At 71.7% G+C, this 57,671-nt stretch carries 42 protein-coding genes and 3 pseudogenes (1 of these 45 running past the window's edge); 21 read left to right on the top strand and 24 right to left on the bottom strand.

The window, feature by feature from the left end:
* From ITI46_RS05460 to ITI46_RS05445, 4 genes are all read left to right on the top strand, one after another.
* A protein-coding gene (locus tag ITI46_RS05460) for an MFS transporter (protein WP_209238235.1) crosses the window boundary here: on the top strand, positions 1-790 show its 3' portion. Its footprint begins 644 nt before the window's first position; 790 of the gene's 1,434 nt are visible here — the last part of the coding sequence; its start codon lies off the left edge, out of view; the stop codon is at positions 788-790.
* Positions 791-831: 41 nt separating this feature from the next.
* Positions 832-1,125: a DUF1330 domain-containing protein gene (locus tag ITI46_RS05455; RefSeq protein ID WP_209238234.1), complete on the top strand. Its 294-nt coding sequence runs from the start codon at positions 832-834 to the stop codon at positions 1,123-1,125.
* A gap of 430 nt (positions 1,126-1,555) precedes the next feature.
* Complete coding sequence (locus ITI46_RS05450; protein ID WP_209238233.1) at positions 1,556-2,104, top strand: class I SAM-dependent methyltransferase; 549 nt, start codon at positions 1,556-1,558, stop codon at positions 2,102-2,104.
* Positions 2,105-2,268: 164 nt separating this feature from the next.
* Positions 2,269-3,588 carry a serine/threonine-protein kinase gene (locus ITI46_RS05445; RefSeq protein ID WP_209238232.1) on the top strand — a complete coding sequence of 440 codons (1,320 nt, stop codon included), beginning with the start codon at positions 2,269-2,271 and terminating at the stop codon, positions 3,586-3,588.
* Positions 3,589-4,150: 562 nt separating this feature from the next.
* On the opposite strand, the gene ITI46_RS05440 is transcribed toward ITI46_RS05445, so the two are convergent.
* From ITI46_RS05440 to ITI46_RS34590, 4 genes are all read right to left on the bottom strand, one after another.
* Positions 4,151-4,579, bottom strand: a complete 429-nt coding sequence (locus ITI46_RS05440; protein WP_209238231.1) for a DUF4267 domain-containing protein — start codon at positions 4,577-4,579, stop codon at positions 4,151-4,153.
* A 236-nt stretch (positions 4,580-4,815) separates the two neighbouring features.
* Positions 4,816-5,202, bottom strand: coding sequence for a VOC family protein (locus tag ITI46_RS05435; protein ID WP_209238230.1), 387 nt, complete (start codon positions 5,200-5,202; stop codon positions 4,816-4,818).
* Positions 5,203-5,367: 165 nt separating this feature from the next.
* Positions 5,368-5,568 carry an antibiotic biosynthesis monooxygenase family protein gene (locus tag ITI46_RS34595; RefSeq protein ID WP_247745510.1) on the bottom strand — a complete coding sequence of 67 codons (201 nt, stop codon included), beginning with the start codon at positions 5,566-5,568 and terminating at the stop codon, positions 5,368-5,370.
* Complete coding sequence (locus tag ITI46_RS34590; protein WP_247745509.1) at positions 5,565-5,717, bottom strand: hypothetical protein; 153 nt, start codon at positions 5,715-5,717, stop codon at positions 5,565-5,567. The genes ITI46_RS34595 and ITI46_RS34590 overlap by 4 nt, the downstream gene beginning before the upstream one ends.
* Positions 5,718-5,980: 263 nt before the next feature.
* Here ITI46_RS34590 and ITI46_RS05425 point away from each other — a divergent pair, with 263 nt between their 5' ends.
* Positions 5,981-6,562 carry a TetR/AcrR family transcriptional regulator gene (locus tag ITI46_RS05425; protein ID WP_209238229.1) on the top strand — a complete coding sequence of 194 codons (582 nt, stop codon included), beginning with the start codon at positions 5,981-5,983 and terminating at the stop codon, positions 6,560-6,562.
* 603 nt (positions 6,563-7,165) lie between these two features.
* Here ITI46_RS05425 and ITI46_RS05420 read toward each other — a convergent pair.
* Positions 7,166-7,447, bottom strand: a pseudogene (locus ITI46_RS05420) (transposase family protein); the annotation flags it as partial.
* Positions 7,448-7,519: 72 nt separating this feature from the next.
* Here ITI46_RS05420 and ITI46_RS05415 point away from each other — a divergent pair.
* Positions 7,520-7,861, top strand: a complete 342-nt coding sequence (locus ITI46_RS05415) for a DUF6191 domain-containing protein (RefSeq protein ID WP_209238228.1) — start codon at positions 7,520-7,522, stop codon at positions 7,859-7,861.
* Here the strand turns inward: ITI46_RS05415 and ITI46_RS05410 are convergent.
* The 3 genes and pseudogenes from ITI46_RS05410 to ITI46_RS05400 form a co-directional block, all read right to left on the bottom strand.
* Positions 7,851-8,648: pseudogene (locus ITI46_RS05410) on the bottom strand (IS5 family transposase). The gene ITI46_RS05415 and the pseudogene ITI46_RS05410 sit on opposite strands and share 11 nt — an antisense overlap.
* Before the next feature lie 327 nt (positions 8,649-8,975).
* The gene (locus tag ITI46_RS35990; protein ID WP_372451847.1) at positions 8,976-9,446 is read right to left on the bottom strand and encodes a hypothetical protein; all 471 of its coding nucleotides are present in this window, start codon (positions 9,444-9,446) and stop codon (positions 8,976-8,978) included.
* Between the two features lie 391 nt (positions 9,447-9,837).
* Positions 9,838-10,500: a TetR/AcrR family transcriptional regulator gene (locus tag ITI46_RS05400; RefSeq protein ID WP_209238227.1), complete on the bottom strand. Its 663-nt coding sequence runs from the start codon at positions 10,498-10,500 to the stop codon at positions 9,838-9,840.
* Between the two features lie 70 nt (positions 10,501-10,570).
* On the opposite strand from ITI46_RS05400, the gene ITI46_RS05395 reads away from it, so the two are divergent.
* Entirely contained in the window at positions 10,571-11,314 is a 744-nt protein-coding gene (locus tag ITI46_RS05395; protein ID WP_209238226.1) for an SDR family NAD(P)-dependent oxidoreductase, read from the top strand.
* Positions 11,315-11,426: 112 nt separating this feature from the next.
* On the opposite strand, the pseudogene ITI46_RS05390 reads toward ITI46_RS05395, so the two are convergent.
* The 3 genes and pseudogenes from ITI46_RS05390 to ITI46_RS35710 form a co-directional block, all read right to left on the bottom strand.
* A pseudogene (locus ITI46_RS05390) lies at positions 11,427-12,679 on the bottom strand (IS256 family transposase).
* A gap of 505 nt (positions 12,680-13,184) precedes the next feature.
* Positions 13,185-13,610 carry a YjdF family protein gene (locus ITI46_RS05385; protein ID WP_209238225.1) on the bottom strand — a complete coding sequence of 142 codons (426 nt, stop codon included), beginning with the start codon at positions 13,608-13,610 and terminating at the stop codon, positions 13,185-13,187.
* 222 nt (positions 13,611-13,832) lie between these two features.
* Positions 13,833-14,261 carry an ester cyclase gene (locus ITI46_RS35710; RefSeq protein WP_209238224.1) on the bottom strand — a complete coding sequence of 143 codons (429 nt, stop codon included), beginning with the start codon at positions 14,259-14,261 and terminating at the stop codon, positions 13,833-13,835.
* 292 nt (positions 14,262-14,553) lie between these two features.
* Between ITI46_RS35710 and ITI46_RS05375 the strand changes: the two genes are divergently transcribed.
* The 3 genes from ITI46_RS05375 to ITI46_RS05365 are packed head-to-tail and all read left to right on the top strand — an operon-like array spanning position 14,554 to position 17,656.
* Positions 14,554-15,636, top strand: a complete 1,083-nt coding sequence (locus ITI46_RS05375; RefSeq protein ID WP_209238223.1) for a methyltransferase — start codon at positions 14,554-14,556, stop codon at positions 15,634-15,636.
* 5 nt (positions 15,637-15,641) lie between these two features.
* Positions 15,642-16,424: a class I SAM-dependent methyltransferase gene (locus ITI46_RS05370; RefSeq protein WP_209238222.1), complete on the top strand. Its 783-nt coding sequence runs from the start codon at positions 15,642-15,644 to the stop codon at positions 16,422-16,424.
* On the top strand, positions 16,421-17,656 hold the full coding sequence (locus ITI46_RS05365; RefSeq protein ID WP_209238221.1) for a cytochrome P450: 1,236 nt from the start codon (positions 16,421-16,423) through the stop codon (positions 17,654-17,656). The genes ITI46_RS05370 and ITI46_RS05365 overlap by 4 nt, the downstream gene beginning before the upstream one ends.
* A 29-nt stretch (positions 17,657-17,685) precedes the next feature.
* On the opposite strand, the gene ITI46_RS05360 is transcribed toward ITI46_RS05365, so the two are convergent.
* The 4 genes from ITI46_RS05360 to ITI46_RS05345 all read right to left on the bottom strand — a co-directional run bounded on the left by ITI46_RS05360 (position 17,686) and on the right by ITI46_RS05345 (position 22,537).
* The gene (locus ITI46_RS05360; RefSeq protein WP_209238220.1) at positions 17,686-18,816 is read right to left on the bottom strand and encodes a sensor histidine kinase; all 1,131 of its coding nucleotides are present in this window, start codon (positions 18,814-18,816) and stop codon (positions 17,686-17,688) included.
* A 307-nt stretch (positions 18,817-19,123) separates the two neighbouring features.
* Positions 19,124-19,792 (bottom strand): response regulator, encoded by a 669-nt coding sequence (locus ITI46_RS05355; RefSeq protein WP_209238219.1) that lies wholly within the window; start codon positions 19,790-19,792, stop codon positions 19,124-19,126.
* Positions 19,793-20,144: 352 nt separating this feature from the next.
* Positions 20,145-21,905, bottom strand: a complete 1,761-nt coding sequence (locus ITI46_RS05350; RefSeq protein WP_209238218.1) for an MFS transporter — start codon at positions 21,903-21,905, stop codon at positions 20,145-20,147.
* Positions 21,902-22,537 (bottom strand): TetR/AcrR family transcriptional regulator, encoded by a 636-nt coding sequence (locus ITI46_RS05345; protein ID WP_209238217.1) that lies wholly within the window; start codon positions 22,535-22,537, stop codon positions 21,902-21,904. The genes ITI46_RS05350 and ITI46_RS05345 overlap by 4 nt, the downstream gene beginning before the upstream one ends.
* 300 nt (positions 22,538-22,837) lie before the next feature.
* Here ITI46_RS05345 and ITI46_RS05340 point away from each other — a divergent pair, with 300 nt between their 5' ends.
* The 11 genes from ITI46_RS05340 to ITI46_RS05290 all read left to right on the top strand — a co-directional run bounded on the left by ITI46_RS05340 (position 22,838) and on the right by ITI46_RS05290 (position 34,634).
* Positions 22,838-24,307 (top strand): salicylate synthase, encoded by a 1,470-nt coding sequence (locus tag ITI46_RS05340; RefSeq protein WP_209238216.1) that lies wholly within the window; start codon positions 22,838-22,840, stop codon positions 24,305-24,307.
* Entirely contained in the window at positions 24,307-26,475 is a 2,169-nt protein-coding gene (locus ITI46_RS05335) for an alpha/beta fold hydrolase (protein ID WP_209238215.1), read from the top strand. The genes ITI46_RS05340 and ITI46_RS05335 overlap by 1 nt, the downstream gene beginning before the upstream one ends.
* A complete protein-coding gene (locus tag ITI46_RS05330; RefSeq protein ID WP_209238214.1) occupies positions 26,465-28,234 on the top strand; it encodes an AMP-binding protein in 1,770 nt (589 codons plus the stop codon). The genes ITI46_RS05335 and ITI46_RS05330 overlap by 11 nt, the downstream gene beginning before the upstream one ends.
* A gap of 10 nt (positions 28,235-28,244) precedes the next feature.
* Positions 28,245-28,706: an SRPBCC family protein gene (locus tag ITI46_RS05325; RefSeq protein WP_209238213.1), complete on the top strand. Its 462-nt coding sequence runs from the start codon at positions 28,245-28,247 to the stop codon at positions 28,704-28,706.
* Positions 28,699-29,616 (top strand): MBL fold metallo-hydrolase, encoded by a 918-nt coding sequence (locus tag ITI46_RS05320; RefSeq protein WP_209238212.1) that lies wholly within the window; start codon positions 28,699-28,701, stop codon positions 29,614-29,616. The genes ITI46_RS05325 and ITI46_RS05320 overlap by 8 nt, the downstream gene beginning before the upstream one ends.
* Positions 29,617-29,660: 44 nt before the next feature.
* A complete protein-coding gene (locus tag ITI46_RS35705) occupies positions 29,661-30,908 on the top strand; it encodes a beta-ketoacyl-[acyl-carrier-protein] synthase family protein (protein WP_209238211.1) in 1,248 nt (415 codons plus the stop codon).
* Positions 30,909-30,982: 74 nt separating this feature from the next.
* Positions 30,983-31,225 (top strand): acyl carrier protein, encoded by a 243-nt coding sequence (locus ITI46_RS05310; RefSeq protein WP_209238210.1) that lies wholly within the window; start codon positions 30,983-30,985, stop codon positions 31,223-31,225.
* Between the two features lie 55 nt (positions 31,226-31,280).
* Positions 31,281-31,850 carry a holo-ACP synthase gene (locus ITI46_RS05305; protein WP_209238209.1) on the top strand — a complete coding sequence of 190 codons (570 nt, stop codon included), beginning with the start codon at positions 31,281-31,283 and terminating at the stop codon, positions 31,848-31,850.
* 59 nt (positions 31,851-31,909) lie between these two features.
* Positions 31,910-32,380, top strand: coding sequence for an SRPBCC family protein (locus ITI46_RS05300; protein ID WP_209238208.1), 471 nt, complete (start codon positions 31,910-31,912; stop codon positions 32,378-32,380).
* Between the two features lie 310 nt (positions 32,381-32,690).
* A complete protein-coding gene (locus tag ITI46_RS05295) occupies positions 32,691-33,647 on the top strand; it encodes a DUF8832 domain-containing protein (protein ID WP_209238207.1) in 957 nt (318 codons plus the stop codon).
* 318 nt (positions 33,648-33,965) lie between these two features.
* Positions 33,966-34,634, top strand: a complete 669-nt coding sequence (locus ITI46_RS05290) for an O-methyltransferase (RefSeq protein ID WP_209238206.1) — start codon at positions 33,966-33,968, stop codon at positions 34,632-34,634.
* A 118-nt stretch (positions 34,635-34,752) separates the two neighbouring features.
* Here ITI46_RS05290 and ITI46_RS05285 read toward each other — a convergent pair whose 3' ends face one another.
* The 9 genes from ITI46_RS05285 to ITI46_RS05245 all read right to left on the bottom strand — a co-directional run bounded on the left by ITI46_RS05285 (position 34,753) and on the right by ITI46_RS05245 (position 57,602).
* Positions 34,753-35,859, bottom strand: a complete 1,107-nt coding sequence (locus ITI46_RS05285) for an HAD-IIIC family phosphatase (protein WP_209238205.1) — start codon at positions 35,857-35,859, stop codon at positions 34,753-34,755.
* Between the two features lie 112 nt (positions 35,860-35,971).
* A complete protein-coding gene (locus ITI46_RS05280) occupies positions 35,972-37,090 on the bottom strand; it encodes an acyl-CoA dehydrogenase family protein (protein ID WP_209238204.1) in 1,119 nt (372 codons plus the stop codon).
* Positions 37,083-37,361 carry an acyl carrier protein gene (locus ITI46_RS05275; protein WP_209238203.1) on the bottom strand — a complete coding sequence of 93 codons (279 nt, stop codon included), beginning with the start codon at positions 37,359-37,361 and terminating at the stop codon, positions 37,083-37,085. Before ITI46_RS05275 ends, ITI46_RS05280 begins: the two co-directional genes overlap by 8 nt.
* A complete protein-coding gene (locus tag ITI46_RS05270; RefSeq protein ID WP_209238202.1) occupies positions 37,358-38,245 on the bottom strand; it encodes a 3-hydroxyacyl-CoA dehydrogenase family protein in 888 nt (295 codons plus the stop codon). The genes ITI46_RS05275 and ITI46_RS05270 overlap by 4 nt, the downstream gene beginning before the upstream one ends.
* 28 nt (positions 38,246-38,273) lie before the next feature.
* Positions 38,274-39,782, bottom strand: a complete 1,509-nt coding sequence (locus ITI46_RS05265; protein ID WP_209238201.1) for an acyltransferase domain-containing protein — start codon at positions 39,780-39,782, stop codon at positions 38,274-38,276.
* 58 nt (positions 39,783-39,840) lie between these two features.
* A complete protein-coding gene (fabD, locus tag ITI46_RS35395; RefSeq protein ID WP_307808065.1) occupies positions 39,841-43,527 on the bottom strand; it encodes an ACP S-malonyltransferase in 3,687 nt (1,228 codons plus the stop codon).
* Positions 43,524-49,469, bottom strand: a complete 5,946-nt coding sequence (locus ITI46_RS05255) for a non-ribosomal peptide synthetase (protein ID WP_209238200.1) — start codon at positions 49,467-49,469, stop codon at positions 43,524-43,526. The genes fabD and ITI46_RS05255 overlap by 4 nt, the downstream gene beginning before the upstream one ends.
* Before the next feature lie 52 nt (positions 49,470-49,521).
* Positions 49,522-53,163, bottom strand: a complete 3,642-nt coding sequence (locus ITI46_RS05250; protein ID WP_209238199.1) for a beta-ketoacyl synthase N-terminal-like domain-containing protein — start codon at positions 53,161-53,163, stop codon at positions 49,522-49,524.
* A gap of 17 nt (positions 53,164-53,180) precedes the next feature.
* On the bottom strand, positions 53,181-57,602 hold the full coding sequence (locus tag ITI46_RS05245; RefSeq protein ID WP_209238198.1) for an SDR family NAD(P)-dependent oxidoreductase: 4,422 nt from the start codon (positions 57,600-57,602) through the stop codon (positions 53,181-53,183).
* Between the last annotated feature and the right edge of the window lie 69 nt (positions 57,603-57,671).

Here is a 57,671-nt window from a genome sequence, read left to right as displayed (position 1 = left end):
CCTGGCCGCTGCGCTGCTCCTGGTGCTGTTCCTCGCCGGCGAACGGAATCTGTGGAGCCGGCACCTCGCCGTGGCGGCGGGCCTCGCCGTCGTCGCGGTGGTGCTGCTCTGCGTCTGGGCCGTCATCGAACTGCGCAGCACGACGCCCCTGGTCGATGTGCGGGCGGTACGGCACCCGGCGGTCGCCGGGGCGAACCTCGCCATGTTCGTCGGCGGGATCGGCATGTACCTCCTGCTCACGCTCATCACCCGGTACGCGCAGACGCCGCACGGCGCCGGCTATGGCTTCGGGCTGACGACCTTCGTCGCCGGGCTGGTCCTCATCCCGTTCTCGGTGCTGGGGTTCGTCGCGGGCAAGCTCACGCCGCGGGTCCGGAAGCGGATCGCCGACCCCCTGCTCCTGGCCGGCAGCGCCGTCGTGGTCGGCGGCGGGTTCGCCCTGTTCGCGGTGGCCCGGTCGGACCTGGCCGAACTGTTCGCGGCGATGGGCGTGCTCGGCTTCGGCGTCGGTGGCTTCTCGGCCGCGATGCCCGGCGTCATCCTGGCCGTCACCCCCAAGAGCGAGACGTCGAGCGCCATGAGCTTCAACTACGTCGTCCGCAGCGTCGGGTACTCCCTGGGCAGCGCCATCGGCGGCCTGATCCTCGCCGCGGGCACCGGTCCCGGCCACCTCTTCCCCGACGACAGCGCCTACACCACCGCGGCGCTCGCCGGCGTCGGCGCCATGGCGCTCACGACGCTGACAAGCCTCGCTCTCGCCCGTCGGCGCCTGTCCGGGACCAACCCGTAAGCCCGTAAGTCAGATGCGCTCATTCCCACGCTGGAGGTTCCATGCCCAAGGGCTACTGGGTCAGTGTCTACCGCACCATTTCGGACCCTGAGAAGCTGGCTGCTTACGACAAGCTGGCCCGCCTGGCCGTCGAGGCCGGGGGCGGCCGGGTCCTCGTCCGTGGCGGTCGGGTCGTGGCGCATGACGCCGGAATCGCCGAGCGCACCATCCTGATCGAGTTCGACAGCTTCGAGCAGGCCGTCGCGGCACGCGAGAGTGCGGCCTACCAGGACGCCCTGGCCACTCTCTCCGACGGCGTCGAGCGCGACTTCCGCATCGTCGAAGGCATCGACTGACCGAGGACCAGTCGGATCTTCACTGAAGCTCGCCGGCTCCAAAACAGGCCGGAATAATGCTTCTGGCCCTCTCTCCAGCGAAACGTACGCCAAGGTATCGAGGGCTCAAAGACGTCGATGCCCGTCGTCGACCAGACCAGGTCTCAGTGGATCTTTCCGTCCGTACGACGGAGACTCATCGAGACTTCGCCGATCACACGCGACATGCCCCGAGCAGCAGGAGCGGGGCGCGGAGCCCTCCCGGTCTCGACCAGCTGCGACATTCCCACGATCAAGCGGGAGAGCGCCGCTGCATGGAACGAGACCGGGAACAGCTCGCTCGCGGGGACGGACCGCCCGTCCGGCGCCGAGCCAGGACCGGACCGAGGCGAGGGCCGGCCGGTGCCCTCATCGTGTTGACCGACCCGGCAGGCAATGCTGGAGTCGGCACGTGGACAGCATCCCCGCCAACCGGCGGTTCTGGAACCGGATCAGCAGCGCCTACCAGCACGAGCACGACCCGCAAATCGGCGCCACACCCCGGCTGTGGGGCATGTACTCCATCCCCGACGCGCACCTGCACGCCCTGGGCGACGTCACCGGAAAGCGCGTCCTCGAACTCGGCTGCGGCGCCGGCCAGTGGTCCAGGGCGCTCGCCGCCGAGGGCGCCACGGTGGTCGGGCTCGACCTGTCCGAAGCCCAACTCGCCGCAGCGGCCTGCGCGATGGGATCGGCCCGCTACCCGATAGTGCAAGGCGCCGCCGAACAACTTCCCTTCGCCGCCGACAGCTTCGACCTGGTGTTCTGCGACTTCGGTGGGCTCAGCTGGGCGCCCCCGCGCCTGGCCGTCCCGCAGGCCGCACGCGTCTTGGGCCGAGGCGGGCGCCTGGTGTTCAACGTCGCCAGCCCATGGTTCGAAGCGTGCTACGACGAAACCGACCCACCCGACTGGGCACACCGCTGGCCGGCTGAACTGCTCTGGGTGACCCACAAACCGTAAGGTTCCCCGGTATCGCACGTGCCGCCCGGGGTGACGCGGCATGATTGCCATGTGCCGGTCCGCCGGCCGGAGAGCGGACATGGCTGAGACCGGAGAGGAGCACCGTGCGGGGCCAACTCCTTGGTGAACGCTACCGGTTGGTGCGGCAGGTCGGTGAGGGAGGGATGGGGCACGTATGGGAGGCGCAGGATGAGACGCTGCACCGGCGTGTCGCCGTCAAGGTGATTTCGCTGCTCGCCGGCGGGGGGCGGCGCGGTGACGAGGCACGGGCCCGGTTCCTGCGCGAGGCACGGATCACCGCTCGGCTCCAGCACGCCCATATCGTCACCATTCACGATCTCGGCGAGACCGGCCCCGCGGACAACAGGGTCCCGTTCCTGGTGATGGAGTTCGTCCGCGGTGAGGGCCTGGACACCAAGCTGCGGCGAGGCGCCCTCGCGCTGTCCGACGCGGCCCGCTGGGGCGCACAGATAGCCGAGGCGCTGGCGGAGGCACACGCGGCCGGAATCACGCACCGGGACATCAAGCCCTCCAACATCCTCATCACGCCCGCCGGGAACGTGAAGGTGCTCGACTTCGGCGTCGCGCGGGCAGCCGACCCCGGCATGACCGGGGACCGTCTCACGCGGACCGGCTTCATCGTGGGCACGCCCCCGTATATGGCGCCCGAACAGGCGCGCGGCCTTCCGGAGCCGCGCAGCGACCTGTACGCCCTGGGCTGTCTGCTCTTCGAACTGATCACGGGGCGGCTGCCGTTCCAGGCCCCCGACACCGTCGGTTATCTCTCCGCGCACCTCACCCAGGAACCGCCTGCCCCCAGCACGGTGCTCCCCGGCATCCCCGCCGCCTGGGACGATCTCGTCCTGACGCTGCTGTGCAAGGACCCCGGCCAGCGGTACGCGGCTGCCGCCGGTCTCGCGCAGGCGCTGTGGCGGCTCGGCCGGGCGCCCGAGCCGGACACCTTGCCGTACCACCACCGCACCCGCACCCGCCCCGGCCCAACGCGGCCCAGGACAGCGCGCACCGTCCCCGACGGCGCGCACGCGAACCCACCGGCGCAGCCCCCGGCCCAGCCCCTGGCGCAGCCGCCTGATTGGCGCGCGTTCCTGACGGCGCTGGAGCGGTTCGTCCTCCCGGCCGTCCTGCTCGTCCTCTACGGCGTGGCGGTGCGGGTCGCCTTCGCCGACAGCTATTACGGCCACGGCTACTGGACCGTGGGCAGCTCTCTCGCCGCGGGCTTCTACACCCTCCTCCTGGTGGGCGCCCTGGTGCTGGCGGCTGCGCTCACGCCCCGTTCGAGCGCCCTTATCCGCTGGGTGGGCTTCACGGCAGCAGCACTCTTCGCCCTCTTCACCGCGGTCCCGCTCTTCCTCGACTTGCCGCTCGGACTGATCGGGCCAGTGGCGGTGCTGGCCCTCGCGGTGTTCTGCTCCCGCGACATCAGGACCCGCCGGGCCCGGATTCCCCGCGGGACGGCGGGCTGATGCTGATCCGGTACGGATGCCCCGGAGTCCGCGGGGAAGGTTCACCCCCACCCCATGGAGCGAGACCTCACCGCGAGGAGATCACACTCACGTCGGCGGGCACGAAACGAGCATCCACGCGGGTCAGGGTCCATGGCCAACTGTGATGCTCAGCATGGACAGCTATCGTGCTCAGTGGCCAACCAGAGCGCTCCGTCACAGTCGCTCGGGGAAGGCCCTTGAGGGCCCGTCATAGCACCGGATGCTGTCACGAACAATTCTCAGAAGTGCCGGCAAACCCACCCGTTGAGTGAGAGCGAGTGCGGGGCCGGTTCGACTCAACCGGGTCGAATCTCGTTTCCGTGGTGGCGCGGGTGATGAGCGGCATGGTGGTGACCGCGGCGCCCGTGCCCAATACCAGCCAGTTCAGGTGGCCGTGGCCGCTGCGGCGCAGCAGGCCGCGCCAGCTGTCATGCCGCCGCCGGCTGGAAGAAGATCGTCTGTCTGACCCTTCTCGGCGGTCGCTGACGGATGGGGGTGGTCCGGCCATGTGGCCGGGCCACCCCTTGGGGGCATGCAGCTGTCAGGCGGGCTGTGCGGCGGGCGCCGGGGCGGTGGCCTTGTGAGCCTTACTGGTCTCCCGGAGGGTCAGCAGGCCGGTGATCGCGATCAGCGCCGAGGTCAGGCCGTGGATGCCGAACGCGGCGGCGAGGGGGCCATGGTGGGTCAAGACGTTGATCATGTCGCCCAACGGGGCGACGGCCTCCATCAGCAGGACCCAGCCCAGGGCGCGGCGGTGGCCCGTCAGCAGGAGGATGCCGATGACCAGGCCCATCGCGAATTCGCGGGTGCCCTTCATGATGAGGAAACCGTCGCCGTTCCCGGCGGGCCAGGTCGGCAGGCCAACGCCCCGAGTGGAGGCCTCCGGGGCCAGGATGAAGGACAACCCGAGGTAGAGGACGAACACGGCGCAGACGGTGGCCAGGACGGTGTTGACGTTCTTCAGCGACATGGTTCTTCTCCTTTGACGTTCAGCTGGGGTGGGGCAGGGGTTCAGCGGCGGATGCGGCGGGCATAGCGGGGGCGGTCGATGACGTGCCAGATGACGCGGACCGGCGCGGGTGGGGGCAAGATCGCCTTACGCGGTCTCTGACCGCGCCGGCCTGCCGGTTCGTCTTCGCCGATGCCGGTTGTGCCGCGATCCCGCCGCCATGAGTGAAGCCGTGATCCGCTGGGCCGCTATCGGCCTCACGACCCGGCGCCGCCCGGGGTGAGGATTTCCATGAGATGTCCGTCGGGGTCGCGGAAGTAGGCGCCCCTGCGGCCCATGGTGTGCTTGCTGCGATAGATCTGCCCGATCTCTTGGCATGCAGGATCGCCGTAGTGGGTGATCCCGCCGCGCTGGATGCGGGCGAGGGCGGCGTCGAACTCCTGCTCGCTGACTATGAACGCGTAGTGGTGTGGCTCGAAGTCGTCCAGCTGGTCGTAGTCCAGACTGACCTGGTTGGCCAGCGTGACCGGCGTGAAGTGTGCCACCGGCGGATCGACACTCAGGCCGAGGATGCCGGCCAGGAACTGCGCCGAGGCTTGCGGGTCACGGGCGGGGACGATGGTGTGATTCAGTTCCACGGGCATGGTGACTCCTCCTTCAGGGACCGGGCCACGCGTGGTGGGGCGCAAGGCGCGGCCGGCTTCGAGCCCGGCCTTGGCGACCCGGCATGGTGCATGGATGCGTGACTTCCCCGGGGGGGGGGGAGGGCAGGGCTTCTCCGGCCGCCCTCTCTGGCTGCAGCTGCCGTGTCATACGTTGATCTGCTCGAATATGTGCGGGTACGACACGATGTCGTCGCTGAACTCGGCCGCCATGCGCTGGAACTCCGGACTGCCGAACGCCGTGGGGAGCGCCTCGGTCGACTCCCAGACCGCGACGTTCATCAGAAGCCGGCTGTCCGCCGTTCCCTTGTGCATCTGCAGGGAGACGAATCCCGGCTGAGCCTTCATGAACTCCGCCTGCCTCCAAAGCGGGCCAGGAACGCTTCAGTTCTCTCCTTCGGGACGACGAAGGTGTTGGCCAGGACGATGGGTCCGGTCTTCTCCTCGAACTGCGCGAACATCGGCGTATTCGGGTCGAGACTCTGCAACTTGGCCATTTCCGGTACTTCCTCTCGCTGTCGGTTGCCCCGCGGCACTGAGGCCGGCCCACCGCCGTACTGGGTCCGGCGACGCTCACGACGCTCGCTGTCTGTGGAACGAGGGGATCTGACGGTCACACGAGGGCATCGCTGGTGACACCAATGCCTCCAGCTACCACGAACTTGCCAACGCTTGTTGGTCAACATCGTTGGCCAACGTTGTTGGCAAACGTAGAGCCGCAGCTCTGGACTGTCAACACCTGTTGGTCTACGTTGTTGGCATGACCGGCACCACGGAGGACCAGCAGGCCGCACGGCGTTCCGACGCCACCCGCGCCGCGATCCTCGCCGCGGCCCGCGAGCGGTTCGTGGCGGACGGCTACGAGAAGGCGACCATCCGGGCCATCGCGCGTGACGCGAAGATCGACCCGTCGATGGTGATGCGCTACTACGGCAACAAGGCGGGCCTGTTCGCGGAGGCCGTCGCGATCGATCCCGGGTTGCCGGGCCTGTCCCTCGAACCGCGCGAGGAGATCGGCCGTACGCTGGTGCGCCACTTCCTCACTCTGTGGGAGGAGAACGGGGAGCTCGCCGTGCTGATGCGGGTCGGCGCCACCGACCCGGCCGCTGCCGATCGCATGCAGAGCGTGCTGCGCGAGCAGATGATCCCGCTGGCCCGCCGACTGGGCCACGAGCCGGAGCAGGCGCAGGCGCGGGCTGCACTGTGCGTCTCGACCGTGCTGGGGCTCGCGCTGACGCGCTACGTGCTGCGGTTTCCGGCGAGCGTGGCGCTCGGCCGCGAGGAGATCGTGGACTGGCTCGGACCCACGGTCCAGCGGTATCTCACCGCACCCGAGCCCTGAAGAACGCGTCCAGGCACCCACCGCGACCTCGGTCATGGCGGATGCCCTCAAAGGGAAGACCGAAAGGATCAGCCTGCTTCTGCGGCTTGCGGGACTTGCCGCCGAGCATCATGAAGCCGGCGGGCACGCAGCCGGAGGTCCACACGGCGCAGCCGCAGATCGCCGGGCCCCGCATCCCAGACGGCATCCGCCCCGGAAGCTGCGATGCTCATTGAGCACGACCCGATACGCGCCGTAACGCCGCGTCATTCGCCGGTGCCCTCGTCGTCCTCGTCGATTCGTCCTCGTCGAGGTGGGCGGTCGCCGGGTCACGCAATGGGCGCGGGCCCTCAGGTGCCGGGCAGGTCATTGAGGAGGTAGTGGGTTGTCCAGAGACGGCGGCATCGAGGACCAGGCCGAGCGCCCCGATCTTGGAATCTTCGCCCGTGACGCCCCTTGCGGCAACGACGCTACCGGACGAGGACGTGCGCCGGCTGCGCGGTCTCCGCCCGGACCTTGAAACCGCATGGCCGAACGTCCCCGCTCCCCCGGCCGTCGAGAAGCGCGTCGATGGCGCTCCGTCCCCGGTCGCCGGCCTCCGGCATGATCGAACGCATACGTGCCGCTACAGCGCGCGTGGTGGAAGATCCGCCAGGACTTCAGTCGGGCCCCGCCCCGCTCGACCGGTGCCCGTCCTGCCGAGAGCGCGCGATTGGCGGTGCGCCGGGTTGGTGACAGGTCGCGACCGGATGGGCGTCTGACCGGTGTGGTGACCCACCGTCCGGCGCCGAGGTGGGCGCGGTCGGCGAGGGTGCCGTCCAGCAGGATGAAGTCCGGGTCGGCTTCACGCAGGACTTCACCGAAGCCGACGGCGATCTGTGCGAGGATGTCATGCTTGCGCAGGTACGCCTAAGAGGTCAGCTCAATTGATGCTGGTCCATTTTGGAACCGTGTGCGGCGTTGGGGCGTTGAAACAGCATGATGATGGTGGGGCTGCTCGCCATGACGGTGTTAGTGCTTGTCCCCTTCACGCTGGCGTCGATCCGGCACGTACTGGTGCGAGTCGGCCATCCCAAGTGGCTGTGCCGCCTCCTGAGAGCCCGGACGCCCCAAAGCGGGGTAGGTGCTGGCGCCGCAGTCACTGATGAGCTGCATGCGTTCTTGAACGCCAACAAACGCGTGCAGCTCGAGCGCCGCCAGGAGGAACTTGTCCTGCGAGATGACACGCTCGACGGCGCTCCACCACAGATGGGTATCGACCTGGACGCAGGAACAGCAGTCGTCCGACGACGCCCCTTGAAAGACCGGCTCACTGGGTGAGCCTGCGGTAGCAGATCAAGGTGGCCGCGATCCCGGCGAAGGCTAGGAAGTTTTCAGCCTTGCGCTCGTAGCGGCGGTGCAGGCGCCGGCAGCCGGCCAGCCACGCCACCGTCCGTTCCACGGTCCCAGCGATGACGGCCCGGCCGCTGGGAGGACTCGATGCCCTTGCGGGCGATACGCGGCGTGATGTTCCGGGAACGGAGCCACCTGCGAAGGCGGTCATAGTCGTACCCCTTGTCGGCGTGGAGCTTGTCGGGCCGTCGTCGGCGCGATCCGCGTCGGGAGCGGATCGACGGAATACCCCGCAGCAAGGGTTCCAGCCCTTGGCTGTCATGGGTGTTCGCAGCAGAGATGCCAATGGAGAGAGGCAGACCGGTCCGCTCGCTGATCAAGTGGATCTTCGAGCCCTTCTTGCCGCGATCTACGGGATTCGGACCCGTCAGGTCCCCCCTTTCACCGCCCGCATGTTCACCGAGTCGATCGCGCACCGGGACCAGTCCAATTCTCCTCGGGCACCGAGTTCGTCCAGCACCAGGCGGTGGAGCTTCCCCCAGACCCGCGCCCGGCGCCACTCGGTGAAACGCCGGTGTGCGGTCTGCCCGGACGGGCCGAAGCCCGACGGCAGTTGGCGCCACGTACAGCCCGTCGTGGCCACGAACAAAATGGCCGCCAGCACCTGTCGGTCCCCATACCTGCGTCGGCCTCCGCCTTGCGGCCGTACCGGAGGGGCGGGTACCACCCGTTGGAACAACTCCCACAATCCGTCCGGCACCAGAGGCTCCGCCATCGCCATCACGACCGTCACCCTAGTGATCAAGCCAGTTGAGACGATCTCTAAGGCAACCAGCACGTGAGGCAGGTCGAGTGCGGCTCCTGTGCCGCGGGTTGAGACTTCGAAGACCTCCCCCAATGACACACGAGCCTCGTGCGTCGCGAGCCCGCTGCCGGTGTGCCAAGGCTCGGTAGTTGTCACCGGCATAGCCGGTGACGTGGTGATGGGGACTGGTCGAAGCAGTCCGGCTGGCATCAGTGAGAGGCAGACGGCTTGTCACACCCTGGACGCGGCGGCACTTCTGGCCATCGGCTGCGGAGGGTGTGTGACAGGAGCGATGGCTCATTGGATCAAGTCAGTGTGTGGATGCTCGGGAGAGGTCGGACAAACGTAGATCTGCATCTTGTCGGTGCTGCCGACTTCGACCTTGGCCGGCTGCGAGGGGCTCTGGCCACAGCAATGGCCGACGATGTTGGCGGCGTTGGCGGCATCCTGGTCTTCATAAGGTGCCCAGCTGTGTCCCTCGCCGCCGTCCCATTCGAAGGAGGCGATGGTCAGCAGCGGGACCATCTGCGCATCACAAACAGAGCGGTATCGGGGGTTGGGGTCGGTGCGGGTGGGGTCGGTGCGGCCCCATGAAGGCCGGCCGCCGACCTTCCATCCGGGCGCGTCTGCCAGATGGATGCCATAGAAGTCCTGCGGACAGTCCGCGTAGGAGCTGTCCACGTTGGCGCCGGCTGTCTGCCATCTGAGCAGATCGGCCTGTCCGGGCGGCCACAGCAGGGGTATGTCGCGTAGATACAGCTGGGCCACGGGCAGCATGGGGACCGGGCAGTCCGCGGGCAGCGGAGGGCCCGCGTCAAGTCGTTCCGCAAGCATCGCGGCATTCCACTTCTTGATCGTCTCCTCCTCGGGCGTTGTCCCAGGACCACCGTGATCACCGTGCCAGCGGGCCCGCATGCGCCTCATGAGTCGCACTTGGGCCGGCGACTGGCGGACCCCACTGTCACGGTGCAGGTGCGAAGCTTCGCAATGCGGCCACGGCTCCTCAGCCGGCCGCAGCAACGGCCCCCCGACCGAGCTCTCCCCGACCGAAGGCGACCCGGGACGAGGGTGCAGCCGGATCGCAGGACGCGCCAACGGCGCCAGCTCAGGAAAGACCGCGGTCACGTCGAGGCATAGTCAAGACGTGTGGATCGCGATCTCAGGTGGTGTGAGCGTCTTCTCCCTGGTTTGCAGTTGACTGAGGGCTTTCCGTGCGGCCGTGCTGCTCGCCCGGTTGTAGTGATCGCCAGGCGGCACCGGGGAGCGTGGCGCGCATCCAGGCTGGGTCCATCTCAGCGCCGGTCAAGTAGTGCCGGCAGGCGTCGTGGGCTGCTCCCAGCAGTATCGAGTTGAGGTGTCCCGGTGGCCACGCCGGCAGCTCGCCGGCTTGTGAGAGTGCCCGCAGGCGGGCAAAGATCGGCTCCTGGAGTCCGGCCTTGGCCTCGAGGATCTTGCGATGCTGCTCCCCGCTTAGCTCCAGGGCCATCGCCTGATACATGAACCGGGCCTCGTCGGGGTGCCCGAGAGCCCACTCGAGAAACGAATCGACCAGGGTCCGCACCGTCTCCTCGGCGGTGCTTGCGCCACGGATGCGTTCTTGCATGTGTTCGGTGACTCGCTCGAAGGTCCTCAGCAAGAGGGCTGCGGTCAGGTCGCCGATGTCGCGGAAGTGGTGGTAGACGCTCGAGGGACTCGCGCCCGCACGTCTGCGGATCTGCTCGATGCCGACACCGAGAATGCCGCCTTCGGCGAACACGTCCAGGGCCGCATCGAGCAGCGACTCGCGTCGCCGCCGTCCGTCCGCTCGCCGAGGCATGGGCATAACTGGAACCCTACTCCACTTCTGCTGCTAGCCTCCTACTTGGAAGAATCATCCAAGTAGGAGGTGTGGGATGCCTGCCAACAAGACCCTTGCCCTCGTCACTGGAGGGGCGCGGGGGATCGGGCTGGAAGTCGTCAACGGCCTGGCCGACCTGGGGATGCACGTACTGCTCGGGGCCCGAAACCCCGACAGCACGGACGAGACCCTCCGTTCGTTGCGTGCTCGAGGTGCGGAAGTCGTGCCCGTGAGACTCGACGTCGACGACGCCGCCTCGATCGCCACTGCTGCCGAGTGGGTGGACCACGAGTACGGGCGTCTGGATGTCCTGGTGAATAACGCCGGCATCGCCGGCGACCAGTCGGCCCAGGTCGCCGGCCACGTCGACCTGGACGTGGTCCGTGCGGTCTTCACAACCAACGTGTTCGGGGTGATCGCAGTGACCGAGGCGATGATCCCGCTACTTCGCCGCTCGGCACGCGGCCGCATCGTGAACGTGTCCTCCAGCGTCGGATCGCTGACCCGGATGAGCGACCCCGGCCACTACTTCGCCGACATGCCCGGGCTCCTGGCCTACCCCACCTCCAAGACCGCTTTGAATCAGGTGACCCTGCAGTACGCGAAGGCACTCCGTGGCGATGGGATCCTCGTCAACGCCGCTGATCCGGGCCCCTGTCGAACCGACTTCACCCGGGGTATCCCCGGTGTCGAGCGGACCGCGGCCGACGGCGCCCGGGTCATCTGCGAGCTGGCCACCCTCGGCGACAGCGCCGAGTCGGGCTCTTACCGTCGCGACACCGGACCGGTCCCATGGTGACCGAGGCGCCCCACCTCAAGCGTGTGGCACACAGGCCGTGAGCCGGCCGTGCGATGCCCCCTGCACCCAGTCCCAGGATGCGGTGGCCTTCCCACGAGTCAGCGGCTTGTGATCATGCAGCGGGGGTCTCCGGGCGCTTGACGAGAACGCCGTTGTCGAACCTGGCTCCGGCTCGCACCAGCGCCACCAAGTGCGCTCCGGTGACCGCCCGCCACCGCTCCTGGGCGGACTCGATGAGCTTGAACGCCATCGCCAGCGCCGCAACCGGGCTGCCCGCGCCGCGGGTGACGCGGGTCCGGAGCCTCACCGTCGAGAAGGTGGATTCGATGGGGCTGGTCGTCCTGAGGCGGACCCAGTGCTCTGCCGGGAAGTCGTAGAAGGCCAGCAGTTCTTCGGCGTCATCGACGATCTTCGCGACCGCCTTCGGCCACTTCGCCCCGTAGGTCTTGGCGAATGCCTCGATCGCCTTCTCGGCGTGCGCGCGGTCTTCGGCGTTGTAGATCTCCTGCATCGCCCGCGTCGCGCCGGACTGCGCAGATTTCGGAAGCGCGTTCGTAACGTTTCGGGCCTTGTGCACCCAGCAGCCCTGGTGCCGGGCGGTGGAGAAGACCTCCGCCAGCGCCCGCCACAGCCCCATCGCCCCGTCACCGACGACCAGCTCGGGATCGCGCATGCGCCGGCGGCGGCAGTCGCGCAGCACATCGGCCCACGACTCCGACGACTCCCGCAGCCCCTCGTCGATGGCGATCAGCTCCTTGGAGCCGTCGACGCGCACGCCGATGAGCACCAGCAGACAGGCGTGGGCGGAGCCGAGGCGGACCTAGGGGTGCACCCCGTCGGCCCACATATACACGTAGTCGCGCTCGGACAGATCCCGGCGGCAGAAGGCGGCGTGGTCGTCACTCCACTGTTTGGTCAGCCGGGTGACGGTGGCCGGCGAGAGCCGGCGGCCGAGCCCAGGAACTGCTCCAGGGCGGGCACGAAGTCGCCGGACGACAGGCCGTGCAGGTACAACGCGGGCAGCACCTCGGCGATCTTCGGGGACTTCCGGCACCACGGCGGCAGGATCTTGGAGCTGAACCGCTTGCGCTCCCCACTGACCTCATCCACCCGCTTGTCGTTCACCCGCGGAGCGGTGACCTCGACCGGCCCGGCGCCGGTGGCCACCGTCCGCGGCCGGTGGTAGCCGTTGCGCACCACCAGACGGCGGCCGGCCTCGTCGGTCTCGCCGGCGAGCTCGGCTATGTACTGATCGACCTCGGCCTCCAAGGCGGGCGCCAGCATCCGCCGGTCACCCTCGCGGACGATCTCGTCGATGAGCGAACCCTCGGGCGTGGTGCCGTCGTCGTTGACTACGCTGAGCACGGGCGTACTTTCCCGACCCTGCGCAGCCACGCGGGCCTACTCGATGACCTTCACAGGTCGATGACCTTCACAGGATCACTCGGGAAGGTACGCCCTTCGCGTCCAACCCGAGGCCGATCCACAGGTCTTGAGCATGGCTCGGTCACGTCCACGAGCCGCGGCGGAGTAGTGCGCACGAAAACCGTGCAGGTGATCCTGCCACCAGACGCTGACACCCCCTGGCCGCCTCAACCAGCTTCGGTGGCATCGGTGTTCAGCTGGTCAAGTCCAACGCATGCAGCCTCGGCCACCGCGACAGCAAGCCTGCCCATGTGGCAACCAGCGTGCGTCCCAGCCGTCACTCGATCAGTGGCCGCTCTGAAAAAGCTCAGCGTTTCCGCCGTCGGAACCCGGGAACCACCGGGAGTCGAGCGCTGAGCGCGCTGCCACCGATCGGGGCTGCACAATGCTCGGGGGCTGCACTAAAGCAACCCACGTTCGGCGAACTCCCGGAAGCGGCCGGCGGCTAGCGGCCGCGGTGCCGCTGTTTCGCCTTCGCCCGCGCCTGCGCCCGCCGGTGCGCGTCCTCCGCCGCGCGGCGCCGTTTCGCCGCGGCGCGGCTCTCGGCCTTGGACTCCTCGAAACCGCGCGTCAGCGCCTCCTGAGCGGCGGTGCTCAGCGGGCGTTTGGACTGCTCCCTGGCCGCGGCGCGGGCCAGCCGCTTGGGGTTGGTGACGCGGGGGCGCTCCGTGGCGTCGGGTGGTACGACGGGTGAGGAGAGCGCTTGTTCCAGCAGTCCGCCGAAGTCGCGGGCGGCGAAGTCGAGCAGCTCGGGATTGGTCGGCTCGGCGCCGAAGACATGGCGTGCTGCGCGGACCCCGTCCGGCTCGGTGACCTCCAGGACACCGACCCAGAAAGGATCCTCGAAGAACACGGTGAACGTGCTCGGCATAGCGTCCTCCCATGGTTGTGGTGCGCCCCCGCGCCGCGAGGCGCGGGGAGGAAGCACGACGAGCCGGACACCCTGGGAGGGAGGTTACTGACCGTCAGCCGTTGGCCTGCTGCGCGGCGCCCGGACTACCAACCGGACCGTGTTTTCGCCCGCCGTGTCGATTCCCGGCTCCCAGTTTATCGTCCGGCCCGGTGCCCTGGTAAGCCCGTTCCCGTGCCGCGGTCAGCCGACTTGTTCCAGCATCGACAGCCGGTCGAAGAGGGCGCTCCACTCGCGGATCCTGCCGTTCTCGACGCGCACCTTGTCCACGGCACGCCACCGCAACTGCCGTCCGGTCGGCTCGATCCGCCCGCCCTGCGGGTGGACCAGAGTGCCCTGGTGGGTGCCGGAGAAGAGCACCTCGACACAGACGGCCGTTCCGTCCGCGGACTCCACGACATCCAGCACCTCCCGGCGCAGGTCCGGATAGGCGGCACGGTGGCGCCCCAAAACGCCTGTCGCGTACTCCCTCCCCTTTCCTTCCGCGCTGGAGGTACGGAAGAGAGCGTCGTCGGCGAAGAGGTGGTCGAGGTCCTCCAGGGAACCGGATTCCACGGCATTCCACACCGCGTCCCACAGGTTTTTGGCGGTGGTCGCATTCACAGTCGTCACAGAAGGCTCCTTGCGCCGGTTTCCGCTACGGAAATCGAGTACGGGTTTCGGAATGCAGGTTCCGAGTGCAGGTTTCGAGTACGGGAATCGAGCAAACCTCGGCGGATGTTCCCTGGCCAGGTCGTATGGCCGTACCGCGCTGCGGGAATGCCGCAGCGCCGGGCGGGAAGCCCGTACACCGCCGGTGCTCCTTCCGCGCGGCGGCCGCCGGCGCCTTGACCGCTCCCGGCAGCCCTCAAGAGAGTTTCCGTGACCGACGTGCCATTCCGCCGCGACATCCACGGAGAAGACCTTGAGTGAAATCAGCCGGGAAACCTCGGAAATCCCGACCCTGGACCCGACCACGGAAAACTCGGTTTCGGCGGACCGCAGCGCGGACGCTCTTCCGCTCATCGAGATGGCCATGGCCTTCTACCGCTCCCGGGTACTGATGAGCGCCCTGGAGCTGGATCTCTTCTCCGTGCTCGCCGCCGAAGGGCCGGCCGACCGCACGGCCATCGAGCGCGAGGCCGGCCTGCACAGCCGGGTGTCCGGCGACTTTCTCGACGCGCTGGTCGCACTCGGGCTGCTGGAGCGCAGCGCGGACGGGTATGCGAACAGCGCGCTCGCCGACCGCTTTCTGGTGCGCGGCCGCGGCCGCTTTGTGGGCGGCTTCGCCGCGATGGGCGGGGCCTCGCTGTATCCGCTGTGGATGAAGCTCACCGATCTGCTGCGTACCGGCGAGCCGCAGATCCCGCCGGGCGGCAACTTCTTCGAGGGCCTGTACCAGCGCCCGGAGGCCGCACGAAAGTTCATGGATGCCATGGACACCTTCAACGACGAGATTGCCGAGACCCTCTCCTCGGCGGTCGACTGGAGCGGCTACCGCAAGCTGGTCGACGTCGGCGGCGCCCGCGGCGATCTGTCGGTGCGGCTGACCGAGCAGCACCCCGGACTGACCGCCGTCTGCTTGGATCTGCCGCAGATCGAGCCGCTGTTCACCGAGCGGGTCGAGAAGAGTGACGTCGCGGGCCGGGTCACCCTGCGCGGTGGCGACTTCGTCACCGACGCCCTGCCGGACGCCGATGTCTACGTCTTCGGGCACATCCTGCACGGCCGGAACCTCGAGCAGCGCCAGGACCTCGCCAACCGTGCCTTCGCCGGTCTGCGGCCGGGCGGCACGCTGTTCGTCTTCGACCGCATGATCGACGACGCGCGGTGCGAGAAGCCGCTGAGCCTGCTGGGCAGCCTCGGTATGGCCCTGGTGTCCCCGATCGGCAGCGAGTACACCGTCGCCGACTGCCGCTCCTGGCTGGAGAAGGCCGGCTTCGAGACCGTCACCGAGCGCCCGCTGGCGGCCACGGACACGCTGGTCGTCGCGCGCAAGCCGGCGTGAGCGCCGTGTCCGCACGCCGCGACGATGCGTCCGCGAGCCGCGAGGGCCGGTCGTCCGTGTGCGAGGACGAGCAGCAGGCGCTCCTCGGTCAGGAGGTGTACTCGGACCGGGTGCTGCGGATCTACGATCCGCTCGTGCTGCTGGCCACCAACAGCCTGGTCTGGCGCTGCCCGCGGCGCGAGATGCTCGGCCTCTACCGGCGGCATGTGACAGGCCGCCACCTGGAGGTGGGGGTCGGCACCGGGTACTTCCTGGACCGGTGCCGCTTTCCCGGCCCGGCCGCACCGCGGCTGACCCTGCTCGATCTGAACCCCAACACCCTCGAGTACGCCTCGCGCCGGCTGGCACGGCTGGAGCCCGAGGCACGGCGTGCCAATGTGCTGGAACCGCTGCCGGTGCCGGAGCGCACCTACGACTCGGCGGGGCTGAACATGGTCCTGCACTGTCTGCCGGGCAGCAGTCTGAGGGAGAAGGGGCCGGCGCTGGCGAACGTGGCCCGCGCGGTGCGCCCCGGCGGCACCGTCTTCGGCAGCACCATCCTGGCGCACGGTGTGCGACAGAGCCGGGCAGCGCGTGCTGTGCTCCGTAATCACAACGCGCGCGGCATCCTGCAGAACACCGGCGACAGCCTGGAGGACCTGCAGGCGGAGCTGGAGCGGAACTTCGACCAGGTCACCGTCCGCACCCGGGGCAGCTTCGCCCTGTTCACGGCGATGGCCGGTGAGGCGGCAGAGTCCGGCGAAGCCGCAGTGCCAGGCGAGGCTTCGCGGGAGAAAGGAGCGGAATGACGGACTCCTGCCCGTACTCCGGGGCAGAGAGCGCCCCCGCCTATCCCTTCCGCGCCGCCGACCGCCTCGAACCGGACCCGGAGTTCGCCACGCTGCGGGCCGGCGAGCCCGTCTCCCGGGTGACGCTGCCGTTCGGCGGCGAGGCGTGGCTGGTGACGCGCCACGCGGAGGTCAGAACGGTGCTGGCCGACCCGAGGTTCAGCAGGGCGGCGGCCTGTGCCCCGGGCGCGGCGCGGTTCGAGCCCGTACCGCCGCCTCTGGTGGGGATCTTCGTCTCCGACCCGCCGGAGCACAGCAGACTGCGCCGGCTGGTCGCCCAGGCGTTCACCGCCCGGCGGGCCGAGCAACTGCGGCCCCAGGTGCGCCGGCACGTGCGGGTGCTGCTGGAGCGGATGAGCACCGAGCACGCCCCGGGCGGCCCCGCCGACCTGGTGCACCACTTCGCGCTGCCGCTGCCGGTGACTGTCATCTGCGAACTGCTCGGCATCCCGGATGAGGACCGCGGCCGGTTCCGCACCTGGTGCGATGCGCTGCTGTCCACCACGGCCCTCACCCGGGAGGAGATCGGCGCCGCGCGCGAGGCGCTGTCCCGGTTCCTGGCCGGGCAGGCCGCGCAGCGCCGCGAGCAGCCGGGCGACGATCTGCTCACCGCCCTGGTACGGGCACGGGACGAGGGCGACCGGCTCAGCGAGCAGGAGTTGGTGGTCTTCACGGGAGGGCTTCTGGTGGCCGGCTACGAGACGACGGCGGGCCAGCTGGCCAACTTCGGCTACGCGCTGCTGCGGCAGCCCCGACTGTGGCAGGAGCTGCGCGAGGACCCCGAGCGCGTCCCGGCCGCCGTCGAGGAGCTGCTGCGTTACGTGCCATCGCTGGTGACCGGCGGCTTCACCAGGGTGGCGAAAGAGGACGTGGAGCTGGGCGGCACCCTGGTGCGCAAGGGCGAGACGGTCGTCCCGGTGCTCGGCTCCGCCAACTGGGACGAGGAGGTCTTCGCCGACCCCCACGTGCTCTCCTTCGACCGCTCCTTCCCCCGGGGCAGTCCGCACCTGGCCTTCGGGCACGGACCGCACCGGTGTGTCGGCGCCCAGCTCGCCCGGGTGGAGTTCCAGGAGGGGCTGCGCGGACTGCTCGACGTCCTGCCCGGGCTGTGCCTGGACAAGCCTGTCGGGGAGGAGGCGTGGAAGACGGGAATGGTCGTCCGGGGGCTGCGGGAGCTGTGGGTGCGCTGGTAGCTCCCTGACTCACGCCCCTGCGCCCTGCTTCACCACCTTTGCTGCACCGTCGGCGCCGGTGGCGAGGCCGGAGCAGTTACCGATGACGACGGCGATGAAGGCGCCGACGCTGCCTGGCCGGCCGGGCGCTGTCCGCCCGGCCGGGCAGGCAGCAGGAACCGTACGGTGGTGCCGTGCCGGCTGCCGGGTGGCGTGCCCGTCTCGTCGGCGCCCGTGCGGGCGGTGAGTGCGGCGTCGGCGGTACGGGAGCGGACGGTGATGCTGCCTTCGCACTGCATGACCCGCTCCCGCATCCCCGACAGACCGATGCCCTGCTGCGGCGGTGCGTCGGTGTCGAAACCCTCGCCGTCGTCCTGGACCTCGGCCAGCAGGCAGTAGCGGTGGAGCCGGAGCCGGACACAGGCGCGGCCGGCACCGCTGTGCCGCACCGTGTTGTTCAGCGCTTCCTGGATCACCCGGTAGGCGGTGAGCTCGGCGACCGGCGCCGCACGCGTGTCATGTGCTCCGGCGACCACCACCGTGACCGGCCGGCCCCAGCTGCGGCTGACCTGGTCCGCGAGGTGCTCGACCGCCGCGGCCAGGCCCTCCTTGTCCAGCCGGCTGGGCATCAGATCGTGGCTGAGGTCCCGGAGGGTGTGGATCTGCTCGTCGAGCGACTGCGCCGCCAGCGACGACGCCTCCCGCAGCTTGCTCTCGTCCCGGGACCTGAGCGCGTTGCGCAGGCCCATGTGCGCGGCGACGAGTGTCTGGAGCGTTCCGTCGTGGAGATGCCTGGCAATGCCGGCGCGGGCGTGCTCGACGCCCTGGGTGTGCGCCGCGTGCCAGACCTGGCCGATTCTCCCGTGCCGGTAGAGGGTGCCGGCCACGAACGACACCCCGATGCACAGCAGCAGGGACAGATGACCGCGGGCCGAGAAGAGCGCTTCGGGCTTCGTCAGCAGCCCGACGCTGGCGGCGCCCACGGCGATCACGGTGTCGAAGAGGCGCTGGGCGATGCCGGTGCGCAGCGGTCCGAACAGCGTGGCGATGCCGATGAAGGCGCTGATGAACAGCCATGAGTACAGCCAGGGCGAGATCAGGTCCTGGGCAAGGAGTAATGTTCCGCAGCCGACCACGATTGCGGCAAGAACTACGCGTACGACGCGGCCGGGTGTAGCCATTGTTCCGTTCCCCCCGATTGATCCCCGCTTGTTCCTCGTTCGGCCCCGAAGGGGCTCCGCTTGGGCCCGATCGAGCTCGGCTCGGGCTCCGCTCGGGCTCCGCTCGAGCCAGCTCGATTCTGCGTCTCCGCCTGGTTCACCTGATTCCGGCCGATCCGCCGAATTCCCTGGACTTTTCGCCCGTATTCCGGCCGCCGTCCGCCCCCGCCATCCGTCGCCCGTCGCCCGTCGCCCGTCGCCCGTCGCCCGTCGCCCGTCGCCCGTCGCCCGTCGCCCGTCGCCCGTCGCCCGTCGCCCGTCGCCGGAGTCAGTTCAGCAGGTGATGGTTCCTGGCGTATTCGCTGAGTTCGGCGCGGGTGTGCAGGTCGAGCTTCCGGCGGAGGGAAGCGCGCAGGGACTCCACTGTGCGCAGGCTGACGTAGAGCCGGCGGGCGATCTCCTGGTTGGTGTAGCCCGCGGCGATGTCCGCGAGCACCTCGCGTTCGCGGGGCGTGAGGCGGCCCTGGTCCTGGGTGCCGGCCGGGGCCGAGAAGCCCGCGCTGACCGTCGCGTCCAGATAGATGCCCCCGGCGCGCAGCGCCCTGGTGGCCGAGGCCAGTTCCTCGGAGGTGGCCTCCTTGCACACGTACCCCTTGGCGCCGGCACCGAGCGCCTCGTGCGCATACGCCGGGTCGTTGTGCATGGTGAGCACCAGGACCTTGGTCCGTGGTGACTCCGCGAGCAGCTGCGGAATTTTGGGAATGACCCACTCTTCCCGCAGATTCAGGTCGAGAATGAGAATGTCCGGACGGTGGACGCGGACGCAGTTGAGCGTTTCCGGGTAATTCCCGGATTCCGCGACGACGTTGAACTCTGAATCATCCAGCAGGAGCCGGACGCCCTGCCGGAACAAGCGGTGGTCGTCAGCGATGACGATGTCGCAGCACTGCGTGCCGATAACGCTTGCACTTGTCGTACTTGTAGTAAGAACGCTCATGTGCCTTTATCCCCCGTGCACCTGATCGCGTTTGATCCCCAGTGCTTCGATGGTGGCACAGCGCTGCAGGGATGTCACGCTCGGCCCGGCGCCGGCGGGAGCGTCACCCCGGCGCGGACGCAACGGCCCTGCGCAGCCCGCGAATTCGACAGAAGCCGTCCGGAAACCTCACCGAAACCCGCAGTCACTTCGCAGGAACCTCGGGCCGGAACAGGGTCGTTGCGGATCGTTGCAGTGTGAAGCTGTGACAGGACCGTTGCATCTGGCCGGAGTTGTGCCGTCCGGTACCGGTAATGTCGCCGGGCGGCTACGGGGGAGCTAATTTGTGCGCCGGTGCATTCAGCGGGCTGTTCTATTCCGTGCGCCGGGCGCGCGGGAGCAGCAGCGCGAGGAGCGCCGCGACGAGATAGACGCCCACCTCGATCAGCAGCGTCCCGCGCAGCCCGCGCCCATAGGCGTCCGAGAGGGCCCGCGGTGCCACGTGGCCGGTCAGTTCCGCGCGGACCTTGTCGGCGTTGCCGGCTCCCCCGGCGTGCCCGGCGCTCCCACCGTGCCCGCCGGATGCGGCGCCGCCGCCTCTCGCCTTCTGCTGCTGCGCCGACCGGCAGCTCTCCGGCCGCGTATGCGAGTCGGCCGCGGTGAGGCGGTCATGGAAGCAGGTGCGGAAGCCCTCGGAGAGCTGGTCGACGGCGCGGTCGGGCAGCCCCTGCGCGGTGAGTGCGGGCCGCGCCTGGCGTAGCGCTGCGTCGGCCGCTGGCAGTGCGCCGTTGCCGACGAGGGTGAAGAACGCCATGCCGATCAGCGCGACTCCGAAGGCCCCGCCGACCTGCTGCGAGGTGGCCAGCGCGCCCGAGGCCGAACCCGCGTCCCGGCCGTGGATGCCCGCCAGTACCCGGTCGACCGCCACCGGTGCGAACAGCCCGAGCCCGAACCCGATCACCAGCAGCATCGGGGCGTAGCTCCAGGCGTGCAGCTCGGCCCCGGCGCGGTCCACCTGCCAGGCCAGCGCGCCCATGCCGAAGGCCATCACCAGGCTCGGCACGCACAGCGCAAAGCGGCCCAGCCGGTCCGAGACCTTCTCCGAGAGTGCCGAGGCGACCACGGTGCCCAGGGCGAAGGGGAGCGTGGCCACCCCGGCGGTCAGCGCACTGGCGCCGTATCCGATCTGCAGATACAGCGTGAACACCAGTGCGTACACCGGCAGTCCGGCGAAGAAGACGATGATGACGAGCAGCCCGACCGTGAAAGCGCGGTCCCGGAAGAGGCCGAGCTGGAGCAGCGGCAGCTTCCCGGCGCGCTCGGCGCTGTGCTGGCGCAGCACGAAGGCGGCCAGCAGCGCGCAGCCCGCGGCCGCCATCCACAGCAGCCAGCCGGGCCAGCCCAGTTCGCGCCCCCGTACCAGCGGGAAGAGCAGCAGGAACATTCCGGTCACGACCAGTGGCGCCGAAGAGATGTCCATCCGCCGGGTGCGTGGCGGCCTGCGGTTGTCCAGGAGCAGCAGTGCCCCGGTGACGGCCGCCAGCCCGATCGGCACATTGACGTAGAAGATGGCACGCCAGCCGAGACCGGCGACGTCCCAGCTGATGAACAGCCCGCCGATGAGCGGCCCGAGAATGGTCGCGAGGCCCAGCGAGGCCGCGACCATCCCGAACGCCTGCCGCCGCTTCTCCTCCGGGATGCGCAGCTGCACAACCGAGTACGCCTGCGGATACATCAGCCCGCTGGCGAGCCCCTGGACGATACGGAAGGCGACCAGCGCGCCGGGTGAGGTGGCCGCACCGCACGCCGCGCTGGCAGCGGTGAACAGGACCATGCCCAGCAGGAAGATGCGCCGGCTGCCGATGAGGTCACCGAGCCGCCCGGAGACGATCAGCACGCAGGCGAAGGCCAGTTGATAGCCGGCGACGACCAGCTGAGTGCTGGAGGTGGAGGCTTTCAGGTCGCTCTGGAGCGCGGGGACGGCGACGTTGATGATGCTGACGTCGACCATCTGCACCACCGCGGCGACCAGGACGACGCAGACGACGAGATAGGGGTGCCGGTCCCCGCGTCGGGTGGCGGCTGACAGGTGCGGTGCGGTCCCGGGCTCGTCCCGTTCCGCGACGGTGGTCATGAGGTCCCCTCTGTGGACTGAGCGGTGTGCTGGGCTGCGTGCTGGGGCGGGGAGGCGCCGAGCGCCGGGAGGACGAGACCGCCGACGATCCGGTCGACGAAGGCCGCGTCGAGCGGCTCGTCCGGCTGGTAGAGGGCTCGCTGGAGCAGCAGCGCCGGTGCCGCCTCGATCAGCAGGGCGATGTCGGGCCCCTGGGCGAACTCGCCCCTGCCGAGCGCGCGTTCGTAGATGCTCCGGGCAGCGGCGCGGCGCCCCTCCAGAAAGACCTGGTCGAAGGTGGCAGCCAGGTCGCGGCGGGTGACGACGGCGGCCATGATCGCGGCGATCCGGGGCCGGTGCTCGGCCATGGCGCGGGCGCTGTGCAGCAGCATCTCGCGCAGGTCGGAGGCGAGGCTGCCGGTGTCGGGCACCGGCACGGCGTCGCGGGTGACGTGGAGCAGCGCGGCGCACAGCAGGTCCTCCTTGGAGGGCCAGCGCCGGTAGACGGTCGCCTTGCTGGCGTGGGCGCGCTGGGCCACCGCCGCGATGGTCAGCCCGTCGTAACCGACCTCGTCCAGCAGTTCGATCACGGCGTCCAGCAGGGCTTCCTCGCGGGCCGCGTCGCGTGGCCGGCCGACTGCTCCCGGGGTCATGGCTCCTCCTTCCGTCGCGCCGCTGCTGCCGTGGTGGTCACCGCGGCACCGATTCCAGCGATTACGGTACCTGAGGTTTCGAAACTAACGGTACCTTAATTCCTCGCCCACCGCCGCGCAAACCGACCCGCACGGGAATCCGCGAGCATCCACTGCGGCAGATCCGCACCGCCCATGCGGGACCGCCTCTGACGCCTGCGGTCTTCGCAGGTACCCGCGCCGCGGGCAGTCCTCGAGCCTTGAGTGCAGATCAGTCAGCCATCAGGCAGTGCAGAACGTCCCGAGCGAGGAGAACCCGACATGCCGCAACGGCGCCGATATCTGGAGCGCGAGCTGTCCCTCTCCCTACCGCCTCTGCGCAGTGCGACGCGGCTGGTGGAGTCGCTGTGGCCGGAGGGTGGCCATGTCGTCTTCGAGCGGAACGGCCGGTACTCGGTCTGCGGCGACCTCCTCGGTGAGGTCCGGCTGCAGGGCGGCCGTGTGCGGGCCTGGTACGACGGCGCCCTCGTCGCCGACGAGGAGGCGGTCGACCCGCTGCGGCAGCTCGACGCCTGTCTGCGGGCGTTTCCCGTCCGGTCCTGGCGTGCGTACGGCTGGGCGGCCTTCGAACTCGGCTGTGCGCTGGCGGGACTTCCCGTCGGCGACGAGCCGCTGGCGCACCTGGCCGTACCGGCGACCGAGGTGGTGCTGGAGGAGGGGCGTGCCCGGGTGCGCGCGCTGTCCCAGCAGTCGCTCGACACCGTCTGCGCGCTGCTCGCCGAGTGGGCCGCCGAGCGCCCCGGAGGCCCGGCACCTGCACCGGCACCGGCACCGGCGGCAGCGGCGGAGGTCGATCCGGCGCCGGCCGGCATATCCGTGCCGCAGGGCCTGGACGCACCCGGCGACCCGCACTCGCAGACCTACCGTGCTGCCGTACGGCTGGCCGTCGACGACATCCGGGCCGGACTGCTGCAGAAGGTCATCCTCTCCCGCACGGTGCCCGTCGACTTCCCCGTCGACCTGGCCGCCACCTACGCCCGCGGCAGGGTGCACAACACCCCGGCCCGCTCCTTCCTCCTCGACCTGGGCGGTGTCGCCGCCACAGGCTTCAGCCCGGAGACGGTCCTGGAGGTCGAGGGCTCCCGGGTGACGACGCAGCCGCTGGCCGGCACCCGGCGCCGCTCACCCGACCGCGAGGAGACACTGCGGCTGCGCGAGGAGCTGTACGCCTCCGAGAAGGAGATCTACGAGCACGCCATCTCCGTGAAGACCTCCGTGGACGAGCTGGACACCGTCTGCAGGCCCGGCTCCGTCCACGTCACCGACTACATGTCCGTACGCGAGCGGGGCAGCGTCCAGCACCTCGCCTCCAGCGTCAGCGGCGAACTGGCCCCGGGCCGCACGGCCTGGCAGGCGCTGGCAGCCGCCTTCCCAGCCGTCACCGCCTCCGGAGTCCCCAAGCGCGCCGCCTACGACTGCATGCGGCGCCTGGAGACCGGGCGGCGCGGACTGTACGGGGGCGCCGTACTGACCGTCGACAGCGAGGGCGAGATGGACGCGGCACTGGTGCTGCGCTCCGTCTACCGCTCCGCGGGCCGCTGCTGGCTGCGTGCCGGCGCGGGAATCGTCGCGGGCTCCACGCCGGAGAGGGAGTACGAGGAGACCTGCGAGAAGCTGGAATCCATCGCCCGCCATCTGGTTCCCGGCCCAGCCCCTGCGCAGCGGGACGACAGGGCCGAGCGCCCGGTCCCGGTGCGCGCCGGCCACCTCGCGAAGGCGGGTGGTGCGTGATGCGCAGGGTCGCCGTCACCGGTATCGGAATTCTCGCGCCCAGCGGATCGAGCCCGGAGGAGTTCTGGCGCAACAACGCGGCCGGCCGCTCCTGGCTGAAGCACGAGCCGCTGCTGGAGGCGCTCGGCCTCAAGAGCCGTGCGGTGGCGCCGATCGAGGACTTCGACCTGCGCCGCCACCACACACCGCAGGACGCCGCCGAACTCTCCGGTCTCAGCCGCTTCGTGCAGCTGACCGTCACGGCCGGACTGCTGGCCTGCCAGGACGCACGCCTTCAGGAGGGCGGTTTCGCACCCGAGCGGGCCGGCACGGTGCTGTCCTCGGCCATCGGCGGCACCCCCGAGTTCCAGGTGGCCTACGAGGAGCAGAGCGACAACGGCACAAGGCCGCTGCGTGCCTTCCCCGAGGAACACCGCTTCTACGACGCGGTGTTCCTCAACTACCCGCCGAGCTGGCTCGCCCGCCGCTTCGGGCTGCGCGGCCCCAGCGGAACGCTGACCACCGGCTGCACCGCGGGGCTCGACGCGCTCGGGCTGGCTTTCGAGCAGATCAGGCAGGGCGAACTCGACATCGTGGTGGCGGGCGCCGGCGAGGCGCCGCTGTCCGGGCTGGCCTACTCCACGCTGGACGTGATCGGCTCGCTGTCCGTCGCCGAGGGCCCGCCCGAGACGGCCTCCCGCCCGTTCGACGCCACACGCGCCGGGTTCGTCCTGGGCGAGGGCGCGGCATCGCTCGTGCTGGAGGACTACGGCCACGCGGTGGCGCGCGGCGCCCGTATCCACGCCGAGGTGCTGGGCTTCGCCAGCTCCAACAACGCCTACCACATGAGCGACCTGGCGGCGGACGGCGAGTCGATGACCGTCGTCATCGAAGGGGCCCTGCGGGACGCCGGGATCGAGGGCTCGGAGATCGACTACGTCAATGCACACGGCAGCTCCACACCGCAGAACGACGTGTTCGAAACCCAGGCGCTCAAGCGCGCACTCGGAGAGGACCACGCCCGGCGCACCCCGGTCAGCTCCACCAAGTCCATGATCGGCCACTCGCTCTCCTCCGCGAGCATGGTCGGCGCCATCGCCGCCATGGGCGCCCTGCGCCACAGCGTCGTACCGCCCACCGTGCACTACGAGAGCCCCGACCCCGACTGCGACCTCGACTACGTGCCGGGCCGGGCCCGCGTGCACGACACCCGCACCGCACTGGTCAGCGCCAGCGGCTTCGGCGGCATCCACTCCTGCGCCGTACTGCGCCGCGTGGGCGAACCGGACCGCGGCTGGTGGCGCAGCCTGGGGAAGGGCACGGTGGACGTCCCGGCCGGGAGCGAGGACTCGCCGGGTACGGATACGCCGGGCACGGCTGTGCCGGACACGGATACGGCGGGCGGCGCCCGCGTCCTCCGTGGAGGCGGCGGTGGGGATGCCGGACCTGTCACGCTCTTCCTGCACGGATTCGGCGGCACCGCAGCCCACTGGGAGCCCGTGCTGCGCCGTCTCGGGCCCGGGGTCCGGGGCCTGGCTGTCGACCTGCCGGGACACGGCGACAACTCGCTGCCCGTGGACACGCCACGCGAACTCGTGCACAGCTACCTGCTCGACGTCGTGGAACGGGCCACCGGCGCACGCGAGTTCGCCCTGGCCGGCCACTCGCTCGGCGGGCTGCTCGCCCTCGACCTGGCCGCCGCGCACCCCGGCCGGGTACGCCAGGTGGCAGTCGTCGGATCGGCCGCACGGGTACGGCTGCACCCCACCCTCGCAGCACAGGTGACCGAGGGCGCGGTCGACGAGACGTTCCTGGCCGGTGCCCTGCGCCACCCCGACCCGCAGGCAGCCGCACGGCGCCTGCTGGTGGACGGCTTCCGCAAGCTCCGGCTGCCGCGCGCCGACGCCGAGGTGTGGGGCGTTCGGAACCTCGACCTCACCGAGCGGCTGGCGGGGCTGCCGGTGCCGGTGCTCTCCGTCATCGCCGCCTGCGACCGGGTGGTCTCCCCGCGCCGCAGCCGCGCCCTCGCCCAACTCCCGCCCCACGCGGCGTCGGTCGTCCTTCCGGACGCGGACCACTACGCCCTGCTCGAGAACCCGGCGCGCGTGCACGCGGCACTCGCCCAGCGGCTCCGCCCGATTCCCGCCGGCACCCGCGCACCCCATGTGGAGGCCGCCCATGCGAGCTGAAGCCGTGCCTGAGCACCTGGAGCGCGCATACACCGACCGCGGCTACTGGCGCGACGACCTGCTGGACGACATCGCCCTCCGGCACGCCTCCCTGACCCCCGGACGGGCCGCGCTGATCGGCCCGTCCCGCACGCTGACCTACGGGCAGCTCGCAGCCGAGACGGACACCGCGGCGGCGGCCTTCACCGCCGCGGGCCTGCGCCCGCGCGACGCGGTCGTGGTGCGGCTGCCCAACACGGTCGAGGTCGTCGTCGCCCTACTCGGCCTCCTGCGGGCCGGTGTGGTCCCGGTGCTGGTGCCACCGGCCGTGGGAGAGGACGAGCTGCGGCACGTGGCGGCCGGGACCGAGGCCCGCGGGGCGCTCCTCGTCGACCAGTTGAACGGCCGCAGCGCCCGGACGTTCACCGAGCTGCGGGACGAGAAGCTGGGCGCGGACAGTGCGTTCTTCGGGGCGTTCCTCACCGCGGCCACCGGCGGCCGCACGGCGAACGGCTCCGGCCGTGCCGGTGCGCTGCCCGAGGGCGCGTACGACCTCTCCGGGCTGCTCGCGGGGGAGGCAGCCCCTGTGCAGGCCGTCCCTGCCCGGACCTGGTGCAGCGCGGACCTGGCCTTCTGTCTGCTCTCGGGCGGATCGACGGGGCCGCCCAAGGTGATCCCGCGTACCCACCGGGACTACGTGCACAACGTGGAGATCAGCGCACGCCTGGCCGGCCTCGGCCCGCACACCCGCTACCTGGCGGCGCTCCCCGTCACCCACAACTTCACGCTCGGCTGCCCCGGTGTCCTGGGGACCCTGGCGTCCGGCGGCACGGTCGTGCTGGGCGAGGCGGCGCCGAGCGCGGTGGCGGCGGCCGTGGCCTCCCAGCAGGTCACCGTCACGGCGCTGGTGCCCGGACTCGCCAAGTCCCTCACCGCGAGGGACGGCGCCGGCTCCTCCTCCCTGGAGGTGCTCCAAGTCGGGGGCGCCAAGCTGCACGAGGCGGATGCCAGGCGGCTGATCGACCGGCTGGGCTGCCACGTCCAGCAGGTGTTCGGCATGGCTGAGGGGCTGCTGAACTTCACCCGGCTCGACGACCCCGACGACGTGGTGGCCGCCACCCAGGGCCGCCCCGCCTCACCCGGCGACGAGTGGCGGACCGTCGGTCCTGACGGCCGGCCTGTTCCTGCCGAGGAGGGCGGTGAGCTCCAAGTACGCGGCCCGTACACGATCCGCGGCTATCTGGCGGAGCCCGAGGTCAACGCGGCGGCCTTCACCGAGGACGGCTGGTTCCGCACCGGCGACATCGTCCGGCTGCACCCCTCGGGCAACTTCGTGGTGACGGGGCGGCGCAAGGACTTCATCAACCGGGGCGGGGAGAAGATCGCCGCCGCCGAGATCGAGGGCCGGCTGGCCGCCCACCCGGCGGTCGCCGACTGTGCTGCCGTCCCGGCCCCGCACGACTTCCTGGGCGAGACCGTCTGCGTCTTCGTCGTACCGGCCGCCGGAGCGGATCCGGAGGGCGTCACCCTCCATGAACTGCGCCGCCATCTGCGGGGGTTGGGGCTGCCGGCGTACGGGCTGCCCGAGCTGCTCCGGGTGGTGGACGCGCTGCCGCAGACCGCCGTCGGCAAGCCGGACCGCGCCGCACTGACCCGGCTCGCCGCCGAGCCGCCCTCCGACCCGATGGTCACGACGGCACCAGGGACACCGGCGGCACCAGCGGCCCCTGCGAACCCGGGCGCCCCGATCGCCCTGCCCGGCCTGACGAGCAACTCCTGAGGAGCACACCATGGCCAAGCACACCGACAACGAGATCACCATCGATGCGCCGCTCCCCGAGGTGTGGCGGACCGCGAACGACGTACGCAGCTGGCCGGAGCTCTTCGACAGCGAGTACGCCGAGGCCGAGATCCTCGAGGAGGCGCCGGACCGTGTCGTCTTCCGGCTCACGACCGTTCCCGACGCCCAGGGTGTCCGGCGCAGCTGGGTCTCGGAGCGGCTGATGGACGCCGAGCGGCGCACCGTCCATGCGCGGCGGCTGGAGACGGGCCCGTTCCTGTACATGCACATCTTCCAGTCGTTCGAGGAGACCGAGGGCGGTGGCACCCGGCTGCGCTGGGTGCAGGACTTCGAGGTGCTGCCCGAGGCGCCGTTCACCGACGCGCAGATGGCCGAGCGCATCAACACCAACTCCCGGCACCAGCTCGCCCGGCACAAGGCAGTCATCGAGGCGGCCGTCGCCCATGCCTGAGGGAGCCACAGAGCGCATCACAGCGGGAGACCCGGCGGCGCGGCGGGCGGGCGAGGGACGCGCGGCCGTGTGCGAGGTCGCCGACGGCGTCTTCACCATGCTGAACGGCGACGGCACCTGGGGCCTGTCCAACTCGACGGTGCTGGCCCAGGGCGGTACGGCAGTCGTCGTCGACACGATGCTCGTCCCCGACATGGCACACGCCGTGACCGAGCAGCTGGCAGCCCGCGGGCTCACGCCCGGACTGGTGCTCAACACCCACCACCATCTCGACCACGTGGGCGGCAACAGCGCCTTCCCCGACGTGCCGGTCATGGCGCTGCCCGCGACCGCCGAGATCGTCGGAAAGATGTCCGCCGACCTCAGCTGGCTGCCCGGCCTCTTCCCCGAGCACGGCGACCGGCTCCTGGCGGCCGGGCTGCGCGTCCCGCAGCCGCTGCGCGGCGACCCCGGGGAGCTGATACTGCCCCGTTCGGCACGTCCGCTGGCGTTCGCGCACGCGCACAGCCCGGCCGATCTCGCCGTCTGGGTGCCGCAGTCGCGGGTGCTGATCGCGGGCGATCTGTGCTTCAACGGCGTCGTTCCGCTGGCCCGGCACGGCCGGATCGCCGGCTGGGCCGAGGCGCTGGACGAGCTGCTGGCCCTCGGCCCCGGAACGGTCGTACCCGGACACGGCCCGCCAACCACCGCCGCGACGCTGCGCACGCTGCGGGACTACTTCGCGCACGTGAGCGACGTTGCCGAACGCGCCGTCGCGGCAGGAGCGTCGCCCGAGGACGCCTGGCACGAGACGGACCCCGGCGAGCTCGCCGAGTGGCACGAGCCCGACCGCACCCTGGTGAACCTCCGCGTGGCCATGGCCGAGGCCGCGGGCACCCCGCTGCCGCTCGGGCCGCCGCAGCGCCGGTGACCGCGCCCACCGGACCCACCGACCAGCACACGAGGAGCGACCACGTGCCCACGTCCACCGCAATCGACAGCAACCGCGACCGGCCCAGGCGTGCGGTCGTCACCGGGATCGGGGTCGTCAACCCCCTGGGCCGGGACGCCGAGACGTTCTGGAAGGCCGTGCAGGGCAGGGAGAGCGCCGTGGGCCCGGTCACCCGGTGCGAGGCGTCGGGTCTGCCCGTGCGGCTCGCGGCCGAGATCGACGGCTTCCGCCCCACCAACCACAACATCCCCCGCCGACTCGCCGTCAAGAGCGATGTGTTCGCGCACTACGCCATGGCCGCGGCGGACGAAGCGCTGCACGACGCCGGCCTCGACCTCGAACGGCACGACCGGTTCCGTACGGGCATCTGCTTCGGCAACAACAGCGGCGGCTGGGACCTGTGCGAGCGGGGCTTCCGCGAGTACTACGAGCAGAGCCCGGCCATGATCAACCCCTGGCAGGCCACCGCCTGGTTCCCGACCGCGGCCCAGGGCTTCGTCAGCATCCGCTACGGCATCCGCGGCTACAGCAAGAGCGTGGCCTGCGACCGCGCCAGCGGTGGCGCCGCGCTGCGCTATGCGCTGCGCAGTATCCAGTGGGGGCACAACGACATCGTGCTCGCGGGCGGCGCGGAAGCCCCCGTCACCCGGCTCGGCCTCGCCGCCCATGTGACGACCGGCGAGCTGACCCGCAGCCAGGATCCGGAAACCGCCTACGCCCCTTTCTCCGCCGGCCGGGACGGGCTGGTGCTGGGCGAGGGCGGCACCGTGCTCGTGATGGAGGAGTACGAGCACGCACGGCAGCGCGGCGCCCGCATCCTCGGTGAACTGCTCGCCGTCGAGCAGCGCACCGCCGCACCCGACGACCACACGGGCCTCTCCGACGCCATGACAGCGGCCCTCACCGCAGCCGGCCGCCACCCCGGCGAGACGGATGTCGTCTTCGCGGAGGGCAGCGGCTCGGTCCCGGGCGACGCCACCGAAGCCGAGGCCCTGCGCACGGTGTTCGGCACCCTCCGGATACCCGTCACCGTCCCCAAGTCCGGCTACGGCCACCAGTACGGGGCGAATGTGGCCACCGAGGTGGCCTGCGCCCTGCTGGCCGCGCGGGACGCCACCCTGCCCCCCACGCCCGGGACCGAGGAAGCGGACCCCGCGCTCGGCGTCGACCTGGTGACCAGCGCCCGCTCCGCACGGGTCGGTCTCGCCCTCGTCAACGGCCGCTCCCGCGAGGGCACCAACGTCGCCGCCCTCGTGGGCGCCGCGGACTGAAGCCGGCCCGGCCGGCAGCGCACCGCACTGCACCGCACACCGACCGACAACCACCCGCAAAGGAGAAACCGCACATGGCAACTGACGCACTCGACACCGTACGCAAGGCCCTTGCCACCCTCGGCATCCCCGAGCAGACCGTCGTCGCGACGGCGAAGCTGCGCGGCGACCTGGAGCTGGACTCGACCGAACTCGTCGAGGTCTCGCTGGAGATCCAGCGCAGCACCGGTAAGGAAGTCAAGCTGGAGCTGGCCGATGACCTCACCGTCTCCGATGTGTGCGAACTGGTCGACAAGGCGCAGCCCGCTGCCGCCTGACCGGGCTGCCGCCGGTACCGGCGCCGTTCAGCTGCCCGGCCGACAGCCGGGGCAATTGCCTGGCCAACTGCTGGGCATCGGCCTCGACATCGCCGACCTGCGGCGGATGGCCCGGCTGCTCGCCCGCTTCGGCGACCGCGAGCTCCGCAGCGTCTTCACCCGGCGCGAACTGGCCGCGGTACGCAGCGCCGACGACCCGGCGCTGCGGCTGGGCATCAGCTTCGGCGCCAAGGAAGCCTGCGGCAAGGCGCTGGGTACCGGGCTGGCGGGCGTGGCATGGACGGACATCGAAGCCGAGCCCGAAGAAGCCGAGCCCGAACCCGGATCCGAAGCCCAGCCCGAACCCGGTCCCGGCCCCGGACCTGGCCCCGGCCCCGGCGGGACCGCCGGGTTGCACGTCGAGCTGACGGGCGCGGCAGCCCGCCGGGCCCGCACCCTCGGCATGTGCGGCTGGCAGGGCTGCTGGCGGGCGGCGGCGGACGGTGGCCGGGTCCTCGTCGTCCTGGCCGCCGGGGCCGCCGTCCCCTTCGGCACGGCGGCGGACCGTGATCTCGGAGTCCGCGCGCTGCTGGAGCGGGAGCTGAGCCGGCAAGAGCTGTGCCGGCGCGGAGCCGAACCCTCATGAGCACAACCCGAGTACCACCCGTATCCCGTACTGCTGGAACACCCGGAAGGAACCACGGCATGGCCGGCCACATCGACACGCACGTCCTCATCGGGGCACCGCTGGAGCTGACCTGGCGGCTCGCCAACACCCAGGAGAACGACCGCAGGCATTCCCCGGACGGCAAGGGCCATGAGCTGGTGGCCGAGGACCCGGCACGCAACGCGCGCACCCTGCGGATCGTCACACCGCCCGACGCGGGGGGCCGCGAGTGGTCCTACTTCGTCGAGCGGATCCTCGACCCGGAACGGCACACCGCCTACGCCCGCCGCTGGGGCAACCCCCACTTCCGCTACTCCGTCGCCCTGTGGGTCTACCGCGAGGAGCCGGGCGGCCGCTCCTCCATCCGCTCCGTCCAGGACTTCGAGATGACCGACGACGCGCCGGTGGACGACGACGGCATGGCCGAAATCATCCTCGGCGGCACGCGGCGTGCCCTCCAGCACACCAAGGAGTTCGTGGAAGCCGAAGCGGCGGCCGCCACCGTGTGAACTTTTCGCGGACAGGGTGCGGCGGGGCGGTCAGAGGGTGCGGAGGACCTTGGTGGCGCGGCGCTCGTCCATGGCCTTGTAGCCCTCCGGGGCCCGGTCCAGGGGGAGCCGCCGCCATCACCGCCGCGCTGCTGCGGGCCGAAGCCGGCCGCTCCCCCAACGACAAGGCGCTGCGCGAACTCATCGGCGAGCTGTCCACGGTCAGAGCCGAGTGCTGTCCGCGCTTGACTTGATACCCCCTGGGGGTATTCTCTCCTTATCGGCCCGCCGGAGGCCGCGCGCAGGGGACTGCCAGGGACAGGGGACCGCCATGAACACCGCAGGAAAGATCGCCCTCTTCACCGCCGCGCTGGCCGCCGCCTTCTCGGGTACGTACGGCGTCGGCGCGGCAATCGACCCGATCTCCGCACCGGAGGCGAGCAATCACGGCGCGCATGAGGAGCACGGCTCGAAGGCGGCCGACGGCGGCGGGGAGGAGCCGCCCGGCGGGCTCGCGAGCGCCGAGCGCGGGTACCGCCTCGATCTGCGCACCCCGCGGCTGACCGCCGGCGAGCGGGAAAAGCTGCGCTTCGTGGTGCGCGACGAGAAGGGCGACGCGCTCACCTCGTACCAGAAGGAGCACACCAAGGAGCTGCACCTGATACTGGCCTCGCGCGACCTGGCCACATACCGCCATCTGCACCCGAAGCGCGACCACAGCGGCCAGTGGAGCATCAGCACCGAGCTGCCGCGCGGCGGTGACTACCGGCTCTTCGCCGATTTCGTCCCGCGCGGCGCCGCCGGCGGCCAGGGCCTCACCCTCGGCACCGACCTCGCCGTCTCCGGGAAGTACGAGCCCAAGGCGCTGCCCCGGCCCGCACGGACCGCCACCGTCGACGGATACCGCGTCGCGCTCGAAGGGGAGCTGAAGCCCGGCTCTGCGCAGGAGCTGAGGCTGAAGGTCTCGCGCGACGGCAAGTCCGTCACCGACCTCCAGCCCTACCTCGGCGCCTACGGGCACCTGGTCGCCCTGCGCGCCGGCGATCTGGGGTATGTGCACGTCCACCCCAACGGCGAACCCGGTGACGGCAAGACGAAGGCCGGGCCGGGCATCTCCTTCACCACCACCGTGCCGACCGAGGGCAGTTACCGCCTCTTCCTCGACTTCAAGCACGAGGGCAAGGTCCGCACCGCGGCTTTCACCGTGCGGGCGGGCGCGGCCGAGGGCGGGGAGGACGAGGAGGGCGGGGGCGCGCCGGATTCGCCGTCCACGGACCACAAGCACTGACTCCGCGCCCCCGCACCGTGTCCACGCCCGTCCCTGGAGGAGCGACCATGCAACCGCCCGCGTACCACGCCCTCCGCAGCGCCCTTGCGCACCCGCTCGTACGCACGGCAGCCGCCGCGGTCCTCCGCGCCATGGCCGCCCGCCTGGAGCAGTCCGCCACGTCCGCTTCCCGGCCACCCGCCCCGGCCGATACGCAGGCGACGTGCGCTCCACCGGGCAGTACCGCTGGCACCGCATGAGGGCGCGTGGGACAACTGCCGCTCTGCGTATACGCGTTGACCGGCGTGTTGCCCGGGCGGCTGGGGATACGTTGTGGGCATGGCCACTCAGATAGCTGCCACCGAGGAACTGCTCGCTTACGTCGAGGCCGTCTCCCCCGCTGAGGACGAGGTGCTGGGCGCGTTGCGGACGCTGACCGCCGAGTTGCCCGGAGGGACGGCGATGCAGGTGCCGGCCGCGGAAGCGCGGTTCCTGTCGCTGCTGATTCAGCTGACCGGTGCATCGACCGTGGTGGAGATCGGCACCTTCACCGGGTACAGCACCCTGTGCATGGCCCGGGCGCTTCCCGAAGGGGGGCACGTGATCACCTGCGACGTCAACAAGAAGTGGACGGACATAGCCGCCGAGTACTGGGAACGCGCCCAGGTCGCCGACCGGATCGATCTCAGGCTCGGGGACGCGCGGGAGACGCTGGCCGGGCTGCGGGAGGAGAGGGGCGCGGGAAGCGTCGACCTGGTGTTCATCGATGCCGACAAGAAGGGCTATCCCGCCTACTACGAAGCGTCACTGGAGCTCGTCAGGCCGGGCGGTCTGCTCGTGCTCGACAACACCCTGTTCTTCGGTCGGGTCGTCGATCCGGCAGCCGACGACCCGGACACCGTTGCCATCCGTCAGGTGAACGAGCTCGTCCGCTCCGACGAGCGGGTGGAGGCGTGCCTGCTGCCGGTCGCCGACGGCATGACCCTGGCACGGAAGAAGGCCGGCTGAGCCTGCCCGGGAGGGTGGTGCATTCCTGCGCACCCGGCACGGAGGCTGCGCTTGTCCGCCCGGCGCCCCTGGTGCGGGGCGGACAAGCGCAGCCGTGGGGGAGAGGGAAGGCCCGCCGTCAGGCTCCCGTGGTGGGCTGCGAGAGCACGCGGGCGGCCAGCTGGGGCGCGACCAGGCGCATCGTGCTCGGCGGATCGCGGTGCTCGGCGACCAGGTGGAGGCGCTCCACCCCCTCGGTGCCCGTGCCGGGCAGCGCACCGCGGCAGTCGCAGTCCTGGTCGTCGAAGCCGGCGAACCGGTAGGCGATCTCCATCATGCGGTTCCGGTCGGTGCGCCGGAAGTCGGCCAGCAGGTGGACACCGGCGGCGGCTGCCTCGCTCGCCAGCCAGTTCAGGATCGCCGTACCGACGCCGAAGGAGACCACCCGGCAGGAGGTGGCCAGCAGTTTCACATGCCAGGCCGTGGCGCCCTTCTCCAGCAGCAGGACGCCGATGGCGCCGTGGGTGCCGAAGCGGTCGGTGAGGGTGGCGACCAGCACCTCGTGGCCGTCGTCGGCGAGCAGGCCGCGCAGCGTCTCGTCCGAGTAGTGCACCCCGGTGGCGTTCATCTGGCTGGTGCGCAGGGTCAGTTCCTCCACCCGGCTCAGCTCGGTCTCGGTCGCGGGGAAGATCTCCAGCTCCAGGCCGAGCGACCGCAGGAACTCCTCGTCGGGCCCGGTGAACTCGGCGCGCTCGGCGTCGCGGCGGAAGTTCGCGCGGTACATCTCGCGCCGCTTGCCCGAGTCGACCGTCCTGGCGGCCGAGGTGAACTCGGGCAGTGCCGTCAGCGCGGTCGCCTGCTCGGCCGGATAGCAGCGGACCTGGGGCAGATGGAACTCCACCTCGGCGCGCTCGGCCGGCTGGTCGTCGATGAAGGCGATGGTGTGGTGGGCGAAGTTGAGTTGGTCGGCGATCGACCGCACGGAGTCCGACTTGGGGCCCCAGCCGATCTCGGCGAGGACGAAGTACTCCGCGACGCCCAGCTCCTCCAGCCGCGCCCAGGCGGGCTCGTGGTCGTTCTTGCTGGCCACCGCCTGAAGGATGCCCCGCGCGTCGAGCTCGACGATGACCGCCCGGATCTCCTCGGCGAGCCGCACCTCGCCGTCCTCCAGCAAGGTGCCCTGCCACAGTGTGTTGTCCAGATCCCAGACCAGGCACTTCACCGTGGTCGTGGCTTTTTCGCTCACCGTCCGGTGTCCTCTCGGTGGGTTGTCGAGGGGTTCGAGGGGTTGTCGGGTGGGGGTGTCGGGGGATGTCGTTGGCGTTGTCGGGGAGTGTCCGGGGTGCCGGGCAGCCGCGTCAGGCGTGGACGCTCAGCGCATGCTCGGCCAGCAGGAGCTCGCAGATCTCGTTGCTGCCCTCGATGATCTCCATCAGCTTGGCGTCCCGGTAAGCGCGCGCGACCGGGTGGCTCTCCTGGGCGCCGGCCGAGGCGAGCACCTGGACAGCGGTAGCTGCGCCCGCGGCGGCGTGCCGGGAACTGACGTATTTCGCCAGGACGGTCGCCGACACCACCTCCGGCGACCGGGTGTCCCAGCAGTGGCTGGCGTGCGCGCACACCCTGGTCGCCGTCTGCTCGGCCGCCAGCAGCTCCGCCACGTGCCGGGCGACGAGCTGATGCCCGGCCAGCGGCTTGCCGAACTGGGTCCGGGTGCGGGCGTGCCGGCTCACCGAGGCCAGAGCGCCGCGCAGGATTCCGGCGCAGCCCCAGGCCACCGACATCCGGCCGTACGCGAGCGCGGTGCTGACCAGCAGCTCGGTGGACTGCCCGGCGCCGCCGAGCACTTCGGCCGCCGGCACCCGCACCCCGTCCAGCCGGACGCGGGCGTGCCCCGCGGCACGGCAGCCCAGGGGTTCGGGCACCCGTTCCACCCTCACGCCCTCGGCGTGCGCCGGCACCACGACCGCTGCCGTGCCGTCGCCGTACCGGCCGAAGACGACGAGGTGTTCCGCGTAGCAGGCGGCGGTGATCCACACTTTCTCGCCGGTCACCACGACACGGTCGCCGTCCGGCTCGATCCGGGTGGCCATGGCGGACAGATCGCTGCCCGCACCGGGTTCGCTGAAGGCCACGGCAGCCTGCTCGCCACCTGCCAGCCGGGGAAGCAGCGCGGCGCGCTGCTTCCGGTCGCCGAGCCGCTGGACCGTCCACGCCGCCATGCCCTGGGACGTCATCAGGCTGCGCAGCGAGCTGCACCGGCTGCCGACGAAGGCGGTGAGCTCGCCGTTGTCCGCACTGCTCAGCCCCAGGCCGCCGTGGCGCTCGGGCACCTGCGCGCACATCAGCCCCCGCGCCCCGGCCTTGCGCACGATCTCCTCGGGGATGGTTCCGGCCCGGTCCCAGGAGTCGGCCGAGTCGCCGATCAGCTCGTCGGCGAAGGCGCGGAGCCGGTCGAGCTCGGTCACGGTCTCAGCCATGGCCGTCCTCGTCGGCGTCGCGCAGCCGCTGGACGAGGCCGGTCATGGAGCGGACCGTGCGCATGTTGTCCAGCCGCAGGTCGCTGCCGCCTATCTCGACGTCGAAGCTCTCCTCGAGGAAGACGACGAGCTCCATCGCGAACAGCGAGTTCACGCTGCCGGAGGCGAACACGTCGGTGTCCACCGCGAAGGAGATCTTGGTGCGCTCCTCGAGGAACCGGGTGATCCGCTCGGCGATGACGTCGGCGGTCGGTTCGGGCGTGGTGGTCATGACGCGTGTCCTCCGTAGTCGTAGAAGCCCCGGCCGGTCTTCCGGCCGAAGTGACCTGCCTGGACCTTGTCCAGCAGGAGTTGATCCGGTTTGCAGCCCTCGTCGCCCGTCCGCTCGTACAGGACCCGCAGCGAGTCGGCGAGGTTGTCCAGGCCGATCAGGTCGGCGGTGCGCAGCGGCCCGGTGCGGTGCCCGAGGCAGCCCTCGAAGAGCGCGTCCACCGTCTCGGGCGGCGCGGTGCCCTCACGGACCACCCGGATGGCGTCGTTGAGCATGGGGTGGAGCACCCTGCTGGTCACGAAGCCCGGGTTGTCGGCCACCACGAGCGCCGTGCGGCCGAGTTCGGCGAGGACGGAGGTGAGGGTGGCCTCGACGGCGTCGCCGGTGCGCTTGCCGCGGATCACCTCCACCGTGGGGATCAGACAGGGCGGGTTCATGAAGTGGGTGCCGATGAAATCCTCCGGCCTGGCCACCGCGTCCGCGAGCTCGTCGATCGGAATGGACGACGTGTTCGACACCACCGGAGTGCCGGGGGCGACCAGCGCGGAGACCTCGGCCAGTACGGCGGCCTTCACCTCGGCCAGCTCGGTCACGGCCTCGATCACCGCGGTCGCCGCCGCGCCCTCCTTGGCCGAGGTGGTGGTGGTCAGCTCACCCGGTGCGGTGCCCTCCGGCAGTGCGCCCATCAGCCGGGCCAGCTTCAGCTCGCGGCGGATCTGCCGGCGCGCCTGGCCGAGCTTCCCCTCGTCCACGTCGACGAGGGTGACCGGCAGCCCGGAACCGATGCCGAGCGTCGCGATGCCGACGCCCATCACCCCGGCTCCCAGCACCATCAGCCTGTGGGTTCGCTGTTCTTCCGACACCGCACCTCCACGGAGTGTCATGTTCTCGGTCATCACGGGCAGTTCCAGGTCATGAGCTGTTAGACCAGCTCAGCGCGGGCAGTACGACGCCGAGCGCGCCCGCGAGGTCCCCGCGGCCGACGGCCCGCCAGAACCAGGCGTCGTCGGCGGGCCCCGGCGGCGCCTTGCGTGGCGGCGGGGAGGACGCCCCGAGCGGCTGGGAGGGCAGCTCGATACGCGCGCCGTCAGCGCAGGCCGGCCGCCAGTCGAGGGGCACCCCGCGCACCTGCGCCTCGGCCAGCGAGGTGAGCATGCGCTGTGCGGTGCTCTCCCCCATCCGCAGCGAGCCGACCGCGGTGACCTCGGTGCCGGTGTCGGCAGCGATCTCCGCCACCGGGGCGGTGAGCAGGGGGTGCGACGACGGCTCGACGAAGGTGTCGAACCCGAGCCCGAGCAGGGTGCGCACGGCGCTGTCGAACTCCACGGGCCTGCGCAGGTTCTGGAACCAGTACTCGGCGTCCAGCCCGGCGCCGTCGAAGAGTCCGCCGGTCACCGTCGAGCAGAGCAGGGTGTCGGTGGAGCGGGGTGCGAGGCGGCCCACCGCGTCGAGGAGCGGGCCGTGGATGTCGTCCACCTGCGCCGAGTGCGAGGCGAAGTCGGAGACGATACGGGCCACCCTGACGCCCTCGTCCACGAGTTGGGCGAACAGCTCCTCGACGGCGTCGGGGGTGCCGGCGACGCTGGTGGTTGCGGGCCCGTTGACCGCCGCGACGGCCAGCCTGCCGCCCCAGCCGCCCAGCCGCTCGCGCAGCTGCCCGGCAGGCAGCGGCACGGACAGCATGGCGCCCTTGCCCGCCAGCGTCCCGGCGATGAGGCGGCTGCGGGAGGCCACCACACGCGCCGCGTCCGCCAGGGACAGCGCGCCCGCGACATGGGCCGCGGCCAGCTCGCCCTGCGAGTGCCCGAGCACCGCCGCGGGGCGTACCCCGAAGGACCGCCAGACCGCGGCGAGGGACACCGTGACCGTGAACAGCGCTGGCTGCACCACCTCGACGCGGTTCAGCGAGGCCGCGCCCCGCCGCCCGCGCACCACGTCCACCAGCGACCAGTCCACATACGGCTCGAACGCCTCCGCGCAGGCCAGCACGGTCTCCCTGAACGCCGCCGAGCTCTCCCACAGCCCGCCGCCCATTCCGCGCCACTGGCCGCCGGCGCCGGGGAAGACCATCACCACGCCCCCGGCCGGGCGCGCCGCACCACGCACGACGCCCTCGTGGTCGTCGCGCCCGGCCGCCAGCGCGTCGAGCCCGTCGAGCAGCCCTTCGCGGTCGGCGCCCACGACGACCGCGCGGTGCCCGGCGGCGGCACGGCCGGTCGTCAGGGTGTACCCGACGTCGTGCGGGCGCAGGTCGGGGTGAGCGCGCAGATGTGCGGCGAGCAGCCGCGCCTCGGCCCGCACCGCGCCCTCCGAGCGGCCGGACACGGGCCACGCCAGCGCACCGGTCAGCTCGGCCCGCTCCGGGGTGGACGCGATCGGGACACCGCCCGCCGCCGGGCTCTCGGGTACAGGTGACTGCACGAAACTCACTGGGTGAAACCTCCGGGAGAACTGAACGCCGCGCCAGGACCGCCGCCGGTCAGCGGACGAGACCGCGCCCTCGTTCGTCGAGCAACTTCGCGGCACCGCTGAGCAGTTGTTCGGTGATCGTATCGACGTTGCGGCGCTGCCAGGGCTCGAGCGCGGTACCTCGCACCCAGTCGTTGAAGGCGCCCATCGCGGGGCCGCACGGGATGTGGTAGTCCACCTTGCGGCCGGCGTCGCCGTCGCGGGCCAGGGCCAGCCCCTGGGTCAGATACGTACGGAAGACGGCGGCCATGTCCTGCTTGGGGCTGCCACTCTCCCCCACCTCGGCGAGCACGTCCGCGAACGGGCGGCGCAGATAGCGCTGTTCGATCTCGTCGCGGACCGCGGGGTCCAGGTCCTGGAAGCGGTCGTGCGCCCGCCACAGTTCGTGCAGTTTGGTCGCCTTGGCCGGGTAGAACAGGCCCTTGCGGACGACGGTGTTCTGCACCCCCATTTCGAACATCTCCGGCCAGGGCGCACTGTCGACGTCGTGCACGGACAGGCTCGCCAGGATGTCCTTGACCTGCGGGCTGGTGGCCGCTTCGACGGTGCACTGGTTGATCGAGCCCGTCAGCAGGAACTCGGCGCCCATGAACAGCGCGGCGGCGGCGGCCTCGGGGGTGCCGATACCGCCCGCAGCGCCCACGTGCACCCGTTCGGTACCGGTGACCAGCCGGTCGCGCAGCCGCAGGACCGACGGCAGCACAGTGGCCACGGTCGCCGGGCTGCTCAGCCATCCCGAGCCGGCCTCCACCACCACGTCCGTGGCCACCGGTGTGGCCCCCGCCCGGGCCGCCTCCTCGGCGCTGAGGTGACCGTGGTCGCGCAGGTGGCGCACCAGGTCGGCCGGAGCGGGCGTGAGCAGCTGCTCCGCCAGATCAGCACGGTTGACCTTCGCCAGCACCGAGCCGCCCTTGAGCCGGAACTTCACCAGCGCGGGGGTGATCTCCAGATGGCCGGACGCCTCGACGGCCCGCACTCCCAGGCGCAGATACAGATCCGCGAGGGCCAGCTCCGACTCCGGGTCCGACTGGCAGTAGGGAAGCGCGGCCCCGAACGGATTGTCCCGGCCCAGCTCCGCCACGACCTTGCCGAGCCCGGTCTCCACCTCGGCCAGGGTGAGGCCGCCCGCACCGTAGAACCCCATCCCCCCGGCCTTGGCCAGCCGGGACAGCAGTTCCAGCCCCGATACGCCGCCGTACATCGACCCGGCGAGGCACGCGTGCCGCAGGCCGTAGCGCTCCCGGAACGAGGCCGCGCCGATGTCGGGCAGCTCCGCGCCTCCCTCGTCCGCCGGTGCCGACCAGCCACCGGCACCGCCCGGTACGGCCGCGGGCCCGTCACTCGCGGAATGCGGCGCCGATGCCGTAGCCACCGGCCCGGAGTCCCGGGCCGGGCTCGCCGGTTCGGGGACGGGGGCCGCGATCACCGGCTCGAAGTCCCGGGCCGCGCCCGTCGATTCGGGAGCCGCCACCGCTCCCGCCGGGGCAGCAACCGGCACCCCACCCGCCGGGGCGGCAACCGCTGTCATGACCTGCGACCCGGACGCCGGGGCAGCCTGTGCCGGGGCGAGGGCCGAAGGCGCGCCCACCTGCTCAGTGGCCGGAGCCGCGACCACCGGCTCGGGGGACGGAGCCGCACCCACCGGCTCGGAAACCCGGGCCTGGACCGCAGGTTCGGGCGCCGACGCACCCGCCGAAGCGGCAACCGGCCCCAGGCCCACCGGCCCGGCGCCAGCAGCCACGCCCGCCCGCTCGGGCTCCGAAGGCGCACCCGCGTCCGATTCCGCCTGTTTCCTGATCTTGGCCACGAGGTTGCGGAGCACCCGGCCCGGGCCCAGTTCGGTGAACTCGAAGTCGCCGCGGTCCAGCAGATACCGCACGGAGTCGAGCCAGCGGACGGGGCTGTCCATCTGCCGGGTGAGGCGGTGCACCAGGCCCTCGGCGTCGTGCGGCCGGGCGTCGTAGTTGGCCAGGACCGGGATCCGGGGTTCGGCCAGCGGCAGTGTCCGCAGGAAGCGGCCGAACTCCTCGGCGGCCGGGGAGACGAACGGGGAGTGCAGCGCCCCGCCCACCCGCAGCCTGCCGTAACGGGCACCCGCCGCCTCGGCCGGCGGCTTGACGGCGTCCAGGCCGCTGTCGGTGCCGGCCAGCACGATCTGGTCGGCCGCGTTGATGTTGGCGATGTACACGTCGTCGATGCCCGCGATCATCGACTCGACGGTGGCCAGGTCGCAGCCGACGACGGCGGCCATCGAGCCGGTGGCGACCTGCCCCATCAGCTCTCCGCGGCGGGCGACGAGGCGCAGCCCCGTCTCGAAGTCGAAGACACCGGCGGCGAACAGGGCCGCGTACTCGCCCAGGCTGTGCCCGACGAGATAGTCGGGCTCGACGGGGTCCTCCGCCAGCCGGGCCAGATAGGACAGCGCGGAGACGGTGTAGAGGGCGGGCTGGGTGTACTCGGTCTGCCTGAGCCGTCCCTGCGGATTGTGCTCGCACAGCTCGCGGACGGAGTAGCCGAGAACGGCGTCGGCGGCGGCGACCTCGGCGGGGAACCGGTCGAACAGCTCGGCGCCCATGCCCTGGGACTGAGAGCCCTGGCCCGGGAAGCCGTAGACCTTCATGACCTTCATCGGAGCTCCTTCCGCCGACGGGGAAGAGGGGGAGGACGAGGAAGACGGGGAAGCCGGTGAAGACGCGGAAGCCGGTGAAGAGAGGGAAGACGCGGCCGTCGGCGCGGGTTCGGTCGCCGGGGCGGGCCGGAACGTCTCGCGTACCTTCTCCAGCAGCTGGCCGTCGTGCCCGAACATGCTCAGCAGCGGGTACGACCGGCCCCGTGCCGGCCCAAGCAGCGCGGCGGTCAGGTTGTGCAGGGTGCCGGAGGGGCCCAGGTCGAGGTAGCGGTGCGGGCCGGTCCGCTCCAGGCCCCGGACCGCGCGCTCGAACTCGATCGGCCCGGACACCACCTGCCAGTAGTGCTCCGGGGTCGGGTGGGCCACCCGCTCGCCGGTCGCGCACGAGACGAGCGGGATCCGCGGCCGGCGCAGCTGAAGGCCGTCGAGCAGTTCGCGGCAGGCCGTACGGCGGTCGTCCAGCAGCCGCGAGTGGAAGGCGTACTCGACCGCGACGCGCTGGCAGGGCACCTCCGCCTCGCGCAGCGCCGCTTCGGCCGCCATCAGCGCGTCCTCAGCGCCGGAGAGCACGAAGTGCTCGGGTCCGTTGCGGGCCGCCAGGTCGGTGTGGTCCCGCAGCACGGGCATCCGCTGGTGCAGCCCGGGGTCGGCGAGCACCGCGAGCATCCCGCCGGGCGGCAGTCCCTCCAGCGCCCTGGCCTGTGCGACGACAAGCCTCAGGCACTCGGGGACGGTGAGCACCCCGGAGACCGCCGCCGAGGTGAACTCGCCGAGGCTCGACCCGAGCAGCAGGTCGGGCACGATGCCGTCCGCGCGCAGCAGTTCGACCGCCGCCAGCTCGATCATCACGATCGCCGGGTGGGTGACCAGGGTGTCGACGAACGGTTCGCCCACCCGGCCCCCGCGGTAGAGCCGCGCCACCACCGACTGGCCCAGCAGCTCGGCGACCATGGTGTCGAGCCGCTCCAGCTCGGCCCGGAAGACGGGCTCCTGGTGGTAGAGCGTCTCGCCCATCCGGAAGTGCTGGGAGCCCTGTCCGGAGAACATGAAGACGGTCGGGGTGCTCACTGTTCACCCCCGGCCAGCGCGAGGATGTCCTTGACCACGAACTGTCCCTCCCGGAACCCGGACACCGGGCCTGCGGGTGCGGTGGCCCGGCGTGCGGCGGCCAGCAGCTCGCGCACCGGCCCGTCGCCCGCCTCGAGCAGGGCCCGCATGACCGCCGGGTAGGCGCCGAGGAGGAAGCCGATGGCCTCGTCCGTGAACAGGTCCCGGTAGTAGGACATGTGCACGGTCATGGTGCTGGTGGGGAAGACGTCGACCCGCAGCGGGAAGCCCATGCGGGAGACGTAATAGCCCGGGGGGAACCGCTCGGAGGTCTCGACGCCGACGTTCTGGAACACCAGGTAGCTCTCGCAGGGAAGCCGCCCAGGCGGCAGTTCGCCGTACGACAGTGCCTCGTCGAGCACCGTGTGCTCGTGAGCGCCGACCTCCGCGATCTCGGCCATGACCCGGCGCAGGAACCGTGGAACCGGCTCGTTCGATTCGACCTCGGTGCGCAGCGGCAGGATGTTGAGCGTGGGCCCCACCATCGCGTCGCTGCCCTCCAGGCCGGACGAGCGGCCGGTCATCAGCATCCCGTGCGCCACGTCGGCTCGCTCTCCGTCGCCGGTGAAGGCCGCGACGGTCAGCGCCCAGCCCGCCTGGAAGAGGGTGTTGAGCGTGACGCCCTGCTCCCGCACCAGCCGGCGCAGCCCGGCCGCCAGGTCGTCGGGGAGGCTGAGCCATTGCCTGCCGAAGCCGTCGCCGTCACCCACCCGATTGCCCGGGACGTTGCGGGCGAGCTGCACGGGCTCGCGCAGACCGGCCAGCGCCCGGCGCCAGTAGTCCGCCTCGGCCTGCCGGTCCCGCTTGCCGATCTCGGCGATGAAGTCGCGGAACCGCAGCCCGGTCTCGGGCCGCGGGGTGCGGCCCGCCATCAGGTCGGCGATCACGGCGTCGAACTGCTGGGCGATGACGTTGAACGACCAGCCGTCGAGGCACAGATAGCTGAGGCTGGCCACCATCAGGCAGTGGCTGTCGTCCACGTCGGCGACGAAGTAGCGCAGTCCCGCGGGCGCTGCCGGATCGACGCCGCGTTCCCGGTCGGCCGCCAGGTGACGTTCCAGCGCGGCGTCCTGCTCACTGGGCGAGTAGGCGCGCCAGTCGGCGAACTCGAACTCGACCGCCGGTTCGCGGTGCACGACCTGCACCGGCTCCTCGAGGCCCTCCCACACGAACGAGGTGCGCAGCACCTCATATGCGCGGGCCAGCTCGGTCGCCGCGGCGCGGAACACCTCCGGGTTCACCAGCCCGCGCGGCATGGCGGTGAGTCTGTGCACCTGGAAGGCGCCCGGGGCGGGGTTGGCGACCATGGTGCGCAGCGCCCAGAGCTGGAAAGGTGCCAGCGGATACACGTCTTCGACGCCGGGATCCGCGCGCAGCCGGGCGATGATGTCGCCGGTCACCTCCTCGCTCTCCCCGGCCCCGGCAGGGCCGTCCGTGGCCGAGGCGGCGGCGGCGAGTTCGCTCAGGGTGCCGTGCTGGAAGATCATCTGCGGGGTGAGTTCGATACCGCGCTTGCGGGCGGCCGTGACGACGCGAATGGTGTGGATCGAGTCGCCGCCCAACTGGAAGAAGTTGCTGCCGGTGCCGACCCGCCCGGTGCCGAGCACCTCTTCCCAGATCTCGGCGAGGGCGCGTTCGGTCTCCGTGACCGGTTCCGCCGCACCCTCGGTGCCGTCCGTGGGCTCGGGCAGCGCGGCCGGGAGGGCGGCCCGGTCGAGCTTGCCGTTGGCGTTGATCGGGAACCGGGTCAGCGGCACGAAGGACGAGGGCACCATGTAGTCGGGCAGCCGGTCCTTCAGGTGGGCACGCAGCTGCGGCATCAGCGCGGCGGCGGTGTTCGCGAACGCCGGGTCCGTCGAGGTGTCCTCGGCGCGTACGCTCTCGTCCACGCGGTCCGCGATCCACCGCTCGCGGGTGCCGGGGGTGGCGAGCAGCACCGTGTAGCGGCCGTCCGCGGCGCCCGGGGTCCAGGAGAGGGTGGCCGTACGGCCCAGCCGCCGCGCCAGCTGCCACCAGCGCTCCGGGTGCACGGCGTCGCCGTGCTGCGGGGCCGGCGTGGTCGGCAGTGCCGGCGCGGGTGCCCCGTCGTCCGCCCGGTCGAGCTCGGCCAGCGCCTGAACGACGTCGGCGAGGCGTGCGTTGGGCACACCGCGGACCACAACCGCCTCCGGGTCGCGGGTACGGATCAGGCTCTCGACCTCGTCCGGAGTGGTCTCACCCGCCGTCCAGTCGAGCGCGGTGCCCGGCACCCGCTGCTCGACCGGGGTGCCGGTGTGCAGTACGGCGTCGTAGCGGTAGCGGTTCATCTCGGTGTCGCGCTCGCCGCGCCGCAGCTGGGTCTCGACCCGGCTGATCCTGGTGTGTTCGCGGCGCAGCAGCTCGAAGAAGGCCGGGTCCAGCACGAGTTCGCGGTCGCGTGCTGCGGCGTGCCGGATCCGGCTCCGCGCCTGGGCCGCACTGGGTGCGGACTCGCCGCGGCGCAGCTCCACGTCGGCGTGGAAGGTGTCGAACACCTGGAGCGCGCGTACGTCGCCGATGAACACCGCGCCGCCGTCGGCGACGACCCGCAGGGCGCCGGCGATCACCTGGCGCAGATACTCCGGGTCGGGGAAGTACTGCACCACGGAGTTGATCACGACGGTGTCGAACTGTCCCGGCTCGAAGGCGCTGAAGTCGTGCGCGGGCAGCACGTGCAGCTGGACCCCGGACAGGTCGGGCCGCGGGGAGACCACCGTCTCGCGCAACTGCCGCACGGCGGTGGCGGACATGTCGGTGCCGTGATATTCGGCGCAGTGCGGGGCGATGCGGGACAGCAGCAGGCCGGTGCCGCAGCCGATCTCCAGCACCCGGCGGGGTCCAAGTTCCAGCACCCGGTCCACGGTGGCGCCCACCCACTCCCACATGTCCATCGGGGAGAGCGGTTCACCGGTGTAGCTGCTGTCCCAGCCCCGGATGTCGAAGTCGGGTTCGAGGGCGGGGCCTTCGCTGTAGACACGGTCGAAGACGCCGCGCCACTCCTCGCCCCGGCCTTCGTCCTGCTCCCCGGCCGCCCCGGTCGCCCCGGTCTCCGGGATGACGTAGGCGACGAGCCTGCTGCCGTCGTCCTCGGGCAGCACGAAGGCTTCGCGCACCTCGGGGTGCGCGGTCAAAGCCGCCGAGACCTCGCCCAGTTCGACACGGTGGCCGCGGACCTTGACCTGCTGATCGGCCCGGCCGAGATACTCCAGCTCTCCGGCGGGCAGCCAGCGCACCAGGTCGCCGGAGCGGTACTCGCGCCCGTCCGGGCCTTCGGCGAACCGCTCGGCGGTCAGCTCCGGCCGGTCCACATAGCCGTCCGCCACCCCGGCCCCGCCGACGTGCAGTTCGCCGCGCACCCCGATCGGGCTGAGCTCGCCGTAGCCGTCGAGCACCCGCACCGACAGGTCGGGCAGGGGGCGGCCGATCGGCGAGCCGGGCGACACCCTCTCCACATCGGCCCGGGTGATCTCCCGGTAGGTGACGTGCACCGTCGTCTCCGTGATGCCGTACATGTTGACCAGCCTGGGACGCTGATCGCCGTGCCGGTCGAACCAAGGACGCAGGCCGGCCACGTCCAGCGCCTCACCTCCGAAGATCACCAGACGCAGGGACAGCTCTCCCGGCGGCGCGGTCTCCTCGGCGGCCGTCAGGTGCCGGAAGGCCAGCGGGGTCTGGTTGAGCACGGTCACCCGCTCGGCGCGCAGCAGCTCCAGGAAGTCCTCCGGCGAGCGCGAGACGGCGTGCGGGACGATGACCAGGCGGCCACCGTGCGCCAGCGCGCCCCACAGTTCCCAGACCGAGAAGTCGAAGCAGAAGGAGTGGAACAGGGCCCAGGTGTCCTGCGGCCCGAACCCGAACCAGTGGTCGGTCGCCGCGAACAGCCGGGTGATGTTGGCGTGGCTGACCCGCACGCCCTTGGGCTTTCCGGTGGAGCCCGAGGTGTAGATGACGTACGCCGGGTCCTGCGGCCCGGCGCCGGGCAGCCGCCCGGGGGCGTCGGCGGGCGGATGGCCGTCGACGGTCACCACCGTGGGGCCGCCGTCCGCGAAGCGGCCGGCCAGGTGCCGCTGGGTGACGACGATCTCCGCCTTGCTGTCGCCGAGCAGATACTGGATCCGCTCGTCGGGGTAGGTGGGGTCGACCGGCACATAGGCGCCGCCCGCCTTGAGGATGCCCAGCACGCCGGAGACCAGCTCCGGTGACCGCTCGGTGGCCAGCGCCACCAGGGTGCCGCGCCCCACGCCCCGGGCCCGGAGGGCGTGGGCCAGCGCGTTGGACTGCTCATCGAGCTCGCGGTAGGTGAGGCCGGCGCCCTCGTGACGTACCGCCACCGCGTCCGGGGTGCGCCTGGCATGCTCGGCGAACAGCTCGTGGGCCAGCTCGGCGGGCACGGGGACGGTCTCGGAGCGCGGGCCCCACTCGTTCTCGATCCGCGCGCGCTCCTCCTCCGTCATGACGGGCAGCCGGGCGATGGTGGTGCTCGCGTCCCGCCCCACGGCCTCCAGCAGGGTGCGGTACGCGGCCAGCAGCCGGTCGATGGTCGCGTGGTCGAACACCGCCGAGTTGTACTCGACCTCCACCAGCAGATCGTCGTTCCGGTCCACGATGCTGATCCACAGGTCGAACTTGGAGGTGGCGTTGCGTACGCCGGAGATGCGCTCCACGGTCAGCCCGGCCGGGGAGCGCAGCGGCCGGGCCGGCAGGAAGTTGAAGCACACCTGGAACAGCGGGTTCTGGCTGAGATAGCGCTCGGGCCGCAGGTCCTCGACGATGGCCTCGAACGGCACCTCCTGGTGGCGCTGGGCGCCCGAGGCCCCTTCCTGCACCTCGGCCACCAGGTCGGCGAAGGTCTGCTCGCCGCTGACCTGGGTGCGGTGCACCAGGGTGTTGACGAAGAACCCGATCAGCGGCTCGACGTCGGTGTGGGTGCGGTTGGTGACCGGCGAGCCCACCGGGATGTCGCCCTGCCCGGTGTAGCGGTGCAGCAGCGCCTGGAGCGCCGCGAGCAGCACCGTGTACAGGCCGACGCCCTGTTCGCGGGCCAGCTCCTGGAGGGAGTCGCGCAGCGGGCCCGGGTAGACCAGCTCCGCGTCGCCCCCTTCGAAGGTCTGCACGGCGGGGCGCGGCCGGTCGAACGGCAACTCGAGGTGCTCGGTGACCCCGGCGAGCCGCTCCCGCCAGTAGGACAGCTGGTTCTCCAGCCGCTCCCCCGCCAGGTGCTCCCGCTGCCAGATGGCGAAGTCCGGGTACTGGATGGACAGTTCCTTGAACGGGGAGGGGCGTCCCGCGTCGAAGGCGTCGTAGAGGGTGAGCAGTTCCTCCCAGAACAGCCCCAGCGACCATCCGTCGACGACCACGTGGTGGGCGTTGAGGAAGACCACCCACCGCTCCTCGGCCAGCCGGAAGAGCACGACCCGCAGCAGCGGCCCCTCGGCCAGGTCGAACGGCTCCCTGGCCAGCTCGGCGATCCGGTCGTCCACCTGGTCGGGGGCCTGCCGCAGATCGTGGGTGACCACCGGCACGCTCATCGTCCCGGCCACCCGCTGCCACGGCTCGCCGTCCTCGCTGGGCAGCGTGGTGCGCAGCGCCTCGTGCCTGCGCACGATCTCGTCCACCGCGCGGCCGACGACGTCCGGGCGCAGCGGGCCGCTGATGGAGAAGGTCATCACCACGTTGTAGGCCGGGCTGCCGGGCACCATCTGGTCGAGGAACCACAGCCTGCGCTGTGCGAAGGACAGCGGCGGCCGCACGCCGGGGTCGCGGCGGGGGATGCCGCCGGCGGAGGCTCCCGACTGCCGCCTGCCGCGGGTCAGCTTGGCCAGCAGCGCCTGCTTCTGCGGCGACAGCCGATCGCTGCCCGTGCCGGCCTTCTCGTCCAATGACATGGGGAGTGCTCCTTCTGCCGAGTTCGGTGGGTTCCGGTGCCGGGGTCGCGGGTCAGGCGAGCATGTCGGCGACGACGCTGTCGGGGAGCTCGTCGATCCGGTCGACCAGCTCCGCCTCGACGACCTGCGCCATCGCCGCGACGGTGCCGGCCTCGAACAGACCACCGAGGTCGAGCTCGATCGGGAAGTGGTCGCGCAGCCGGGAGATGACCTGCGTGGCGAGGATCGAGTCGCCGCCCAGGTCGTGGAAGTCGTCCTTGGGATCGACTTTGGCGAGGCCGAGCACCTCGGCGACCGCCTCCGCCACCATGGCCTCCAGCGCGCCGCTCTCCGGGCCGGCCGCGGTCCCGTCCGGGGCCGGCCGGGCCGGTGCCTGCCCGGCGGACGCGGCGGACGCGACGGCCGGGGAAGCCGCGACGGGCTCGACGGGCGCGGCGGCGGCGGTGGCGGTGGCGCCGGGGTTCTCGGCCAGCATCACGGACTCCAGCGCCTGGTCCTCCCGGGTGGCCAGCAGCGAGAAGGTCCGTACCGAGCCCATGCCGGCCCGCTCCAGCGCCTGCCGCCACATCGGGGCGCTCAGCAGCGGACCGTTGGGCAGCCGGGTGTCCTGGAAGGACCACCAGCCCGGCATCAGCCCGAAGGTCAGGGTCGGGAACGGCTGCACCCGGGTGACCTCCAGCAGGATGATGACGCCGCCAGGACGCAGCAGGGAGCGCGCGTTGGCCAGGGTGCGGTCGATCCGCGCCGTGGCGTGCAGCACGTTGGTGGCCAGCACCACGTCGTACTCGCCCCCGGCGAAGCCCTGGGAGGCCGGAGCCCGCTCGATGTCCAGGACGGCGGTGTCCAGGAACTCGTGCTCGCGGCCGTACCGGTCGGCGCCGTAACGGGTGAAGCCGCGGGAGATGTCGGTGTAGGTGTAGCGCACCCGGTCGCTGTACGGGGACAGGGCCGGCAGCACCGATGCGGTCGTGCCACCGGTGCCCGCGCCCACCTCCAGCACCGCGACCGGAACCTCCGGGTCCCGCTCGAGCCGGGCGTGCACATAGTCCCCGACCAGGCGGGCGACGAGGGCGTTGGCGTCCTGGTCGCTGTGGTAGACGCCCTCGACGGCGGTGAAGGAGCCGTCGGGGAACAGCACTTCGTGTGCCTTGCGCTTCCCGGTCAGCACCTCGGGATAGGCGTCGAGGCAGGAGGTGAGCAGCTTGGCGAAGCCAGCCATCTCGGGCCTGCGGCCGAGCAGTTCGCCGGTGAGCTCGTCCACTGCGGCCTGTTCCCACTGCAGGGTCATCGCCGCGCACTCGGCGGTGGTGGTGTAGCTGTCACCGTCCTCGGCAAGATACCCGGCGTCCACCAGCAGCCGCACCAGGCCCGCCAGCTGGCGGTGGTGCTCGGCGACGACGCCCAGCCGGCCGATCAGCTCCTGGACGGTGTACCGCTCCCCCGCGGTGGAGAAGACGCCCATCCGGCGCAGGGACGCCAGCAGCAGCCGTTCGCACAGCGTCGCCAGCTCCCCGGCCAGTTCCTCGGCCTCCAGCGCGGCCCGCAGGCTGGTCCTGTCGGGGTGCTCGGCGAGGTGCGCCGACGCCGCGGCATCCAGTTCGGGCAGCACGGACGGCACTCCGGGCCCGGCCGGTTCTGCCGGTCCTGCCGGTCCCGCCGGTCCTGCCGGTACCCCGGTCTGCCCGGCGTTTTCGGGCTGCCCGGACTGCCCGGACTGTGCGGGCTGTGCGGGCTGTGCGGCCGTTGAGTCCCCGGCCGCCGAACCCAGCGGGGCGATCGGCGCCGAACCGTCGGTCGGACGCTCGATCGGGGTGCCGTCGGCCCAGACATGCGGATAGCGGTTGCGCTCGAAGGGGTAGCCGGGCAGCCCGATCCGGCGCGGTGCGGTGCCCAGGTGGAGCCGTGCCCAGGAAACGGGCTCGCCTGCCGCCCACTTCGCCGCCGGCTCGGCCAGTGCGGCGGGGAGACCGCCGGTGTCCGTCTCCTCGCCGGCCGCCACCCGGTCGAGCTTGTCGGCCAGTTCGGCCGTGGAGTCCGCGACCACGGCCGCCCGCTGCGGCATCGGCTCCCGGCCGACCTGGAGGGTGTAGGCGACATCCGCCAGATCCGCTTCGGCGAGCGGACCGCGCAGCGCGGCGGCGAGTTCGGCCGCCTTGGTACGGAGCCGTTCCGCGGTCCGCGCGGAGAGCGGCACCAGCTGCCGCCGGGGAGCGGCCGCAGGCGGCGCGCCGGGCGCCGGGTGGTCGGAGAGCACCAGGTGGGCGTTGGTGCCGCTGTAGCCGAAAGAGCTGACCGCGGCATGCCTGCGGCCGTCCGGGCCCGGCGCCCACGGGGACTCCTCGGTGGCCACCCGTACCGGTGCGGCGGAGAAGTCGATGTGGGGGCTGGGAGTGGTGAAGTTCGCGGCGGGCGGCACCACTCCGGCCCGCATGCTCAGCAGCACCTTGATGACGCCGAGCACTCCGGCGGCGCCCATGGTGTGGCCGATGTTGGCCTTCACCGATCCGATCGGGCAGTAGCCGGTGCGGTCGGTGAGCCCGGAGAAGGCCGAGGTGATGCCCGCGATCTCGATGGGGTCGCCGAGCGTGGTGCCGGTTCCGTGCGCCTCGAAGTAGCCGAGCTCGTCCGCCGTGACGCCGCTGCGGCCCAGCACCGAGCGCAGCAGTGTGGCCTGCGCCTGGGTGCTGGGGGCCGTGATGCCCGAGGTGCGGCCGTCCTGGTTGGTGCCGCTGGCCCGGATCACCCCGTGAATCCGGTCGTTGTCGCGCAGCGCGTCGGACAGCCGCTTCAGTACGAGCATGCCGACGCCCTCGCCGACCAGCATGCCGTCGGCCTCCGCGTCGAACGGCCGGCACCTGCGGGTGCCCGAGACGGTGCCCAGGCTCTGCATGGTCAGGAACACCCCGGGGTGGTTGGCCACGTACACCCCGCCCGCGAGCACCACATCGGCCTCGTCCGACAGCAGCAGCCGGGAGGCGAGGTCGAGGGCCACCAGCGACGAGGAGCAGGCGGTGTCCATCGCCAGCGCGGGCCCGGCCAGATCGAGGTGGTAGGCGAGCCTGGCGACCATGACGCTGGTGTCGGAGCCCAGCAGCGAGTGGGCGTTGTACTCCGCCTGCGGCGCCAGACCCGTGGTGCCCACCACGGTGCCGACCCGCCGGCCGCGCAGGGTGGCGGCGTCGATCGCGGCGTCCTCCAGCGCGTGGTAGCTGGACTCCAGCAGCACCCGCTGGGCCGCGTCCATCGCCGCCGCCTCGGTCGGCGCGATACGGAAGAACGCCGGGTCGAAGGCGTCGGTGTCCGGCATCGCCCCGTAGCGGGGCAACTCGGCGCCGGGGAAGGCTTCCTGGAACATCCGGACCGCGACCGGGTCGCTGATCTGACGGGTGACGTCGCGGCCGTGGCGCACCACGTCCCAGAACTGGCCGGGGTCGGCCGCGTCGCCGGTGCGGCAGTGCAGCCCGACGATCGCCACCTCCTCCCGGGCCGTCTGCTCGGCCAGCACCGACTCGACGTGCGCTGCGAGCCTGCCGATGTCGGGGTGGTCGGCGACCACCCCGCTGGACAGGCTGGTGCCCAGCCTGCTGTTGATGGCCTCGACCAGCGACACCGATCTGGCCAGGTCCAGGCCCCCGATGGTGGTCAGGTTCAGTTTGGCCGCGGCCTCCTCGACCACGCGCACAACCTCGGACATGTCTCTCCCCTCCGGATTCAGGCGCCTGCCCACTCGGTCAGTGCACGGTGGTTGGCCCGGTCTCGTTCGTCCGCCGCCAGCCCTGCGTCCTTGCGCAGCCGCAGCAGCACCGGACGGGTCCACCCGCGGCGGTGCGGCTCGGCGAGCCCGGCGTGGTCGAGCAGCGGCGCCACCACGGCCGGCGGTTCGGTGATCTGGTCGACGACGAGGCGGGCCGAGCCGAGCAGCGACACCCACGAGTCCACGCTGGGCACCAGCACCCCGGCAGCACGGTCGTCCAGGTCGCCGCGCAGGGTGCCGACGTGGTCGGCCAGCAGCATCCGGCCGCCGTCGATCAGCGCGGCGTCGATTCTGGCCAGCAGCTCCCGCTTACGGCGTACGGCCACCAGGCAGCCCAGGGCCACCACCAGGTCGTAACTGCCGGGCAGGGCCTCGTCGGGAGCGGCGGGCACCGTATGGACCACGGCCGCGCCCTGCTCGGACGCCAGGGTGGCGAGGTGTTCGCCACCGCCGCCGCCCAGGTCGGCGACCGCGCCCACGCCGGCCAGGTTCTCCGGCGCCAGCAGCGCGGCCCAGGAGTCCTCGCCGGCTTCCGCCCCGCCGCCGGCGGCCGCCTGGGCGGCCTGGGCTGCGGGGATCCGGTCGGCCAGCAGTCCCAGCAGATGGCTCGCCAGCGCGCCGGCGGTCGCCTGGTCGAAGACCAGCGTCACCGGCAGCCGCAGCCCGGTCGCCTGGTCGAGCCGGTTGCGCAGCTCCACAGCGGTCAGCGAGTCGAACCCGAGCTCCGCGAAGCCGCTGTCCTCCTCGATGTGTTCGGGCTCGAACCCGGGCAGCACCGCCGCGACGTTCTCGGCCACCAGCGCCAGCAGCACCTCCCGCCGCCGGTCCGGCTCGGTACCGGCCAACCGCTCCAGCAGCGAACCGGACGACGCCGGGCCCGCGGTGCCGACCGGCACCGCGGGGGCATCGGCGGGCGCGGCGGGCAGGTCGGCTGCTGCGGCGGGTACGTCGCCTCCGGCGGCGCGTACGTCGGCCACCGCCGCGCGTACGTCACCTCCCGCGGCGGGTACGTCACCTGCCGTGCCGCGTGCGGCGGCTGCCGCAGCGGACGCGTCAGTTTCCGCCGGGCGCACGTCAGTTGCCGCGGCCGAGGCCGTGGCAGGCCGCGTTGCCGGGGTCCCGGACGCAGCCGTCCGCGTCCGGGGAGCGGCCGTCGAGGGCTGCCGGACGAGGCTGCGCAGCACCGGGTGCACGGGTGCGGACCGCAGCGCGGGAATGTCCAGCCGCATCGGCACGGCCAGGTCCGCCGGTGCCGCGACGGCGGCGTTGAACAGCGCTGCGCCGTCCTGGTCGGAGAGCATCCGGAACCCGCTGCGCACCATCATGGCGGTGGCCTGCTCGTCCTCCAGGAGGTCCCGGGTCAGATCGCTGACGCTGGACCACAGCCCGAACGCGATGGACAGGCCCGGCAGGCCGTCGGTGCGGCGGCGCCTGGCCAGCGCGTCCAGGAACGCGTTGGCCGCGGCGTAGTTGGACTGCCCCGGGTTGCCGAGCACCCCGGCGGCGCCGGAGAACATCACGAAGACGTCGGGATCGGCGGCGCGGGTCAGCTCGTCGAGGACGACGGCGGCGTCCAGCTTGGCCCGCAGCACCGGCGCGAGCCGGGCCCGGGTCTGGCCGCTGAGCATGCCGTCGTCCAGCGCCCCGACCACCTGCACCACACCGGTGAGCGGATGCGCCTCCGGGACACCGGCGAGCACGTCGGCCACCTGGTCGCGGTCGGTCACATCGCAGCGCACCACCCGCACCTCGGCCCCGAGCGCGGTGAGTTCGGCTGCCAGCTCGCGGGCCCCTGGCGCGGCCTCGCCACGCCGGGAGGCCAGCACCAGGTGCCGTACACCGTGTGCGGTGACCAGGTTGCGGGCGATCACCGAGCCCAGCGTGCCCGTGCCGCCCGCGACGAGCACGGTGCCGCCGGGGGCGAACGTACGGGGCATGACGAGCACGATCCTGCCGATGTGCCTGCCCTGGCTCATGGTGCGCATCGCGTCCCGCGCCCGGCGGACGTCGAGCACGGTGCGGGCGGGCGGCGGCAGTACGCCCCGCTCGAACAGCGGCAGCAGCGCGTCGAACATGGCGCCGATCCGCTCGGGGCCGGCTTCGACGAGGTCGAACGCCTGGTAGCGCACCCCCGGATGGCTCCGGGCCACGGCGTCGGCCTGCCGGATGTCGGTCTTGCCCATCTCGATGAACCGCCCACCGCGGGGCAGCAGCCCCAGCGAGGCGTCGACGTGCTCGCCGGTGAGGGAGTTGAGCACGACGTCGACCCCGCGGTTGCTGGTCTCGGCGGCGAACGCGGCGGCGTATCCGACATCCCGCGAGGAGCGGATCAGCGACGCGGGTACGCCCATCGCGCGCACCTCGGCGTGCTTGCCCGGCGACGCGCTGGCGAACACGTCGGCGCCCAGGTGGTGGGCCAGGTGCACAGCGGCGCTGCCGACGCCGCCCGCGGCGGCGTGCACCAGGACCGACTCCCCCGCCCGCAGCCCGGCCAGCTCGACCAGACCGTAGTAGGCGGTCAGATACGCCACGGGCGCTGCCGCGGCCTCGGCGTAGGACCAGCCGGCCGGGATGCGCCGTACGGCCCGCGCGTCGGTCACGCAGACGGGGCCGATGCCACCGGGCATCAGGCCGAACACCCGGTCGCCCACGGACAGTCCGGTGACCGAGGGCCCGACCTCGGTGATCACGCCGGCGCCCTCGGCACCGAGTACCAGGTCGCCCGGATACATCCCGAGCGCGCCCAGCACATCGCGGAAGTTGAGTGCAGCGGCGCGCACCGCGACCCGTACCTGCCCGGCGGCCAGCGGACGGGACGCGTCCTCGGCGGGCACCAGCGCCAGGCTCTCCAGGGTGCCGGGCGCCGTGCTGTCCAGCCGCCAGGCCGGGGTGTCCGGCACCGTGAGGCCCGGGTCCTGCGCTGCGGGCACCAGCCTCGGTACCAGCACCCGCTCGCCGCGCAGGGCGATGTGGAACTCATCGGCGGCCACGGCGGCGGCGATCGCGGCGGGCACCCCCGCCACCGGCGCGTGCCGGTCCAGCTCCACCAGGACGAGCCTGCGCTGGAACTCGGACTGAGCAGCCCGCAGCAGGCCCCACGCCGGAGCGTTCACCAGGTCGGAGACCGGCTCGCCCGGCTCGACCGCGATGGCTCCCCTGGTCAGGACGACCAGGCGGCGGCCGCGGTTGGCCGGGTCGGTCAGCCAGTCCCTGGCGGTGTCGAGCAGCGCACCGGCCGCCTCGTGCGCGGCGGGCACCAGCCCCGCGGTGGTCACCGGAACGTCGGCGGGCCCGCGCAGCGACAGGACGGCGTACTCCCCGCCGTCGGTGGGGGTGACCACCTCGGCCATGCCGTACGGGTCGGGGCCGAGCAGCGACCAGGTGGCGCGGGAAGCGGCGTCACCGGCCGCGGCACCGGATGCGGCGGGCGGCTCGGGAAGCGGCTCCCACCCGAGCGTGAGCAGCGCGTCCCGCACCAGGTCGGGGCGCTCGCCCGTGGCCGAGCGCAGCACCAGGCAGTCCAGCTGCGCGACCGGTTTCCCGTCCCCGTCGGCCAGTTGCAGCGCGACGCCGGAGCCGCCCGCTGCGGTCAGCCGGGCGCGGGCCCGGCCGCCGGCTCCCGGGCTGAAGACCGACATGCCCTGCCAGGCGAACGGCAGCAGTCCCCCTCCGCCGTCCATCCAGGTACCGAAGCCCATGGCGTGCAGTGCGGAGTCCAGCAGAGCCGGATGCACGCCGTACCGGCCGGCTTCGGCCATGCACCCTGCGGGCAGCTCGACCTCGGCGAAGATCTCGTCACCGCGCGCCCACACGGCGCGCAGGCTCTGGAACGCCGGGCCGTAGGTGTAGCCGGCCGCGTCCATGGCGGCGTAGTAGTCCTGCGAGGGCAGCTGCTTGGCCCCCGGCGGCGGCCACTGGACCAGGTCGAAGTCCGGCGCGCCGCGCAGCGGGGCCACCGTGCCGGTGGCGTGCCGCGACCACGGCCGGCTCCCGGCGGCGCCGGCCGGCCGCGAGGTCACCTCGACCCCGCGCGTCCCGTCCGCCGCCCGCGGCGCGAACACGAGCTGTACGGTCACCTCGTCGGCGCTGGTCAGATCGAGCGGCGCGTGCAGCGTCAGCTCCGCGATCGAGGCGGCGTCCACGGCCGCACCGGCGCGCCCGACCATGTCGATGAAGGCGGTACCCGCCAGCAGCACGCGCCCGTTGACCAGGTGGTCCCGCAGCCACGGCTGCGCCGCGAGCGACACGCTGCCGGTGACCGTGACCGTCCCGTCCGCACCGGTGACCGCACCGGAGAGGTCGAGCAACGGGTGCGCGTCGGCGCTGCGCGCCCCGGACGCAGCGGCTCCCGGGCCCCCGGTCGCCGCCGCCGAACTCACCGGCAGCGCCGAAGCGGTGGGCAGCGAAGCGGCCAGCGGCTGCGCGGGCCCTGTCTCTTATACACAACT

It is taken from the genome of Streptomyces oryzae, from assembly GCF_017676365.1.
GTDB classification, from domain to species: domain Bacteria; phylum Actinomycetota; class Actinomycetes; order Streptomycetales; family Streptomycetaceae; genus Streptomyces; species Streptomyces oryzae.
Note: the sequence above shows the minus strand (reverse complement) of the source record. Positions and strands in the feature narration are given on the sequence as shown.

Bases quoted from the DNA above. Each gene is read 5' to 3' on its own strand.
- ITI46_RS05335 (WP_209238215.1), top strand. From the start codon at position 24,307: ATGCGCAGGGTCGCCGTCACCGGTATCGGAATTCTCGCGCCCAGCGGA.
- ITI46_RS05320 (WP_209238212.1), top strand. From the start codon at position 28,699: ATGCCTGAGGGAGCCACAGAGCGCATCACAGCGGGAGACCCGGCGGCG.
- ITI46_RS05255 (WP_209238200.1), bottom strand. From the start codon at position 49,469: ATGTCATTGGACGAGAAGGCCGGCACGGGCAGCGATCGGCTGTCGCCG.
- ITI46_RS05340 (WP_209238216.1), top strand. From the start codon at position 22,838: ATGCCGCAACGGCGCCGATATCTGGAGCGCGAGCTGTCCCTCTCCCTA.
- ITI46_RS05400 (WP_209238227.1), bottom strand. From the start codon at position 10,500: ATGCCCATGCCTCGGCGAGCGGACGGACGGCGGCGACGCGAGTCGCTG.
- ITI46_RS05330 (WP_209238214.1), top strand. From the start codon at position 26,465: ATGCGAGCTGAAGCCGTGCCTGAGCACCTGGAGCGCGCATACACCGAC.
- ITI46_RS05345 (WP_209238217.1), bottom strand. From the start codon at position 22,537: ATGACCCCGGGAGCAGTCGGCCGGCCACGCGACGCGGCCCGCGAGGAA.
- ITI46_RS05310 (WP_209238210.1), top strand. From the start codon at position 30,983: ATGGCAACTGACGCACTCGACACCGTACGCAAGGCCCTTGCCACCCTC.
- ITI46_RS05355 (WP_209238219.1), bottom strand. From the start codon at position 19,792: ATGAGCGTTCTTACTACAAGTACGACAAGTGCAAGCGTTATCGGCACG.
- ITI46_RS05300 (WP_209238208.1), top strand. From the start codon at position 31,910: ATGGCCGGCCACATCGACACGCACGTCCTCATCGGGGCACCGCTGGAG.
- ITI46_RS05295 (WP_209238207.1), top strand. From the start codon at position 32,691: ATGAACACCGCAGGAAAGATCGCCCTCTTCACCGCCGCGCTGGCCGCC.
- ITI46_RS05280 (WP_209238204.1), bottom strand. From the start codon at position 37,090: ATGGCTGAGACCGTGACCGAGCTCGACCGGCTCCGCGCCTTCGCCGAC.
- ITI46_RS05455 (WP_209238234.1), top strand. From the start codon at position 832: ATGCCCAAGGGCTACTGGGTCAGTGTCTACCGCACCATTTCGGACCCT.
- ITI46_RS05270 (WP_209238202.1), bottom strand. From the start codon at position 38,245: ATGACACTCCGTGGAGGTGCGGTGTCGGAAGAACAGCGAACCCACAGG.
- ITI46_RS05425 (WP_209238229.1), top strand. From the start codon at position 5,981: ATGACCGGCACCACGGAGGACCAGCAGGCCGCACGGCGTTCCGACGCC.
- ITI46_RS05395 (WP_209238226.1), top strand. From the start codon at position 10,571: ATGCCTGCCAACAAGACCCTTGCCCTCGTCACTGGAGGGGCGCGGGGG.
- ITI46_RS05325 (WP_209238213.1), top strand. From the start codon at position 28,245: ATGGCCAAGCACACCGACAACGAGATCACCATCGATGCGCCGCTCCCC.
- ITI46_RS05415 (WP_209238228.1), top strand. From the start codon at position 7,520: ATGATGATGGTGGGGCTGCTCGCCATGACGGTGTTAGTGCTTGTCCCC.
- ITI46_RS05290 (WP_209238206.1), top strand. From the start codon at position 33,966: ATGGCCACTCAGATAGCTGCCACCGAGGAACTGCTCGCTTACGTCGAG.
- ITI46_RS34590 (WP_247745509.1), bottom strand. From the start codon at position 5,717: ATGGCCAAGTTGCAGAGTCTCGACCCGAATACGCCGATGTTCGCGCAG.
- ITI46_RS05350 (WP_209238218.1), bottom strand. From the start codon at position 21,905: ATGACCACCGTCGCGGAACGGGACGAGCCCGGGACCGCACCGCACCTG.
- ITI46_RS34595 (WP_247745510.1), bottom strand. From the start codon at position 5,568: ATGAAGGCTCAGCCGGGATTCGTCTCCCTGCAGATGCACAAGGGAACG.
- ITI46_RS05250 (WP_209238199.1), bottom strand. From the start codon at position 53,163: ATGTCCGAGGTTGTGCGCGTGGTCGAGGAGGCCGCGGCCAAACTGAAC.
- ITI46_RS05360 (WP_209238220.1), bottom strand. From the start codon at position 18,816: ATGGCTACACCCGGCCGCGTCGTACGCGTAGTTCTTGCCGCAATCGTG.
- ITI46_RS05445 (WP_209238232.1), top strand. From the start codon at position 2,269: ATGGGGCACGTATGGGAGGCGCAGGATGAGACGCTGCACCGGCGTGTC.
- ITI46_RS05365 (WP_209238221.1), top strand. From the start codon at position 16,421: ATGACGGACTCCTGCCCGTACTCCGGGGCAGAGAGCGCCCCCGCCTAT.
- ITI46_RS05275 (WP_209238203.1), bottom strand. From the start codon at position 37,361: ATGACCACCACGCCCGAACCGACCGCCGACGTCATCGCCGAGCGGATC.
- ITI46_RS05435 (WP_209238230.1), bottom strand. From the start codon at position 5,202: ATGCCCGTGGAACTGAATCACACCATCGTCCCCGCCCGTGACCCGCAA.
- ITI46_RS05440 (WP_209238231.1), bottom strand. From the start codon at position 4,579: ATGTCGCTGAAGAACGTCAACACCGTCCTGGCCACCGTCTGCGCCGTG.
- ITI46_RS05385 (WP_209238225.1), bottom strand. From the start codon at position 13,610: ATGCCGAGCACGTTCACCGTGTTCTTCGAGGATCCTTTCTGGGTCGGT.